Annotated in this window: 46 protein-coding genes and 1 pseudogene; 24 read left to right on the top strand and 23 right to left on the bottom strand. The window is 70.6% G+C overall.

Annotated elements, in window-relative coordinates; all coding sequences use genetic code 11:
* Positions 1-68 precede the first annotated feature (68 nt).
* Both AB0I98_RS08615 and AB0I98_RS08610 read right to left on the bottom strand, forming a co-directional pair.
* Entirely contained in the window at positions 69-1,913 is a 1,845-nt protein-coding gene (locus AB0I98_RS08615; RefSeq protein ID WP_362937293.1) for an MFS transporter, read from the bottom strand.
* A 207-nt stretch (positions 1,914-2,120) separates the two neighbouring features.
* On the bottom strand, positions 2,121-4,925 hold the full coding sequence (locus AB0I98_RS08610) for a D-alanyl-D-alanine carboxypeptidase (RefSeq protein ID WP_362937745.1): 2,805 nt from the start codon (positions 4,923-4,925) through the stop codon (positions 2,121-2,123).
* A gap of 225 nt (positions 4,926-5,150) precedes the next feature.
* On the opposite strand from AB0I98_RS08610, the gene AB0I98_RS08605 reads away from it, so the two are divergent.
* The 3 genes from AB0I98_RS08605 (at position 5,151) to AB0I98_RS08595 (ending at position 7,533) form a co-directional block, all read left to right on the top strand.
* A complete protein-coding gene (locus AB0I98_RS08605; protein ID WP_210581551.1) occupies positions 5,151-5,909 on the top strand; it encodes a GPP34 family phosphoprotein in 759 nt (252 codons plus the stop codon).
* 347 nt (positions 5,910-6,256) lie between these two features.
* Positions 6,257-7,114: a helix-turn-helix transcriptional regulator gene (locus AB0I98_RS08600; protein WP_210581553.1), complete on the top strand. Its 858-nt coding sequence runs from the start codon at positions 6,257-6,259 to the stop codon at positions 7,112-7,114.
* Positions 7,115-7,323: 209 nt separating this feature from the next.
* Positions 7,324-7,533, top strand: coding sequence for a DUF397 domain-containing protein (locus AB0I98_RS08595; protein WP_155056542.1), 210 nt, complete (start codon positions 7,324-7,326; stop codon positions 7,531-7,533).
* Positions 7,534-7,647: 114 nt separating this feature from the next.
* Here AB0I98_RS08595 and AB0I98_RS08590 read toward each other — a convergent pair whose 3' ends face one another.
* Positions 7,648-8,487, bottom strand: a complete 840-nt coding sequence (locus AB0I98_RS08590) for a hypothetical protein (RefSeq protein ID WP_362937290.1) — start codon at positions 8,485-8,487, stop codon at positions 7,648-7,650.
* Positions 8,488-8,562: 75 nt separating this feature from the next.
* Here AB0I98_RS08590 and AB0I98_RS08585 point away from each other — a divergent pair, with 75 nt between their 5' ends.
* Together AB0I98_RS08585 and AB0I98_RS08580 are read left to right on the top strand one after the other, a co-directional pair.
* The gene (locus AB0I98_RS08585) at positions 8,563-9,348 is read left to right on the top strand and encodes an SDR family oxidoreductase (RefSeq protein ID WP_362937287.1); all 786 of its coding nucleotides are present in this window, start codon (positions 8,563-8,565) and stop codon (positions 9,346-9,348) included.
* A 147-nt stretch (positions 9,349-9,495) separates the two neighbouring features.
* Entirely contained in the window at positions 9,496-11,070 is a 1,575-nt protein-coding gene (locus AB0I98_RS08580; RefSeq protein WP_362937284.1) for a sodium:solute symporter family protein, read from the top strand.
* 101 nt (positions 11,071-11,171) lie between these two features.
* Here the strand turns inward: AB0I98_RS08580 and AB0I98_RS08575 are convergent, their stop codons facing one another.
* The gene (locus AB0I98_RS08575; protein WP_362937281.1) at positions 11,172-12,287 is read right to left on the bottom strand and encodes an ADP-ribosylglycohydrolase family protein; all 1,116 of its coding nucleotides are present in this window, start codon (positions 12,285-12,287) and stop codon (positions 11,172-11,174) included.
* Positions 12,288-12,527: 240 nt separating this feature from the next.
* Here AB0I98_RS08575 and AB0I98_RS08570 point away from each other — a divergent pair, with 240 nt between their 5' ends.
* The 3 genes from AB0I98_RS08570 to AB0I98_RS08560 all read left to right on the top strand — a co-directional run bounded on the left by AB0I98_RS08570 (position 12,528) and on the right by AB0I98_RS08560 (position 16,186).
* Positions 12,528-15,074 (top strand): fibronectin type III domain-containing protein, encoded by a 2,547-nt coding sequence (locus AB0I98_RS08570; protein WP_362937278.1) that lies wholly within the window; start codon positions 12,528-12,530, stop codon positions 15,072-15,074.
* 105 nt (positions 15,075-15,179) lie between these two features.
* Positions 15,180-15,680 carry a DUF2165 domain-containing protein gene (locus AB0I98_RS08565; RefSeq protein WP_362937275.1) on the top strand — a complete coding sequence of 167 codons (501 nt, stop codon included), beginning with the start codon at positions 15,180-15,182 and terminating at the stop codon, positions 15,678-15,680.
* Positions 15,677-16,186, top strand: a complete 510-nt coding sequence (locus AB0I98_RS08560) for a DUF1579 family protein (protein WP_362937272.1) — start codon at positions 15,677-15,679, stop codon at positions 16,184-16,186. Before AB0I98_RS08565 ends, AB0I98_RS08560 begins: the two co-directional genes overlap by 4 nt.
* A gap of 9 nt (positions 16,187-16,195) precedes the next feature.
* On the opposite strand, the gene AB0I98_RS08555 is transcribed toward AB0I98_RS08560, so the two are convergent.
* From AB0I98_RS08555 to AB0I98_RS08545, 3 genes are all read right to left on the bottom strand, one after another.
* On the bottom strand, positions 16,196-16,747 hold the full coding sequence (locus AB0I98_RS08555; protein WP_362937269.1) for a hypothetical protein: 552 nt from the start codon (positions 16,745-16,747) through the stop codon (positions 16,196-16,198).
* 82 nt (positions 16,748-16,829) lie between these two features.
* Entirely contained in the window at positions 16,830-19,415 is a 2,586-nt protein-coding gene (locus AB0I98_RS08550) for a bifunctional FO biosynthesis protein CofGH (RefSeq protein WP_362937266.1), read from the bottom strand.
* 111 nt (positions 19,416-19,526) lie between these two features.
* The gene (locus AB0I98_RS08545; RefSeq protein WP_362937263.1) at positions 19,527-20,372 is read right to left on the bottom strand and encodes an LLM class F420-dependent oxidoreductase; all 846 of its coding nucleotides are present in this window, start codon (positions 20,370-20,372) and stop codon (positions 19,527-19,529) included.
* Between the two features lie 133 nt (positions 20,373-20,505).
* Here AB0I98_RS08545 and AB0I98_RS08540 point away from each other — a divergent pair, with 133 nt between their 5' ends.
* The gene (locus AB0I98_RS08540) at positions 20,506-22,017 is read left to right on the top strand and encodes a CehA/McbA family metallohydrolase (RefSeq protein ID WP_362937260.1); all 1,512 of its coding nucleotides are present in this window, start codon (positions 20,506-20,508) and stop codon (positions 22,015-22,017) included.
* A 90-nt stretch (positions 22,018-22,107) separates the two neighbouring features.
* On the opposite strand, the gene AB0I98_RS08535 is transcribed toward AB0I98_RS08540, so the two are convergent.
* A complete protein-coding gene (locus tag AB0I98_RS08535; protein ID WP_362937257.1) occupies positions 22,108-22,788 on the bottom strand; it encodes a GntR family transcriptional regulator in 681 nt (226 codons plus the stop codon).
* An 81-nt stretch (positions 22,789-22,869) separates the two neighbouring features.
* On the opposite strand from AB0I98_RS08535, the gene AB0I98_RS08530 reads away from it, so the two are divergent.
* From AB0I98_RS08530 to AB0I98_RS08520, 3 genes and pseudogenes are all read left to right on the top strand, one after another.
* Complete coding sequence (locus AB0I98_RS08530) at positions 22,870-23,409, top strand: YbhB/YbcL family Raf kinase inhibitor-like protein (protein ID WP_362937254.1); 540 nt, start codon at positions 22,870-22,872, stop codon at positions 23,407-23,409.
* Positions 23,410-23,416: 7 nt separating this feature from the next.
* Positions 23,417-23,830 (top strand): annotated as a pseudogene (locus AB0I98_RS08525) (metal-dependent transcriptional regulator); the annotation flags it as partial.
* Positions 23,831-23,901: 71 nt separating this feature from the next.
* A complete protein-coding gene (locus tag AB0I98_RS08520; protein WP_362937251.1) occupies positions 23,902-25,344 on the top strand; it encodes a CapA family protein in 1,443 nt (480 codons plus the stop codon).
* On the opposite strand, the gene AB0I98_RS08515 is transcribed toward AB0I98_RS08520, so the two are convergent.
* The 5 genes from AB0I98_RS08515 to AB0I98_RS08495 form a co-directional block, all read right to left on the bottom strand.
* Positions 25,327-26,196, bottom strand: a complete 870-nt coding sequence (locus AB0I98_RS08515) for an NAD(P)H-binding protein (protein ID WP_362937248.1) — start codon at positions 26,194-26,196, stop codon at positions 25,327-25,329. The genes AB0I98_RS08520 and AB0I98_RS08515 overlap by 18 nt on opposite strands.
* A gap of 71 nt (positions 26,197-26,267) precedes the next feature.
* A complete protein-coding gene (locus tag AB0I98_RS08510) occupies positions 26,268-27,269 on the bottom strand; it encodes a hypothetical protein (RefSeq protein ID WP_362937245.1) in 1,002 nt (333 codons plus the stop codon).
* Positions 27,270-27,317: 48 nt separating this feature from the next.
* Positions 27,318-27,599 carry a hypothetical protein gene (locus AB0I98_RS08505; protein ID WP_362937242.1) on the bottom strand — a complete coding sequence of 94 codons (282 nt, stop codon included), beginning with the start codon at positions 27,597-27,599 and terminating at the stop codon, positions 27,318-27,320.
* The gene (locus AB0I98_RS08500) at positions 27,596-27,895 is read right to left on the bottom strand and encodes a hypothetical protein (protein WP_301981798.1); all 300 of its coding nucleotides are present in this window, start codon (positions 27,893-27,895) and stop codon (positions 27,596-27,598) included. The genes AB0I98_RS08505 and AB0I98_RS08500 overlap by 4 nt, the downstream gene beginning before the upstream one ends.
* A gap of 26 nt (positions 27,896-27,921) precedes the next feature.
* A complete protein-coding gene (locus tag AB0I98_RS08495) occupies positions 27,922-28,362 on the bottom strand; it encodes an ATP-binding protein (protein WP_362937239.1) in 441 nt (146 codons plus the stop codon).
* A gap of 201 nt (positions 28,363-28,563) precedes the next feature.
* On the opposite strand from AB0I98_RS08495, the gene AB0I98_RS08490 reads away from it, so the two are divergent.
* Positions 28,564-29,415: a helix-turn-helix transcriptional regulator gene (locus AB0I98_RS08490; protein WP_362937236.1), complete on the top strand. Its 852-nt coding sequence runs from the start codon at positions 28,564-28,566 to the stop codon at positions 29,413-29,415.
* A gap of 10 nt (positions 29,416-29,425) precedes the next feature.
* The gene (locus AB0I98_RS08485) at positions 29,426-29,674 is read left to right on the top strand and encodes a DUF397 domain-containing protein (protein WP_362937233.1); all 249 of its coding nucleotides are present in this window, start codon (positions 29,426-29,428) and stop codon (positions 29,672-29,674) included.
* Here AB0I98_RS08485 and AB0I98_RS08480 read toward each other — a convergent pair.
* Complete coding sequence (locus AB0I98_RS08480; protein ID WP_362937230.1) at positions 29,661-30,482, bottom strand: endonuclease/exonuclease/phosphatase family protein; 822 nt, start codon at positions 30,480-30,482, stop codon at positions 29,661-29,663. The genes AB0I98_RS08485 and AB0I98_RS08480 overlap by 14 nt on opposite strands.
* Before the next feature lie 92 nt (positions 30,483-30,574).
* Between AB0I98_RS08480 and AB0I98_RS08475 the strand changes: the two genes are divergently transcribed.
* From AB0I98_RS08475 to AB0I98_RS08465, 3 genes are all read left to right on the top strand, one after another.
* Positions 30,575-30,967: a nitroreductase/quinone reductase family protein gene (locus tag AB0I98_RS08475; protein ID WP_362937227.1), complete on the top strand. Its 393-nt coding sequence runs from the start codon at positions 30,575-30,577 to the stop codon at positions 30,965-30,967.
* A 111-nt stretch (positions 30,968-31,078) separates the two neighbouring features.
* Positions 31,079-31,456 (top strand): hypothetical protein, encoded by a 378-nt coding sequence (locus AB0I98_RS08470; protein WP_362937224.1) that lies wholly within the window; start codon positions 31,079-31,081, stop codon positions 31,454-31,456.
* Positions 31,440-33,794, top strand: a complete 2,355-nt coding sequence (locus AB0I98_RS08465) for a caspase family protein (protein ID WP_362937221.1) — start codon at positions 31,440-31,442, stop codon at positions 33,792-33,794. The genes AB0I98_RS08470 and AB0I98_RS08465 overlap by 17 nt, the downstream gene beginning before the upstream one ends.
* 7 nt (positions 33,795-33,801) lie before the next feature.
* Here AB0I98_RS08465 and AB0I98_RS08460 read toward each other — a convergent pair whose 3' ends face one another.
* From AB0I98_RS08460 to AB0I98_RS08440, 5 genes are all read right to left on the bottom strand, one after another.
* Entirely contained in the window at positions 33,802-35,253 is a 1,452-nt protein-coding gene (locus tag AB0I98_RS08460; RefSeq protein ID WP_362937218.1) for an aldehyde dehydrogenase family protein, read from the bottom strand.
* Positions 35,250-36,980: a D-aminoacylase gene (locus AB0I98_RS08455; RefSeq protein ID WP_362937215.1), complete on the bottom strand. Its 1,731-nt coding sequence runs from the start codon at positions 36,978-36,980 to the stop codon at positions 35,250-35,252. The genes AB0I98_RS08460 and AB0I98_RS08455 overlap by 4 nt, the downstream gene beginning before the upstream one ends.
* Before the next feature lie 120 nt (positions 36,981-37,100).
* Positions 37,101-38,219, bottom strand: a complete 1,119-nt coding sequence (locus tag AB0I98_RS08450) for an LLM class flavin-dependent oxidoreductase (protein ID WP_328440117.1) — start codon at positions 38,217-38,219, stop codon at positions 37,101-37,103.
* A gap of 104 nt (positions 38,220-38,323) precedes the next feature.
* Entirely contained in the window at positions 38,324-39,094 is a 771-nt protein-coding gene (locus tag AB0I98_RS08445) for an SDR family oxidoreductase (protein ID WP_362937212.1), read from the bottom strand.
* A gap of 17 nt (positions 39,095-39,111) precedes the next feature.
* Positions 39,112-40,026 carry a TIGR03619 family F420-dependent LLM class oxidoreductase gene (locus tag AB0I98_RS08440; protein ID WP_362937209.1) on the bottom strand — a complete coding sequence of 305 codons (915 nt, stop codon included), beginning with the start codon at positions 40,024-40,026 and terminating at the stop codon, positions 39,112-39,114.
* 221 nt (positions 40,027-40,247) lie between these two features.
* Here AB0I98_RS08440 and AB0I98_RS08435 point away from each other — a divergent pair, with 221 nt between their 5' ends.
* Positions 40,248-45,341, top strand: a complete 5,094-nt coding sequence (locus tag AB0I98_RS08435; RefSeq protein ID WP_362937206.1) for a hypothetical protein — start codon at positions 40,248-40,250, stop codon at positions 45,339-45,341.
* A gap of 6 nt (positions 45,342-45,347) precedes the next feature.
* Here the strand turns inward: AB0I98_RS08435 and AB0I98_RS08430 are convergent, their stop codons facing one another.
* The gene (locus AB0I98_RS08430) at positions 45,348-46,589 is read right to left on the bottom strand and encodes an amidohydrolase family protein (RefSeq protein ID WP_362937203.1); all 1,242 of its coding nucleotides are present in this window, start codon (positions 46,587-46,589) and stop codon (positions 45,348-45,350) included.
* A gap of 196 nt (positions 46,590-46,785) precedes the next feature.
* Here AB0I98_RS08430 and AB0I98_RS08425 point away from each other — a divergent pair, with 196 nt between their 5' ends.
* A complete protein-coding gene (locus tag AB0I98_RS08425) occupies positions 46,786-49,737 on the top strand; it encodes a BTAD domain-containing putative transcriptional regulator (RefSeq protein ID WP_362937200.1) in 2,952 nt (983 codons plus the stop codon).
* A gap of 207 nt (positions 49,738-49,944) precedes the next feature.
* Positions 49,945-50,151, top strand: a complete 207-nt coding sequence (locus tag AB0I98_RS08420; RefSeq protein ID WP_210581614.1) for a hypothetical protein — start codon at positions 49,945-49,947, stop codon at positions 50,149-50,151.
* A gap of 79 nt (positions 50,152-50,230) precedes the next feature.
* Here the strand turns inward: AB0I98_RS08420 and AB0I98_RS08415 are convergent, their stop codons facing one another.
* Positions 50,231-50,686: a hypothetical protein gene (locus AB0I98_RS08415; protein WP_362937197.1), complete on the bottom strand. Its 456-nt coding sequence runs from the start codon at positions 50,684-50,686 to the stop codon at positions 50,231-50,233.
* Positions 50,687-50,809: 123 nt separating this feature from the next.
* Here AB0I98_RS08415 and AB0I98_RS08410 point away from each other — a divergent pair, with 123 nt between their 5' ends.
* Positions 50,810-52,219 (top strand): O-antigen ligase family protein, encoded by a 1,410-nt coding sequence (locus AB0I98_RS08410; RefSeq protein ID WP_362937194.1) that lies wholly within the window; start codon positions 50,810-50,812, stop codon positions 52,217-52,219.
* On the opposite strand, the gene AB0I98_RS08405 is transcribed toward AB0I98_RS08410, so the two are convergent.
* Positions 52,179-53,741 carry a FadD3 family acyl-CoA ligase gene (locus AB0I98_RS08405; protein ID WP_362937191.1) on the bottom strand — a complete coding sequence of 521 codons (1,563 nt, stop codon included), beginning with the start codon at positions 53,739-53,741 and terminating at the stop codon, positions 52,179-52,181. The two genes, AB0I98_RS08410 and AB0I98_RS08405, sit on opposite strands and share 41 nt — an antisense overlap.
* A 94-nt stretch (positions 53,742-53,835) precedes the next feature.
* Here AB0I98_RS08405 and AB0I98_RS08400 point away from each other — a divergent pair, with 94 nt between their 5' ends.
* Genes AB0I98_RS08400 through AB0I98_RS08390 form a run of 3 tightly spaced genes read left to right on the top strand, consistent with a single transcriptional unit; the run spans position 53,836 to position 56,172 of the window.
* Entirely contained in the window at positions 53,836-54,984 is a 1,149-nt protein-coding gene (locus AB0I98_RS08400; protein WP_362937188.1) for a lipid-transfer protein, read from the top strand.
* 4 nt (positions 54,985-54,988) lie between these two features.
* The gene (locus AB0I98_RS08395; RefSeq protein ID WP_362937185.1) at positions 54,989-55,405 is read left to right on the top strand and encodes an OB-fold domain-containing protein; all 417 of its coding nucleotides are present in this window, start codon (positions 54,989-54,991) and stop codon (positions 55,403-55,405) included.
* Positions 55,402-56,172, top strand: coding sequence for an enoyl-CoA hydratase/isomerase family protein (locus AB0I98_RS08390; protein WP_362937182.1), 771 nt, complete (start codon positions 55,402-55,404; stop codon positions 56,170-56,172). Before AB0I98_RS08395 ends, AB0I98_RS08390 begins: the two co-directional genes overlap by 4 nt.
* 161 nt (positions 56,173-56,333) lie before the next feature.
* Here AB0I98_RS08390 and AB0I98_RS08385 read toward each other — a convergent pair.
* The coding region (locus tag AB0I98_RS08385; RefSeq protein ID WP_362937179.1) for a PQQ-binding-like beta-propeller repeat protein at positions 56,334-57,671 on the bottom strand (1,338 nt) is incomplete at its 5' end.

Genomic DNA, 57,671 nt, shown 5'->3' with positions numbered 1-57,671 from the left:
TCGCCTCGTTGTCCTTCCGTTACGCGGGTCCGTCACGTGGGTCCGTCACGCGGGTCCGCGTCGCGTCGCTACCTCAGCTCCTCCGGACACGGCGTCCCCCTCGGCACCCCGTACGGCGCCCCCAGCCGGTAAGTGCCCGCCTTCGGTGCCAGCAGGACCGTCCACTTGTCGCCGTCCGCGTCCTCCTCGGCCTCCATCAGGCAGCCGTTGGCGTTGTCGTACGACTTCGGGGTGCCGTCGGGGCGGTCCTTGGAGGCTTCCGTCTCCTGCGGGGCCTTGAGCTTCTTGCCCTCGGCGTCGACGATGCTCAGCCACGGCGAGTACGGGATGCGGACGAGGATGCGGCCGGGCACGGTGACCTTCATGGTCAGCTCGGTCTGCTCGGTGCGCTCGACGACGGCGTTCGGCTCGGCGAGCGGCGTCGGATCGGTGACGCGGAACAGCTGCCAGTTGGCGTCGCCCCAGATCTGCTTCAGATACGGCATGCCGCGCTGAACCAGCTCCCGCTCGCGCTCACCGCCGTCGCCGTCCGCCTTGCCCTTGGGCAGCACGACGAAGTGGACGGCCCAGCGCCTGAGCCACTCGTAGTAGTTCGCGGAGTTGAGCGTGTCGTCGTAGAAGAGGGGATTGCGTCCCATGTCGGCCTGGCGGTTCCAGCCGCGGGCCAGGTTGACGTACGGCGCGAGCGCGGAGGCCTCGCGGTGGGAGCTGGCCGGGACCACCTCGACGCGGCCCTTCTCGGCGCCGACCTCCTGGAGTTCGTTGACGAGCGGCGCCAGCTCGCGGGCCCAGGAGGCGGTCGGGGTCGTGTTCACGACGTCGTCCACGGACTTGAAGCCGATCCACGTGTGGAAGCCGACGGTGACCACGACGAGCGCGTACCACCTGCGGGTGCGCGGCACCGTGAACGGCAGCGCGGCCACCAGCGCCACGCCCGCGAACAGCATCGGCAGCCGGGTGATGTTGGAGCCGATCTGCGAGCTGATCAGCCACACCAGCAGGACCGAGAGCCCGTACACGGCGGCCGTGATCCGTACGGTCTTCCACTCGCGCGGCACGGCGGCGAACACGAACACCGAGTACAGCAGCGGCAGCGACGCCGAGCCGACCGACATCGGCTGGGTGCCGGAGAAGGGGAACAGCCAGGCGGAGACGGCGACCACGGCCGCGGGTGCGAGCCCCAGCGCCCAGGCGCCCGGCCGGCGCTTCTGCAGGAAGAGGGCTACGGCCACCAGCCCGACGAACAGGCCCGCGACCGGCGACGCCATCGTGGCGAGCGCCGCCAGCGGGGCCGCGCACAGCGCCTTCGCCCAGCGTTTGTAGCGCCAGCGGTACGGCCAGCAGAACACCACCGCGACCGCGCCCAGCGCGAACACCGTGCCCAGGCCGAAGGTCACCCGCCCCGACGCGGCATTGCACAGAAACGCGAACACCCCCGCGAGCGCGGCCCACAAGGGGTTCTTCACGGACCGGCTGCGCAGCAGGATCAGCGTCAGCAGGCCGGCCGAGATCGTCCCCGCGATCATCATCGACGTACGGACGCCGAAGACGGACATCAGATACGGCGACACCACGCTGTACGACACGGGGTGCATACCGCCGTACCAGGCGAGGTTGTACGCCGAGTCGGGGTGCCGGCCGACGAACTCGGCCCAGGCGTCCTGGGCCGCGAGGTCGCCGCCGCTGTTCGCGAACGTGAAGAACCAGGCGATGTGCAGGACGCCGGAGAGGGCGGCGACGGACAGGACGGGGTGGCGCATGAACCGTTCACGGAGGGTCAGGACGGCACGCTTGAGCGCCGCCGTCGCACCGCCGTGCTCAGTGTCGGCCTGCGGTGCGGGCACGCGTATTCGCGGGCCTGATCCCGGGTCCGGACCGGCGTCGTCTGCGTGTTTCGGCTCCGCAGTGGCCACCTGAAGGCACTCCCCGTGTCCCGTCTTCTGTTCTCTTGAGGACGCGTCCCGTTCCCCGTCCGTTGCCTGCCGCGTCCCTGCGGCTTTTCCGGGCGCGTCCCGTGAGCGGTGACCTGCCCCGATTCGCGACGCTAACACGTGGCCCGCCGCTCGGCTCCCGGGTGGGGGCCGAGCGGCGGGCGACGGCTGGGAACGTCGCGCCCGGGATCAGGCGAGGCGCGTCAGCTTGTCCGTGAAGCCCGGTTCGCCGAGGTCGGTCTGCAGCGCCACCGGCACCTCCACGGCGCCGCCCGAACCGTCACCGACGGTGAGTGCGCCCACCTTGGTGCCGGCCTTCGCGGTGTGCGGGACCTCGTCGGAGGCGAAGGACACCTTCACCTTCAGGCCGGCCCAGCCGACCGCGGCGACGTCCTTGGTGACGACGATCGGCGTCTGCCCGCCGAGCTGGTCGTCCACGTACCCGACGACGTCGCCCTTCTTCAGGATCTTCTCCGACGTGATCGCGTCCTGGGCGGCGAGCATCGCGGTCTTGCTGACCGCGTTGACCGTGTCGATGATCGGGGCCGTGTGCTGCCCGAGGATGGCGCCGACGACGGTCACCGTCTCGCCGTCGATCTCCTTGGTGGCGGCGTAGAGCAGGTTGCCGCCGGCCGCGGTGGTGGTGCCGGTCTTGATGCCGATGGCGCCGTTGTAGGGGACGAGACGGTTGAAGTTGGGCCACTTCTGCCCCGACGGGTCGACCCACGTCGGCAGCTTGGTGATGTCCATCAGCGCCTGGATCTGCACCAGCTCGTTGCCGAGCTTCACCTGGTCCTCGGCGGTGGAGACGGTGGTCTCCTTCAGCCCGGAGGCGTCGGTGTACGTCGTGTTCTTCATGCCGAGCTCCTTGGCGGTGTCGTTCATCTTCTCGATGAACGCCTTCTCGGAGCCCGCGTCCCAACGGGCCAGCAGCCGGGCGATGTTGTTCGCCGACGGGATCATGACGGCCGACAGCGCCTGCTTCAGGGTGAGCGTGTCGCCCGCCTTGACGGTGTTGAGCGTCGACTCGCCCTCCTCGTTGTAGCCGCCCTCCTTCTCGGCGAGGGCGTCGACCTTGATGTTCGGCCCTTCGTCGCCGGACTTCAGCGGATGCTCCTTGAGGACGATGTACGCGGTCATGGCCTTGGCGACCGACCCGATGGCGACCGGCTTCTGCTCGCCGAAGTTCCCCATCGTCCCTATGCCGTTGACGTCCATCCAGCCCTGGCCCTCACCGGGCCACGGCAGGTCGACCTTGTTGCCCTCGAACGTGTACGAGTCCTCGGCGGTGAGCGCGAGCTCCGGCGTCGGCAGCGGACGCACGGCCTGTACGACCGCAAAGACAACCGCCAGCAGCAAAACCAGCGGCGTCCAGATCTTGACCCGCCGCGCCGCCGTACGCAGCGGCGTCTGCGGAGGCGGCGGCGTGTTCGTCAGCTCCGCCAGCAGATCCAGCGGCGGCTTCGGCGGCAACGGCTGCTGCGTCGTCCGCTCCGGCCCCACCTGCGGCACGGGCGAGGTGGCATCCGGCCTGGCGGGCTTCGGCTCATCCAACGGCTTGAGCGCGACGAACCGACTGGTGCGCTCAACGTCGGCCACGGGCTTACGCGACTGCCCCTCATCGGCCTGGTCGCGCGTGTCGGCGTCCTTGGACCCCGACTTGGCCGCCCCACCCAGCTTCAGCATGGTGGTCGGCTGATCGACGGCAGGCGCGGATGGCCGCACGGCCTTGAAGACGGCGGTGGGCTGGTCTACGGGGGGCTTGTCGGCCTTGGGAGAGTCGCCGGCGTCGGCGTCGTCATCGCGGCCGGACCCGGCATCAGCCTCAGCGTCAGCCTCGGAATCGGGCTCGGGCTTGGAGTCAGCCGCGGCCTCACCGTAGGCATCGCCCTCAGACTCGGCGTCAGCCTCCGGCTCGGACTCAGCCTTAGAGTCAGCCACGGCGTCACTGCCGGCCTCGACCTCCGCGCCAGCCTCAGCATCACCCTCGGCGTCGGCACCCGTCTCGGCCTCGACGTCGCCTTCCGACTCGACGTCAGCCTCCGGCTCGGAGTCGGCCCCGGAGTCAGTGACGGCCTCATCGCCGGCATCGCCCTCAGGCTCGCCGTCAGTCTCGGAATCGACCCCCACCGCACTACTGGCCTCGACCTCCGCGTCAGCGTCGGCACCCGCCTCACCCGCAGAGCCGGCACGCGTCTCGGCGTCGACGTCGCCCTCAGACTCGGAATCGGCCTCCGGCTCCACGTCAGCGGCCTCGGAATTGGCCCTGGCCGTTGCGTCAGCATCGCCGTCGGCGTCGCCCTCAAGCTCGGCGCCAGCCTCCGAATCGACCCCTGCCTCACCACCGGCCTCGGTCCCAGCGTCAGCCGCCTCAGCATCACCGTCGGAGTCCACGTCGCCCTCCGACTCGGCGTCGGCGTCGGCGTCGGCCCCGGCAACCGCCTCAGCCTCGCCAGCAGCCCCGTCACCGCCCTCCGAGCCCTCATCGGCGCTCTCGGACGTCGCCACGTCTCCGTCGGCGTCCTCGTCGCCCTCGGACGTCACCGCGCCCTCGGCCTCCGCGTCCCCCTCGGACGGCTCCTCGTCCGCACTGGCCACCCAGGCAGCCACAGCCGCCCGCAGCCGGTCGTCACCCCCGGCGTTCGCCTCTCCACCGGCGACATCCCCGGCGCTCGCCTCGTCCCCGCCGGAAGAGTCCTCCGGCGCGGCGGAGTCCGCGGCACCGTCACCCTCGCCCTCACCGGCGGAGCCCTCCGCCTCCCGGACATCCTTCGGGAGGTCTCGTACGGAGAAGACCTTCGTCGCCGTATCCACGCCACCTCGCGCCTCGGACGACGAGGGCGACCCCGCGTCCCGCGCCACCGCGAGGCGCGGATCCGCGGCCTCGCGCCTGGCTTCGGGAACCGGACCCGCGCTCCCCGACGTCGGTTCTGCCGACGACTCGCGCTTCTTCGACCTGTCGGGGGACTCGCCCGCCACCGATGCCTCCTCCATGCGCCGCACGGAGCCTTCCGTGCGCGTACCGAACCGTGAATCGCCGCCCGGACACAGCATCCCTACCCCTGTCCGAACCATGTACCAGTGTCCTGTGTGCGGGCTTAACCCCTGCGGTAGACGAGAACGACATACCTGCCGGTTCCACTACATTCCGGTCACGCGCTCTCGACAGACCAATGTGAGAGGGGTCACCCTGTCATTCATCCACGCGGGGAGGCATGGATGGGCAGGAGCCGCAGAACACTTCCGGAGGAGCTTCTGCTGCTGGCGTTGGACCCGACCACGGGTACCACTGCACAGCCGCAGTCGCTCGACCTTGGTCTGGCCGGAGCACAGCTAGTGGAGCTGGCGCTGGCCGGACGGATAGCCCCTGACGGGGATCGTATCGCCGTGGTGTCCCCACGGCCGACTGGAGATCCGACTCTGGACTGCGCGTTGGAGTTGCTGCGAAGGCGCGGCGCCCCGGTGCGGGCGGTCCACTGGATTGGCGGGCCACGACTGGGGCTGCGCCAGACCTACCTCTCGCATCTGGAGCGGTGCGGCATGGTGCATGCCGTGGCGGGCCAGATGTGCGGGGTATTGCCGACGACTCGCTACCAGGCGAGTCAGACCGAGATCAGCCGGGAGATCAGGGCCCGGCTGGACTCCGCGATCCGCACCGGCGTACCGCCGGACCCGCGGACCGCGGCGCTCGCCGCACTGGCGCACGCGGTCGGCCTCGGCAAGCACCTGTATCCGGGTAATGAGGGACGCTCGTCCCGCTCCCGGCTACGGGATCTGATCAGACACGACCCCATGGGCGGCCTCGTGGCGCACGCCGTGATGGACGTCCAGAACGGCGTGGCGGCCCAGCCGCGCCGCAGCCCGGCATCATCGGCCGGCCGCCAGGCCGCCCCCGGTGGCAGGGCCGCACCGGAACCCGCCCGCGGTGTTCCGATGCAACCTCGTCGCGGTTCCATGACGCGTGTCGTGGCCCACTGAGCCGCAGTCCCACGACACGAGCAGCACCACCCGAACCGCCGCACAACCGCACCACGCACCACGCACATCAGCGCCGCACCGCATCCCCCCGGACCCGGTACGGGAGCCGCTGGACCGCGCGGGGCAATGAGGCCGTACGTCCGGACGACGACACGGCCTCACCGCCCCGCGCGGCCGTGCGTAGCGGCGCCTTCATGCCGCGCCACCCGGCGCCACCGCGTCCGAACTGGCGCGTACCCGCCGTATATCCACCGTTTCCCAGCGGTAAGAAGCACCTTGGTGGCAGTCTGCTCAGCAGCAGATACGCAAAGTGGCAATCAAGGCACGCAGCCGGAGGTGCACGTCCCGTGGCGTCCAATGTCAATCCCACCGTCAGGCGGCGCCGGCTGGGCCAGGAGCTGCGCAGGCTCCGCGAGCTCAAGGGCATGACGGCCGAGGAAGTGGCGGAACGACTGCTGGTGTCGCAGTCGAAGATCAGCCGGCTGGAGAACGGTCGGCGCAGTATCAGCCAGCGTGACGTCCGCGATCTGTGCGGGGTCTACGAGGTGGAGGACCACCGGATCGTCGACTCGCTGATGCAAATGGCCAAGGACTCCCGCCAGCAGGGCTGGTGGCATTCGTTCGGCGACATCCCGTACAGCGTCTACATCGGTCTGGAGACGGACGCGGCGAGCCTTCGGGTGTACGACCCGCAGGTCGTCCCCGGTCTGCTGCAGACCCGGACGTACGCGGAGGCGCTGATCGCGGGGGCACTGCCGGAGACCGCGGCGGCCGAAGTCGAGAAGCGCGTCCAGGTGCGCCTGCGCCGGCAGGAACGAATCACCGCCCCGGACAACCCGCTGCGCCTGTGGTCCGTCCTGGACGAGGCCGCCCTGCGCCGGGTGGTCGGCAACCGCACCCTGATGCGCGAGCAGTTGGAGTACCTGGTCGAGCAGTCGCAGCTCCCGCACGTCACCGTGCAGGTGATCCCGTTCGACATGGGCGCCCATCCCGGCCTCAACGGGCAGTACGCGATCCTGGAGTTCCCGGACGCGGCGGATTCCAGCGTCGTCTACATCGAGGGCGTCACCAGCGATCTGTACCTGGAGAAGGCGAACGACGTCCAGAAGTACGCGGTGATGTACGAGCATTTGCGGGCGCAGGCGCTGAATGTGGATCAGTCCCGGCAGTTCATCGCGGACATCGCGAAGGACTACGCGCGGTAGGGCCGAGGCCCTGGATTGCGCCCCCTGGGCAGAAGGAAGCGCACAGTACACCTTCGCCCGGCCGGGATGGAAGATCCAATGGAATATGCCATCCGGTCGAGTGAATGGTCGCTTCATCAGCCGATGTTGGCGAGTAGCGTCGATCACGCCATCGGGCAACACCGTTGGCGCAATCTCAGCAACTCATCAACTGGCAATGCGGAGCGAACATGGCAATTCGTCAGGGCGCCACGGACACGTGGACCAAGTCCTCGTACTCCACGGGAAACGGCGCGTGCGTCGAGATCAAGTCACCGGTTCTCGCGGCCATGGCCGTCCGGGACTCCAAGGTCCCCGAGGGCCCCACGCTGGCCTTCCCGGCCGACGCGTGGAACGCCTTCGTGGCTCAGGCCGGCCGGGGAGCTTTCGACCTCGGCTGATGCTGCACCGTCTCCCACAACTCCATAAGCACCACAGGAAGAGCCCTCTCGACTAGCCCGCCGTCCTTGCCGAGGGGGCTCGGCTTATGGTCCCGCGCCCCCTCCCCCTCCCCGCTACCTCAGCCGGTCCACGTACATGTCCGTCCCCGGCACGGTCGGCACGAACGGCGCCACCAGCTCCACCCTCCCCAGTCCCGCTTCCCCGACCGCCGAGTCCAGCCCGGTGAAGTACTCCTCCCAGCACTCCCGCGGGTCCGCCTGAAGGAACCACAGCAGGGTCAGCCGCGTATCGACGCCCTCGACCTGCTTCACGTACGACATGCGATCCCCCGGCAGCGGGGTCGGCCGGAAGACGGTGACCATCGCTGCCGGGGAGCCCGCGAGCCGCTTCGGCAGATGGCGTGAACGCAGCCATTCCAGCAACTCGGCCCGCTGCCCGGCCGATTCGGCGTCGACGACCTCCACGACCAGTCCGGCGTAGGGGTGATCGAGGGCGTGATAGTCCCGGGGCCCGGCCGCGCCGTCCCGGTACACCGTCGCCTCGTGGTCCTGGAACGCCGTGAAGACATGCGTACGGTCCTGGTAGACGCGGCCGTCGCGGTTGAGGCGCTTGTTGATGCCGACGGTCCACCTCATGTGGTCGTCGTAGCGGCCATCGGTGATCCAGTACGTCGAGATGTAGCAGCCGGCGGTCACCGGCTGGGCGATCGCCGACTTCTCGGGGTAGCGGAGGAGTTGGAGGTCCCGGGTGGCCACCCAGCGGCGTCCCGCGTACATCCAGGGCATGGCCATCGCGCCGGCGTAGTAGTGGTCGTCCTCGTACCAGCGGTTGTAGGCGTACTCGTGGCCCGGATGCGGTTCGACCATGGTGATCAGGGCGTGGCCCGGGTGGACCCCGTACGGGCCTACGGCGGCCAGCTCGGCGTACGTGTCGCTGCGGGTGTCGTCGCTCATGCGGTTCCCCTTTCCTGCGGTCGCCCATACTCTGACGCTCCGTCAGATAGAGCGGAAGAGGCGGGAGGCATCGGGATGTCACTGCTCGCGGGCAAGACGGTCGTCGTGTCGGGAGTCGGGGCCGGGCTCGGGCATCAGGTCGCGGCGGCTGTCGTACGGGACGGGGGCAATGCCGTGCTGGGGGCGCGGACGGAGGCGAATCTCGCCAAGAGCGCCGCCGAGATCGATCCGGACGGGGCGCACACGGCGTACCGGGCGACGGACATCACCGACGAGACGCAGTGCGAGGCCCTCGCCGGGCTGGCGCGGGAGCGGTTCGGGGGGATCGACGCGGTCGTCCATGTGGCCGCGTGGGACGGCTACTTCGGCGGTCTGGAGGACGCCGACTTCGTGACCTGGCAGTCGGTGATCGACGTGAATCTGCTGGGGTCGCTGCGGATGACCCGGGCGTGCCTTCCGGCGCTGAAGGAAAGCGGGGGCTCGGTGGTGTTCATCGGGACGCAGTCGGCGGTGGCGGCGCCCTCGGAGGTGCGACAGGCGGCGTACGCGGCGTCCAAGGGGGCGCTGACGAGCGCGATGTACTCGCTGGCGCGGGAGCTGGGGCCGTATCGGATCCGGGTGAACACCGTGCTGCCGGGGTGGATGTGGGGGCCGCCGGTGCGGGCGTTCGTGCAGTTCGCCGCGCAGACCGAGGCGGTGCCGGAGGCGGACGTACTGAAGCGGCTGACGGACCGGATGCCGCTGCCGGAGCTGGCCACGGACGGGGACGTTGCCGACGCGGCGGTTTTCCTGGCGTCGGACCGGGCACGGGCGATCACGGGGCAGTCATTGCTGGTCAACGCGGGGGAGCTGATGCGCTGAGCCGTTTTCCGGGGTTCATGTCTGTGAACGCAGGTCATCAAGGGGAACATTTTTACTGTCCCTTGACCTGACGCTTGCTTGTCGTGCTCGTGTAAACGCACTCACGATGAGCGGGCCGTTCACATGGCGGACCCTGGAAGGGGGCACATGAACAGTCTCGACTGGGCCGTGCTCATCGGCTATTTCGGTGTGATGGTCGCCATCGGCGTCTGGTCGCACAAGCGCGTGGACAACGTCAGCGACTTCTTCACGGCCGGCGGCAAGATGCCCTGGTGGCTCTCCGGCATCTCGCACCACATGTCGGGCTACAGCGCGGTGATGTTCACCGGGTACGCGGGCATCGCCTACACCTACGGCGTCACATCCTTCGTGACCTGGTCCTTCCCGATCGCCCTCGGTATCGCCATCGGGTCGAAGCTGTTCGCGCCGCGCATCAACCGGCTGCGCTCCCGGCTGCACGTCGCCTCCCCGCTCGAGTACCTGAAGAACCGCTACGACCTCAAGACCCAGCAGGCGCTGGCCTGGTCCGGCATGCTGCTGAAGATCGTGGACGTGGGCGCGAAGTGGGCCGCGATCGCGACCCTGCTGTCGGTGTTCACGGGTGTGTCGCTGAACCAGGGCATCCTCATCACCGGTTCCATCACCGCGATCTACTGCACCATCGGCGGCCTGTGGGCGGACGCGCTGACCGAACTCGGCCAGTTCGTCATCCAACTCCTCGCCGGTGTCGCGATGTTCGTCGCGGTGATCGTCGAACTCGACAACAAGGGCATCGGGTTCTTCGGCGCCTGGAGCGAACCGGCGCTCCAGGGCCACGACAAACCGCTGGTCGGGCCGTACGGCACGGTCTTCCTGCTCGCCTTCCTCTTCATCAAGCTCTTCGAGTACAACGGCGGCATGCTCAACCAGGCCCAGCGCTACATGGCCACGCGCAACGCACACGAGGCCGAGCGCTCGGCACGGCTGTCGGCGATCCTCTGGCTGGTGTGGCCGCTCGTCCTGTTCTTCCCCATGTGGATGTCGCCGCTGCTGGTCGAGTCGCAGAAGCCGGACGGTTCCGACTCCTACGGCCTGATGACCGAACAACTCCTCCCGCACGGCCTGTTGGGCCTGGTCATCGTCGGCTTCTTCTCGCACACCATGGCCATGTGCTCCTCCGACGCCAACGCGATCGCGGCCGTCTTCACCCGTGACTGCGCGCCGGTGATCTGGCGCAGGGCACGGACCTGGAGCCAGGGTCAGGGCCTGCGCGTGGCCCGCGTGGCCACGGTCGTCTTCCTGGGCCTGTCCATGGCGGCGGCCACCCAGGTCAACTCCCCGACCTTCAAGGACATCATCACGGTCGTGATCAAGTGGGTGGCCGGTCTGATGGGCCCGATGGCGATCCCGATGATGCTGGGCCTGCTGCGCCCGTTCCGCCGCTCGGGCCCGACCGCCGCGCTCACCAGCTGGGCCATGGGCCTGTTCGCCTTCTGGTTGGTCAACTACCCGATCAACTGGAACGTCGAGGGCGGCGTCCCGCTCCAGTACCAGGTGTCGATCCCGCTGGCGGTGTCGCTCATCCTGTACATCCTCATCGGCTTCGTGAAGCCGGAGGACACCCCGGAACGGCTCGCGATCATCGAGAAGATCAACACGGACGGGGACGGGGCGGCGGCCGCCGCGATACCGGCTCCGGCGGGAGCGGGGGACGACGTGGTGCGTACGACGGCGAAGGACTGAGACCGGCGCTCCGCGGGAAGGGCCGCACCGGTCCGTCGTTCGTCTGCGGGCACGTCGTAGCTGGTCGCGCAGTTCCCCGCGCCCCTTCAGGGCGCTGCCGCTCAGGCCCTCGGATAGCGGGCGATCCACCCCGGGGCCGAGCCCGCCGGGCCATGCAGGGCGGGCCCCTGCGTCATCTCCATGGCGAAGTCGTCGGCGAGTTCCAGGATCGTGGGACGGCCCTCCAGCTCGGCCAGCCAGGCCGGGGGGAGGGCCGTTTCGCCGTGCAGGGCGCCCAGCAGCCCGCCGGTCAGCGCGCCGGCCGCGGCCGAGGGCCCGGCCTGGTTCACGGCGAGGCAGAGACCGTGCCGTACGTCCTCCCCCACCAGCGCGCAGTACACGGACGCGGCCAGCAGCCCGTCCGCCGTCCCGTCCCCCGCCAGCTCCTCCACCCGCGCCGTCGATGGCATGCCCTGCCGTACGGCGCCCAGGGCGTGCTGGAGCGAGTCGGAGACGGGCTGGTGCCCGGGCCGGGCGGCGAGCAGCGCGAGGGCCCGCTGCACGGCGCCGTCGAGGGTCTCGCCGCGGGCCAGGGAGTGCACGATCACGGCGTACGCGCCCGCGGACAGATAGGCGGCCGGATGCCCGTGCGTCTGCGCGGCGCACTCCACGGCCAGCTGCACGACCAGTTGCGGCTCCCACCCCACGAGCAGCCCGAACGGCGCGGAACGGCCGGCGGCCTCGGGCCCCGTCTCACCAGGATTCTTGGGAGCGTCGAGCGTCCCCATGCTGTCGTCCCCGAACCCGACGATCAGGGAGCGCGTCGGATCCCGCCGGGCGTACAGCCACTCCTCCCGCGCCAGCCACCCGTCATCCTTGCGCCGCTCGTCGGGCCCCCAGTCCCGCTGGGTCGCCGCCCAGCGCAGATACGCCCGGTGCAGATCGGTCGGCGGATGCCAGGCACCCGTGTCGCGGCGCACCTGCGCGCGTATCAGCCCGTCGACGGAGAACAGGCTGAGCTGGGTGAGATGCGTGACGGCCCCCCGCCGCCCATACCCGACGGCAAGATCTACGAGCCCCTCGGCGCCGTACGCCTCCCGGATCTCCTCACTCCCGAGCCCGTCGACGGGCGCCCCCAGCGCATCCCCCAGTGCCGCTCCGAGCAGCGTCCCACGCACCCGGCTACGGAAGTCCTGCTGCTCGGCACGTCCCCAGACGGCCCCGGCTGCCGCACCCACCAAGACCTCCGTTGGTATCGCCCGCACGTACGACAGCTCAGCACTGTAATCGAACGGGGACGATCCGTTCAGGCTCAAACCCCAACACCCTTGACAGGGCACGGAGTTGGAAATGGATCACCGTTCTTCTGAAGTTTGTTGACCGCCTGTCCCGAAAGCTTGTTTGGTTTCCTCGCCCCTGTCCCCCAGTAGGGAGATGCGAACGTGGAATTACAAAGACGCCGAAGACGTCCCTCGTGGATGGCGACCGTGGCCATGGTGGTGGCCACAGCGTTGATCTGCGGCACAGGAGTGTCCGCCGAGGCGGCGGTGCAGAAGCCCTCGACCGCGCAGGCCGGCGCCCTCGACGTCACCGAAAGCGCTGACGGGGACCTGACCCTGAGCTACGACTCCGGAGAGAGCCTCGACCAGGACGTACTGGGACTGCTGGTCGCCCAGATAGACGCGCGCAACGCCCGCCTGAGCGACACGATCAGAGAGGACTTTCAGAACTACGACGTGAAAACCCCGGGTGACGGGTTCACCACCTGGGTCTCCTTCGACGCCACCATCTCCGCGACGCCCACCGGGATCGACTTCGTCATCCCCGAGTCGGAGGTGCACACCGAGGCCTCTTGGTGGCAGAACATCATCGCGGCGACAGCGGGCTTGGCGATGCACCTGTTTGCGCGAACCGTGTGTATCGGCTTCTTCCCCGAGGCGGCCGTGGTCTGTGGGTCGGTCGGCGCGTTCCTCGGGACCGTGGCCGGCCGCTTCACCGTCCAGGCGTTCGAGGGTGAAGTGACGAACGGTGAAGAGTGGGCCAACACCCTGCTCTATGCGGTGGCTGCCGCGGCAGGAGCGGCCATCTGGGAGGCGGGTCTGGGCGCGTGGGCGAAGACCAAACTGCCCGACCTGATCAAGCGGTGCGGCGAATGGCTGAAGAATGACCTGCCGAGGCATCTGAAGGGGTGGTGGAGCTGGGGGAAGGACGCGGCCATCACGGCCGGATCGGCCATGATTCGGTTCGCCGGATGGGTCTACGAAAAGGGCAAGAGCTTCCTACCGGAATGGGGCAGCGGCAATCTCCCCGGCAGGCTGCGGATCATGGTGGTGGGCGATTCGATGAGCCAGGGCGACGAGGGTGACTGGACGTGGCGCTACCGCCTGTGGGAATGGTTCAGGAACGAGGGTGTGAGCGTCGACTTCGTCGGCCCGTACCGCGGCACCAAACCCCCGGCCGACGCGGTGGCCCCGTCCCCGCCGCCGCTTCAGGGGGAGGCTCGGGACGAGTCGTCGCCGCCCCGCACCTGGGGCGGATACGCCGAGCTGCAGACCTTCGACAGCGACCACTTCGCCGTCTGGGGCCGCCAGGCGGCCCAGGACAAGAAGCTCATCCGCCAGGCGGTCACGGAGTACCAGCCCGACCTGCTTCTGGTCGGGCTCGGGTTCAACGACATGGGCTGGTTCGTCAGCGGCCCCGAAGGAACCCTCGACAGCATGAAGGAGCTGGTCGACCAGGCCCGCGCCGCCAAGCCCGACATCAAGTTCGCCCTGGCCAACGTTCCCCAGCGTACGTTCATCGGCGGCCGTGAGGACCTGCCCGTCAAAACCAACAACTACAACCGGATGCTGGCCGCCGCGGTCCCTCGGTGGAGCACCGCGGCCTCCCGCGTGGCGCTGGTCGACTGGCGCGGCCACTACAGCTGTGACGTCGACAGCTGCCCGGCCGGATACGACGGTCTGCACCCCAACGCCCTCGGCGAATACCAGATCGCGCAGGCCTTCGCGCGTACCCTCCACGACACCTATGGCATCGGCGCCTCATTGCCCGCCATCCCCCCGGCGGCCCCGTCCCGGCCGACGCCCGTGCCGAGCGGCGTCGTCGCCAGATCCGTCCCGTCCGGCATCAAGGTGACCTGGGATCGCATGTACGGTGCGCACGGCTACACCGTCCGGCACCGGATCAAGGGTTCCGCGGAGTGGAGTGAGTTCTCCGTGTCGGCGAACCGCTTCGACACCACGTGGACCACTGACGGCATGGAGTGGGAGTACCAGGTCCGCACCGACAACGGCGACCAGAAGTCGGACTGGTCCCCGGTGGTCAGCGCGACCTCCCACCCGCAGACCACTCCGCCGCCGACCGACATCGTCACCCGCGCCACCGCCACCGGCGTAGATGTCTCATGGAAGCCGCCGACCGGTGAGTTCGCCGGCTCGGTCGACCGCTACGAGGTCATCACCTGGGACAGGGACACCCCCGGCACGTTCATCCAGAGCGTGGGGATACGGGGCACATCGGCGCACATCGACGGCCTCGAGCCCGGCCGCCGCTACCTGGTCGCGGTGGCGACCTGGAACGCCGCAGGCGGTGGCCTGCCCGACATCGCCCGCTCGGTCGTCGTCGGCGCCGGCACACCCTCGGTGCCGACCGGCCTGAAGGTCACCTCGACCGACCCCACCACCGTCCAGCTGACCTGGAACGCTTCGAGCCAGGCGGCCGGTTACCGGGTCTGGATCCGCAACGCGTCCGTCGACGGCGGCGGCACCTATGAACCGGACATGTTCACGGCCGACGGCACCAGCCACGGTGTCGGGTTCCTGTTCCCCGGCACCTGGAACTACGAGTTCTGCGTCACGGCCTTCAACGGGTCCGCCGAGTCGAGTCGCTCCGAGTGCGTGGTCGCACCACGCCCCGAAGACACGGCCGGCGATCCCGGTGGCAACCCAGGGGGCACCGCCGACACGCTCGATGACCTCAATGAGCTCACGCAGGCTCTCCGGGGGTCGGCCTCGATGACCGGCTGATCACCCCGCTCCCCGCCCCGTACACCCGCCGTGCCCGGCAGGGTGGGTGTACGGGGTCCACCAAGGGCGAGCGGACGAACCCGCCCGCCGGGCAAGATGACCATCATGCCTACGACACCCCCACGAAGCGCTCTCCGCCTCACCGCCACCCTCCTCACCGCGAGCGTCGCGCTCTACATCGCGCTCGTCGCCTTCGGGAACATCACGGACTTCGGGACCAATCAGCAGTTCGTGCAGCACGTCCTGGCGATGGATACGACGTTCAAGGACGACGACCTGATGTGGAGAGCCGTCACCAGCAAGGGACTTCAGAACACGGCGTACGTGGCGATCATCGTCTGGGAGACGGTCGCCGCACTCGTCCTGATATACGGCACGTGGCTCTGGTTCCGGCACGACGACACCCGCGCCCGCCGCTTCTCCACCTACGGCCTGCTGATGGTTCTGCTGCTGTTCGGCGCCGGGTTCATCGCGATCGGCGGCGAGTGGTTCTCCATGTGGCAGTCGGCCGACTGGAACGGGCTCGACGCGGCGACGCGTGCCTTCGTGTTCAGCGGAATCGTGCTGCTCGTCGTGCAGTTGACCGGCGGACGGAGTGAGTCATGACGGACGGGACGACACCGCGTGTGGTGGCCGTCAACCGCGGCACCGAGCACGCCGTCGGCGACCCGCCGACCGGGCCGGGGCCCCGGCACCGGGCGCTCGACGCCTGGGTGGGACGGTGGATCAACCAAGGTCACGTGATCAATGAGGACGGCAGCCCGGGGCCGACGATCACGACCTCCGACGTGTACGAATGGGGTCCCGGCGGGGTCTTCCTCGTCCACTCCGCCTACGGGCGGATCGGGGAGTTCGACGTCGGTGGCACGGAGATCATCGGCTACGACGAGACGAGCGGCGCCTACCGGTCGCACTTCTTCGACAGCCAGGGCAATGTGACCGTCAGCCGACTCGTCGCGGACGGCGACACCTGGACCTACCAGGGCGACACGACCCGCTCCACCGTGGAGTTCAGCGACGGCCATCGCGTCCAGACGGTCCTGCACGAGCGGACGGACGACGGGACCACCTACCGGCCCTCCATGCAGGTCACGCTGATCAAAGTCCCGTGACCGCAGGGGCTAGTTGACGACCACCACCGTCGTCCCCGTCGAGCCGAACGTCCACACCGCCGACCCGTCGGCCTTGCGCATCCGGATGCCGCCGGTCTGGGTGCCCGAGGCCGGCGGCGGTGAGGAGCCGTCGACGGCGTTGGAGAAGGCGATGTTGAGGCCGGACTTGGTGGCGAAGTAGACGATGTTCTCGATCGCCACCCCGTCCGAGCCGGTCGTCGCGTCGCGGCGGGAGACCACGGAGTAGCTGCCGGGGTCGGGGGCGACCGTCCCCGGCCATACGGCGAACGTGCGGCGGGCGGCGTCGCTCTCGTCGACCAGCCACACCCGCCGCAGCCCGAGGGAGTAGACGATGCGCCGGCCGGTGCCGGAGGCGTCCGGTACCGCGGCCGGTGCGGAGGCGGTGGGGCTGGGCTGCCCGCCCCCCGAGGCCGACGCCGACGCGCTCGGACGGGCCGTCGCCGTGGGACGCGGGCCCTTGTCGGCCTGGACGGCCAGGGCGGCGACCACTGCTATCGCTCCCACCGTCAGACCGGTCACCCAGACCTTCGGGGCTGGCACGGGTACGCATCTCCTCAGCTCACCGACAGGGTCGGATCATCGTACTGCGAGCCCTCTGCCCCCTCGGTCCAGCACCGGCAACTCAGTCCAGCACCGGCAACAGCTCCGGCAGATGCCCGTCCGACGCCTGAGCCGCCCGCTGCCGCTCCTGAGGCACCTCCCCGTAGAGCGTCGTACGCGGCTTCGCCGGCCGGCCCACCGCCTCCGCCACGGCCACCAGGTCACGTACCGACTTGTACGAGCCGTACGACGACCCCGCCATCCGCGAGATCGTCTCCTCCATCAACGTGCCGCCGAGGTCGTTCGCGCCGGAGCGGAGCATTTCCGCCGCGCCCTCCGTGCCCAGCTTCACCCAGCTGGTCTGGATGTTGGGAATCCACGGGTGCAGGAGAAGGCGGGCCATCGCCGTGACCGCTCGGTTGTCCCGCATCGTCGGGCCCGGGCGCGCGATGCCCGCCAAGTACACCGGCGCGTTGGTGTGGATGAACGGCAGGGTCACGAACTCCGTGAAGCCGCCCGTCCGTTGCTGGATCCCGGCCAGGGTGCGCAGGTGGCCCAGCCAGTGGCGCGGCTGGTCGACGTGGCCGTACATCATCGTCGACGAGGACCGGATGCCGACCTCGTGCGCCGTCGAGATCACCTCGATCCAGGTCGCCGTCGGCAGTTTGCCCTTCGTCAGGATCCAGCGGACCTCGTCGTCGAGGATCTCCGCCGCCGTGCCGGGGACAGAGTCGAGGCCCGCTTCCTTCGCCGCCGTCAGCCACTCGCGGATCGAAAGCCCGGTCCGGGTGGCGCCGTTGACCACTTCCATCGGCGAGAAGGCGTGTACGTGCATCCCCGGCACCCGCGCCTTCACCGCCTTCGCGATGTCGAAGTACGCGGTGCCAGGCAGGTCCGGGTGGATGCCGCCCTGCATGCACACCTCCACCGCCCCCACGTCCCACGCCTGCTGCGCCCGGTCCGCGACCTGCTCCAGCGACAGCGTGTACGCGTCCGCGTCCGAGCGGCGCTGCGCGAAGGCGCAGAAACGGCAGCCCGTGTAGCAGACGTTGGTGAAGTTGATGTTCCGGGTGACGATGTACGTGACGTCGTCGCCGACCACCGACTTGCGTACGTCGTCGGCGACCCGGCACAGCGCGTCCAGCGCCGGCCCGTCCGCGTGCAGCAGCGCCAGCGCCTCCTCGTCGGTCAGCTTCGTCGGGTCGTCCGCCGCCGTCGCCAGAGCGGCGCGTACGTCCGTGTCGATCCTGGACGGCACCATGCCCGGCGCCGCCGCCTCGCGCAGGGCCCCCCAGTCGCCGTACACCTCGTCGAAGTCGTCGCGGCGGTCGGACGTACGGCCCTCGGTGTCGATGGTCGTATGCAGATCCGTACGGCCGGAGGGGACGAACACCTCCTCCGGCTCCTGCCAGGGGTGCCCCTCGACCACGGCGTCCTCGCGCGCCAGCCCCGTCTCCGGGTCGGCCAGGGCGCGGACGTGCGGGCGCAGCCGCGGGTCCAGCCAGGGCTCGCCGCGCCGCACGAACTCCGGGTAGACGCAGAGGCGTTCACGCAGTTCGAAGCCGGCAGCACGCGAGCGCTCGGTAAGTTCCTCGATCTGCGGCCAGGGGCGTTCCGGGTTGACGTGGTCGATGGTCAGGGGCGACACCCCGCCCCAGTCGTCGATTCCGGCGCCGATCAGCCGCTCGTACTCGGAGTCGACCAGGTTCGGCGGGGCCTGCAGACAGGCCGCCGGGCCCATGATGTGCCGGGCCACCGCCACCGTCGCGACCAGCTCGTCCAACTGCGCATCCGGCATGCCCCGCATCGCGGTGTCCGGCTTGGCGCGGAAGTTCTGGATGATCAGTTCCTGGATGCCGTGGTACGACCGCGAGACGCGGCGCAGCGCGAAGAGTGACTCGGCGCGCTCCTCGTACGTCTCGCCGATGCCGATGAGGAGTCCCGACGTGAAGGGGACCGATGACCGCCCCGCGTCCTCCAGCACCCGCAGCCGTACGGCGGGTTCCTTGTCCGGGGAGCCGTAGTGCGGCCCGCCCGGCTCGGACCACAGCCGCGTGGCCGTCGTCTCCAGCATCATGCCCATGGACGGGGCGACCGGCTTGAGCCGCTGGAAGTCGGTCCACGACATGACCCCGGGGTTGAGGTGCGGCAGCAGCCCCGTCTCCTCCAGGATGCGGATCGATATGGCGCGGACGTACGCGATCGTGTCGTCGTAGCCGTGCGCGTCCAGCCATTCCCGCGCCTCCGGCCACCGCTCCTCGGGCTTGTCGCCCAGGGTGATGAGCGCTTCCTTGCAGCCGAGGGCGGCGCCTCGGCGGGCGATGTCGAGGACCTCGTCCGGGGACATGAACATCCCGTGTCCGGCCCGGCGCAGCTTGCCGGGGACGGTCACGAACGTGCAGTAGTGGCATTTGTCCCGGCACAACCGGGTGAGGGGGATGAAGACGCTCTTCGAGTAGGTGATGACCCCGGGGCGGCCGCCCGCCTCGAGGCCCGCGTCCCGCACCCGGGCGGCGGACGCGGTGAGGTCGTCGAGGGCCTCACCGCGGGCCTGCAGCAGCACCGCCGCCTCGTTGACGTCGAGAGCGACGCCGTCCCGGGCGCGTTTGAGGGCGCGACGCATGGAGTTCTCGGTGGGGCCGGTTCCGGAGCTCACGGTGGTCGTCATCCTCCGAGCATACGATCGGGCTGATCAGCGCCCCGAAGGGGCGCGGGGAACTGCGCGAGCAACCACGACGAACCCGCAGCCTCAGCACGGCAGACGAGACGACACAACCGCTCAGAGATAGACGGCGTACTCGTCCAGCACCCGCAGCACCTCCGCCTCCCCCGCCGGCGGCAACTGCACCACAACCTCCTCGATACCCAGGTCGGCATAGTGCGCCAGCTTCCCCGGGCTCGGATAGACCGCATACGGCACAACCTGCAGCCCCGCCGGTTCACGCCCCGCGTCCGCCCACGCGGCCCGCAGCCGCGGCATCGACTCCGACAGGCCCCGCCCCCCGATCGGCATCCACCCGTCGGCGTACTCGCAGATGTGCGTGAAGAGCTTGGGCCCCGCCGCGCCCCCGACGAGCGTGCGCGGACCGATGACCGGGCCGCGCGGCTTCTGTACGGGCTTGGGGTAGGCGTGACTGGCCCGCACACCCCCGAACTCACCCTCGTACGCGGTCGGTTCCTCCGCCCACAGCGCCCGCATCAGAGCCATCCGGTCCCGGACCAGCTCGCGACGTGTCCGCCACTCCACCCCATGGTCGGCGGCCTCCTCCACGTTCCAGCCGAAGCCGAGCCCGAGAGTGAACCGGCCGCCCGACAGATGGTCGAGCGTCGCGATCTGCTTGGCCAGGTCGATCGGGTCGTGCTGGGCCACGAGCGTGATGCCGGTGCCGAGGCCCAGGCGGTCCGTCACGGCGGCGGCCTGGCCGAGCGCGACGAAGGGGTCGAGCGTGCGGCCGTACTCGGGCGGCAGCTCCCCGCCCGCCGGGTACGGGGTGACCCGCTCGACGGGGATGTGCGTGTGCTCGGGCAGATACAGCCCGGCGTAGCCCCGCTGCTCCAGCTCGCGGGCGAGCCGGGTCGGGGTGATCGTCTCGTCGGTGAGGAAGATCGTGACGGAGAGGCGCATGGCCCATCTCTACCGCGACGGACCTCGAATGTCCATACCGACCAGTCGGCATCCACACGGTTCCCGCTGGGAGCTATCCGTGGATTCCCTTTCCTTGTACGGCAGTTCACATCCGAAGGCCAGAGTTCTGCGCATGTGTGAAGACGACCACGGCATCGGCAGACGCGCGCTGTTCGTGACGGGAGCGGCCGCCGCGCTTACGTTGGGAAGCGTGAGCTTCGCGTCGGCCGCGGACGGCCGGACCCAGGAGACGAAGACGGTACGCGGCACCCTTCCCGCCGGATCGCCCGACTTCGTCTACCTGCCGCTCGAAGTCCCGTCCGGCGTACGGGAGATCAAGGTCGCGTACACCTACGACAAGCCCTCCGTCCCGGCCGGCACCCCCGGCAACGCCCTCGACATCGGCATCTTCGACGAACGCGGCACCGAGCTGGGCGGCCGTGGCTTCCGGGGCTGGTCGGGCGGGGCGCGCACGGAGTTCTTCCTCCGCGCGGACGACGCCACGCCCGGCTATATCCCGGGCCCGATCCGCCCCGGCACCTGGCACATCGCGCTCGGCCCGTACACGGTGGCGCCGCAGGGTCTGCCGTACGAGATCACGATCACGCTGTCCTACGGCGAACCGGGCGCCGTCGTCGAGCCGGCGTACCCGCCCTCGCGGGCGAAGGGGCGGGGCCGGGCCTGGTACCGCGGGGACTGCCATCTGCACTCCTGGTACTCCGACGGCCGCCGCACCCCGGCCGAGATCGCGGCGCTCGCGCGGGCGGCGGGGCTGGACTTCATCAACACGTCGGAGCACAACACGCATGCGGCGCACGCGCATTGGGCCGAGGAGGCGGGCGACGACCTGCTGATCCTGCTGGGTGAGGAGGTGACGACACGGAACGGGCATCTCGTCGCGCTGGGCACGGACCCGGGCACCTACGTCGACTGGCGCTATCGCGCCCGCGACAACCGGTTCGGCCGGTTCGCCCGGCAGATCCACCGGGCGGGCGGTCTGGTCGTGCCCGCCCATCCGCATGCCACCTGCATCGGCTGCAACTGGAAGTTCGGGTTCGGCGACGCGGACGCGGTGGAGGTGTGGAACGGCCCGTGGACGCCGGACGACGAGGTGGCCCTGGCGGACTGGGACGGGATGCTGGTGGCGTCCGCGCGGTCCGAGGGCCGGGAGTGGATTCCGGCGATGGGGAACAGTGACGCGCACCGGGATCCAGACGTGGTCGGACACCCGCAGACCGTAGTCCTCGCCGACGAACTGAGCCGGGGGGCGATCCAGGCGGGCATCCGGGCCGGGCGCTCGTACGTCGCCGAGTCTCGGCATGTCTCGGTGTCCTTCAGCGCGTCGGGCGGGCGCGGTGAGCACGCGGGGATCGGCGAGCGGCTGGACGTCGACCGCGACACCCCGGTCACCGTCCGCGTGGACGTCACGGGCGCCCCGCGCTGCACGGTCCGGCTCGTCACCGACCAGGGGGTGCTGTTCACGAGCACGCCGTTGCCGGTGTCGGGGGCGGGGAGTGTGGAGTGGCGGACCACGCCGTCGTATGCGGCGTACGTCCGCGCGGAGCTGCGGCACGAGACGGTGATCGGGCCGTTGCCGGGGGCGTTGGCGGCGTTCACGAATCCGATCTTCTTGGGGCGCGGCTGAGCGCCCCAAAGGGGCGCGGGGCTGTGTCAATATGCGGCTCCGCCGCGTGGGCGCGACCAGCCACGACGGCGCAGCAGACGACCGCCGGCATCAGGCCCCAGTCAGTCCCGCCGCGGTCAGCGTGAGGTGCTGGACCAGCATCTCGGCCGCCCCGTCGGCGTCCCGAGCCAGCGCCGCCTCCTCCAGGCGGCGGTGCTCGCGGAGGCCGTCCCGGTCGGGGTTGCGGTGCGACGACCAGCGGCGGGCCAGCTCGCTCACGGTCCACAGCCGGTCACAGGTCTCCAGCAGGACGGGGTTGCCGCAGCCCTCCAGCAGGGTGCGGTGGAAGGCCCGGTGGGCCTCGGCCCAGACGCCGGTGTAGTACTCGCCCTCCTCCGGCAGATACGGCGGGGTGCGGGCCAGGCGGTGGTGGGCGGCTCGTACGCGGGCCTCCCAGTCGAGGTCGCCGCGCTCGATGGACATGCGCAGCACGACCGGTTCGACGGTCCGGCGGGCCTCCGCGATCTCGTGCCAGCGGCGGTCGGAGGAGGCCGGGACGGCGAAGCCGCGGTTGGGCAGCCGGTCGGCGAGACCCTCGCCGACCAGCCGCACGAGCGCTTCGCGCACGACGGCCAGGCTGACGCCCTGCTGCTTGGCGAGGTCCTGCGGTTTGAGGGCGTCACGGGGGGAGAAGTCGCCGCGCATGATCGCGTCGCGCAGGTATGCGTAGACCTGCTCGGAAAGCATCTGCTTCCCCGAGGAGGTCGGGGTGTTGTCGGCCGTCTGCGTCATGTGTCGAGCATAGACGATCCCTCCAATAATCGATTATCCATGTTATGGTCGATCTGCAATCCGACAGAGAGGAACGACGCGATGAGCGCCAACGACCCGTTCGCCCGCCTCCCCGAGGCGGCTTCGTTCACCGTCACCAGCACCACCGTCACCGACGGCACGGCCTGGTCACCCGAGCAGTTCTCCGGCATCTTCGGCGTCCCCGGCGGGAAGGACGTCTCCCCGCAGCTGTCCTGGAGCGGCGCCCCGCAGGGCACCAAGAGCTACGCCGTCACCGTCTACGACCCCGACGCCCCGACCGGGTCCGGGTTCTGGCACTGGGCGGTCGCCGACATCCCCGCCACCGTCACCGAGCTGCCCGAGGGCGCCGGCGACGACACCGGCTCGGGCCTGCCCGAGGGTGCCTTCCAGTTGCCGAACGACGCCCGCCTGGCGCGCTTCATCGGCGCGGCCCCGCCGGCCGGACACGGCCCGCACCGCTACTACGTCGTCATACACGCCCTCGACACCGAGTCCATCGGCATCGCGCCCGACGCCACCCCGGCCGTCCTCGGCTTCACCATGGCGAGCCACATCCTCGGCCGCGCGGTCCTGACCGCCACCGCCGAGACGCGCGCCTGACGACGGCATGTCCCGACTCATCGACCCCACGGAGATGTATCTCCGTACGGTGCTCGAACTCGAGGAAGAGGGCATCGTCCCGCTGCGGGCGCGGATAGCGGAGCGGCTTGCCCAGTCGGGCCCGACGGTCAGCCAGACGGTCGCCAGGATGCAGCGGGACGGCCTGCTGCATGTGGCCCGCGACCGGCGGCTGGTGCTCACCGATGCGGGCAGGACGCTGGCCACCCGGGTGGTGCGCAAGCACAGGCTGGCCGAGTGCCTGCTCGTCAGCGTGATCCGAATGCCATGGAAAGAGGTGCACATCGAGGCATGCCGCTGGGAGCATGTGATCTCCGAGTCCGCGGAACGGCACCTCTACGAACTGCTCGGCCATCCGGACCGGTGTCCGTGCGGCAATGTCATCCCCGGCTTGGACGAGCTTGTCGCAGAGGTCGGCCGTCCGACCTGAGCCGCTCCCTTCACGAGCCGCCGCGGGTACCGAAGAATCGCCGTATGTCCTCCCGAGCCCCGGTCCGGGGCCGGTCCCGGCGGGAGGTCCTGGCGCTGACGGCCGCGGGGACGGTGCTGGCCGCCGGGTGTACCTCTGGTCGGTCTCCGAGCCCCGGGCCCAGTCGCAGTCCCAGCGTCAGGCGTAGTAGGGCGGCGGCCCGGCTCCCCCTGGTCCTGGCCGTCCATCCCACCCGGGCCCTCGGACTCGCCGCCGACAGGGGGCTGGTGGCGGACCTGTGGGACGGCGGGAGCGTGAGCTGGGAGCAGCTCGGTGGGAAGGGCGGGCGGGCGCGGGTCGTCCGCGGGGCGCCGGGGTCCGACCGGGAGGCGGTGACGGCCGTACGAGACGACCCGGACGCCATCGCCGTCGTACGGGCCGACGCGCTGGACCCGAGCGTGGCCGCGCTGCCGGTCGACGGCCGGGACCCGGTGACGGAGCCGGGCCGCTATCCGGTGACCGTGGCCTCCGAGGAGGGGCCGGACACGGTCGTCGCCACGCTCTGGACCGGCGACATCATGCTCGGCAGGCGGGTCGGTGAGGGGATCGCGCGGGCCGGGGACCCCGGAATGCCGTTCGCGCGGACGCGGAGTCGGCTGGCGGCGGCAGATCTGACCGTCGGGAACCTGGAGTGCACGCTGTCCCGCGCCGGGGAGCCGACCCAGGGCGGGGACTCCTTCGCGGCGGACCCAGCGGTGCTCGGGGCTTTGCGCGGGGCGGGCTTCGACGTGCTGCTGCTGGCCAACAACCACCTCGGCGACTTCGGCCCGGAGGCGCTGCGGCGGACGGTGCGGGCGGTGCGCGACGCGCGTTTCGCGGCGACCGGGGCCGGCGAGAACCTGGCCGACGCCCGGGAACCGGCGATCGTACGGGCGCGGGGCGTGCGCTTCGGGATCCTCGCCTTCAACGCGATCGGCGAGACCCCGGCGGCGGGACGGGCGACGCCGGGTGCGGTGCAGGTCCGGATGCCACCGCGCACGGGGCCGCTGGACACCTCCGACGTGGCGGCGTTGGAGGCCTCGGTGCGGGCCCTGCGCGGGCAGGTGGACGTGGTGGCCGTCTGCCCGCACTGGGGGCAGCAGTACACGCACCGCCCCGTCGACGAGCAGCACACCGTCGCCCGACGGCTCGTCGACGCGGGCGCGGACGCGGTGGTCGGCTCGCATCCGCACTGGGTGCAGGGCATGGAGCTGTACCGGGACCGGCTCGTCGCGCACTCGCTCGGCAACTTTGTCTTCGACATGGACTTCTCCCCCCAGGTCCGGCAGGGCGTGGTGCTGGAGCTGGTGTTCTGGGGGGCGCGGGCGATGGCGGCGAGGCTGCTGCCGGTGCGGATCGGGGAGGGGTATGTGCCGCACTTCCTGGGGGCCGGGAGCGGGGAGGCGCGCGAGATCCTGGCGGATGTGTGGCGGACGAGCGGAGAGCCGTACTCAGCGGGCGCTCTGTGAGTGCGGGGCCGTGAAGGCGTCGGCGTGCTCCGCGGCCCACTGGCCGAAGGTGCGGGCCGGGCGGCCGGTGACCTTCTCGACGGTGTCGACGACCGTGCGGCCGACCTCCGGGGTGTTCCCGTACGCCTCGAGCAGGAAGCCGATGACGTCCTCCGGGTGGCCCGCCGCCCGCCACTGGGCGACGGCTTCTTCCTCGGTCAGCTCGACCAGGGCGATCTCCCGGCCACAGGCGGCTGCGATCGTCGCCACCTTGTCGCCGACGGTGAGCAGCTCGGGACCGGTGATCACGTACTCCTGGCCCCCATGCCCCTCCTCGGTGAGCGCGACCGCGGCGACGGCGCCGATGTCGCCCTCGTGCACCATGGCGCTCAGCCGGGAGACGAACGGCTCGCGTACCACCCCCGATGCCACGATCCCGTCCGCCCACTCCAGGACGTTGGCCATGAACTCGACCGGCATGAGCACCGTCCAGTCGACACCGTCGTCGGCGCGCACGGCGTCCTCCAGCAGGGTCGGCCCGCCACCGTGCAGCACGGTGACCCGGCGTACGCCGGCCGCGCGGGCCAGCTCCAGGATTCGCGGGCCGGTCTCCAGCGGGGCGAAGTAGGGCCCGCCGAAGGTGATCAGATGGAGTCCGGTGACGCCCTCCAGGGCCGGAACCAGGCTGTCCGGTTCGGTCAGGTCGCCCTGCACGACCTCGACACCGACCGGGAGGGCGGCCCCGGCCGGGTCCCGGGTGAGGGCGCGGACCGCGTGGCCGCGGGCGAGCAGTTCGGCGACGACCTGGCGGCCGACGGTTCCGGTGGCGCCGGTGACAAGGATCTTCTGCGTCTGCGTGCTGTTCTGCGTCATGGAACGACCGTAGGAAGCGTTGCGGTCACCTTCTGTCCGCAAGGATTCCAGGGGCCGGAGATGGCTGGCTATTAGTTGTCGCTGTCGAAGGCGATGTGCAGATGATCCCGGTGCACCCGGTCCGAGAAGAACCCCCCGCCCCCGAGCAGCCGCGGCCCGCCGATGTTGTACGCCCCCGCTCGCGCCGCGTCCCGCATGAACCCGTCGATGAGCGAGTCGGGAGTCTCCGGGTCGATCACCGCCCTCCCGTCGACCGCCCACACGTCGAACGCACGCATCCGTGTGTGATCGCTGAGCCGGTTCGTCCCGAAGACGTTCCGCGGGTGCCCGGTGTGCACGACGCTCACATCGATCTCGTACGTCTCCGCGAGCGCGAGCAGCGCCCGCAGCGCCCTGGGCCGCAGCTGACCGGCCCGTACGTCGGCGTCGGCGGCGGGCGGGAGGTGGATGCGGTCATGGCCGACGACCTGCTCGATCAGCGCGCCGGGCCGGGCGAGGGGCGGCGCGGGACGAGACGGATACAAGGCCCCGACCCGCCACCCGCCGGGCGACCGCCCCAGCCGTACGTCGACGGTGGCACCCCCGGCCCGGACCGCACCGTCCTCCGCACGCCCCCACTGACGCATCGCCACGAGAACACTGGCCCGCGTGGCGAGCAGCCCGCCGTACTGCGCGGCGATGACATGGGCGGTGGCCTCGGAACCGGCGTCGAGAAGGGGCCGGGCCTGATCGACGAGCCCTGGGACGGACCCGGAGGGCACGCCCTGCGCCTCCGCCCTCCGCCTCGCGGGCCCGGTTCCGTCCTGCCCACGGGGCCAGGTACCGAGGGCTTCGAGAAGCCGTACGGCATTCCGCTTGACCTGGGGTTCGACCTCGGTGCGGACGAGGGGCCAAGGGGAGGCGGCGGGGAGCGGAGTTTCGGTCGGCGTCGGGGGCACCGAGGTGGGCGTCCGGGACCGCGTACCCGAGGGCCTGGGCTTCTCGCCGGCCTCCTCCTCCGAGGTACATCCGACGAGCCCCAGCCCGGCAGCGGCGGCGGCCAGGAGGAGGGTCCGCCTGGCGGGTTCGGTCACTTCTTCAGGGTGCCGGGGTGGGCGGAGGGGGTGTCAAGGCGGGACGACTCAGTCCAGAACTTGGGGATCGCGGAAGTAGTAGACGACGGTCACGCCCATACCGGGTGTGTGCGTGTACACGACCGTGATCGCCTCGGCGGAATCGCGAGCGAGGGGTGTGGTGTAGGTGTACTCCACGGATGGAGGACGCCAGCCGGGAATCTCGCGGTCGGCCGTCGGATCACGACCGATCACGGCGAGTGCGTCCCGGACGGCCTCCCGCTCCCCCTCCGTCAGATCGCCGAACGCCTTCCTGGCAGGCTCGGCCTCCTCCAGCGGGACTTCATTCACGTACCCGTACCTCCGGTACGCGCGTCTTCGAGAGCCGCCATGATCTCGGGCGAGTTCCTGATCAGCACTCTGTGGCGGTAGGCCCGGACCACGGCCGCGGCGCCCGCGAAGTCGTTGGTCGGAGAGGCCCCTATGGCGGCGGCCAACTCCTCCTCGAACCGCTCCCGGTCGCCCGGGAAGCCATATCGGCTGAGCGCACTGCGCAGGTCGTCCACCGTCCGGATGTCCGGGAGGGGCATCTCTCCCCAGCCGTGCTCGGGCTGTGCGCTCATGATCTGCTCCTGATGAACGGGCATGGCTCCACCTCCCAGTATGGCCCTGCTCACCACGCCCCCGCCCCGCCTCCGCACTCGGCCCACAGCAGCTTGCCGCCCCTCGACGCGCCCAGCTCGCGGAGCACCGACGCGCCCCACGTGTCCGCGCACGCCTGGACGAGGTGCAGTCCACGGCCGTGCTCGGTGTCCAGTGGGGGTGGAGCGCCCGGCGGGGAGAAGCCGGGCGGTACGCGCGGGTCGGTGTCCCATACGGCGACTCGGACCCCGTTGGCGATGAGCGCCGGACAGACTCGGAGGGCGTACGGACCTCTGGTGTGGCGGTGCGAGTTGGTGAGCAGTTCCGTCGCCAGCAGTTCTGCCGTGGAGGTGACTTCGGGCATCTCATGGGCGGCCAGAATCAGTCTGAGAGCGCCTCGCGCGATACCCGGTGCGCGTGGATCGTGCGGGAGATGCAGGGTGTAGTTCCAGCACGGGGATACGGTGGCCATCGGAAGTCTCCGGTCACTGAGGGGAGTTGAACGAGTGCCTGGTGTCTCTGCCGTGGCGTCCCACGGTGCGCTTCCAAGCGAGGCGCCTGGTTCAGTAAGCTACCGGCTCGCCACTTAATACATTTCCCATTACGGCAATCACATGAGCTTTTCCCTCGTGTGAGTGACACCAACGCGCGGCTTTCCAAGGAGAGTTGGCCCATGGCTCCCAAGACCGCCACGACCGCCCGCCGCCTCCGTCTCGGCACGGAACTGCGCAGGCTTCGTGAACGGGCGGGTCTGTCCGTCACTGAAGGGGCCCGTCAACTCGGCGTCAGTCAGGCACAGCTCAGCAACATCGAGGCGAGCCGATTCGGTGTGAGCGCGGACCGCCTGCGCGCCCTGGCCCGCATCTATCGCTGCTCCGACACCGCTTACCTCGACGGTCTCATCGAGTTGGCCGGCGAGCGGAAGGGCGGCTGGTGGGAGACATTTCGGGAGGTGCTCCCGGCCGCACTGCTCGACCTGGCGGAGATCGAGCACCACGCCGTAGAGCTCCAGGCGGCCAACACGGCGCACATCCCGGGTCTACTCCAGCTTGCCGACCACGCCCGCGCAATCTATGAGCAGGCCGTGCCCGAGTTCAGCCGCCGCGACATCGAGCTCCGGGTGAACCACCGGCTCCAGCGCCAGGCCCTACTCGACCAGGACAACCCGGTGCCCTACCAGGCCATCATTCACGAGGCCGCGCTCCGCGTACCCGTGGGCGGGACATCGGTCGCCAGGCGTCAGCTGAAGCATCTGCTGGCCCAAAGCGAGCGCGACGGCATCACGATCCAGGTAATCCCCTTCGCCATCGGGGCTTACCCGGGTTCCGGACAGACGTTCCTCTACATCCATGGTCCTGTCCTCCGGCTCGACACGGTCTCCTTGGACCAGTCGCACGGACCCGCGCTGGTCGACGCCGAGGCCGAACTGGACACGTACCGGAATCTGCTGAACCGCATGGAGTCCGTAGCACTGCCCCCGGAGAAGACCCGGGACTTCATCCATGATCTGGCCACCGAACTGTGAGAGGACTCGCATGACCGCATACGCATGGCAGAAGTCGTCCTACTGCGCCCAGGGCGAATCGTGCCTCCATGTCGCCGCCACAGCGCAGAAGTCGTCCTACTGCCAAGAAGGCGACGCCTGCGTCCACATATCCGCCACCCCCACCACCATCCACGTCACCGAAAGCGCCGACCCGACCCGAGCCGTCCTCACCACCGCCCCCGTCGCCTTCGCGGCCCTGCTCGACGCGCTGAAAACCGCACACGTCACCCCGCGCTGAGATCCGCCACGACCGCCGCATGGTCGGAGGCCCATACCCCGTCCACAGGCCCATCTCCCGCGCGCCGTATGCCACGTACGTGGCCGAGTCCGCCGGGGCCCGGAGGCCCTACGTGGATGTAGTCGATGCGGGCGCTGGGGACCAGACCTGCGGCGGCGTAGGGGTTTGCCGCGTCCCAGGTGAAGGAGGGCGCACTCGGCTCGGCGTACTCCCAGGCGTCGTAGAGGACTTGCCGGGGGACGGCCGGGGCGGTGCGGTAGCCGCCGAGGAGGCGGATCTCATCCGAATCAGGCCAGGCGTTGAAGTCTCCGGTGACGATGGGTGGGAAGGGTGTGCCGCCCCGGTGCTCGGCGACGAACTCGGCCAGCGCTCTGACCTGGCGGCAACGCACCGCCGACGCATGGGGGACGGAGGTGAGGTGGGTGGTGAAGAAGGGGACGTCGTAGGAGGGGGTGGCCAGGCGGGCGTACAGGGCGAGGCGGCCGTCGGCGACGTCGGTGGGGGCGGGGAGGGGCAGTACGGCGTGGTCGGTCACCGGCCACCGGCTGAGTACGGCGTTGCCGATCCCGACACTCGTGTCCCCGATCCTGCGCTGCCACCGCCCGGGCGCGGGCGAGGGGCCCCAGGCCCAGTGCAGGCCGAGTTCCCCGGCCAACCACTCGGCGAGGTTCTCCCCGTCGTCGCTCGCCCAGACCTCCTGCAAACCGACGACATCGGGGCGCAGTTCCCGCAAGACGCCGAGGATCGCCTTCTGCCTCTCCTCCCATGGCCCGAACCGCCACCACAGGTTCCATGTCACGACGCGCACGACCCCGATCACCGCCCCTACGCCCAACCGCCCGTCTCCTCAAGGCAATGATGTAGTCCCGTCCCGGACCCGACACAGGAGACCCGGAAACAATGCCCCGTCACTCCGAACGCAAATACCGGGCCGTCACCGCGGTCCAGCGTCACCTCAACCGCGTCATGCGCCGCCTGCCCACCCACACCCTCCTGGAGACCACCGGCCGCACCTCCGGCCTCCCCCGCCGCACCCCCATCGGCGGCCGCCGCGTCGGCGACTCCTTCTGGCTGGTCTCGGAATTCGGGGAGCGCTCGCAGTACGTCCGCAACATCAAGGCCAACCCAAGGGTGCGGGTCCGGATCCACGGCCGCTGGCACGACGGAACCGCCCATCTCCTCCCGGACGACGACGCGGTGGCCCGGCTGCGGAGCCTGCCCCGGATGAACAGTGCGGCGGTACGGGTGGTGGGGGCGGGGTTGCTCACGGTGCGGGTGGATCTGGACAGCTGAGTGATCGTAGATACCGCTATCAACTAGCCGGGCTTTAGCGTCGCTTGACAGGCCATCACGCGTTCACTGGAATAAACACCTCACACCACTGACGCACGCGCTGGGGGCCGCATGTCCGTACGGATCGACGTCGTGGGGGACGACGACGCGCTGGAGGACCTGTGGGAGTGGCTGGGTGCCGAGCGTGAGCTGCGGGGGCGCGTGCGATGGGAGAGCCCGCCCGCCGCGGAGGGCACCATGGGATCCGGGGTGGAGATCGCCGTCCAGGTGACGGAACTGGGGCTCGCGGGCATCAACACCCTGGTGGCGGCGATCGGCGCATGGCTGACGTATCGCTCGACCCAGGCGGCGGCGCCCGTCGGGAGCGTCACGATCAGTGTGCCCGGCGGTGGGCAGTGCGAGATCAAGCACGATGATCCCGCGGAGCTGACGCGCGTGGCCACGGCCCTCCTCCAGCACCTCAGCGACAGTGATGATCCGGCTGCCTGATCCGGAGGGCTCCCGCGCATTTCTGTTCGGTACCGCCACCTACGAAGCCGACGACCTGGCAGACCTGCCGGCCGTGGCCAACAACCTCGATGACCTGCGCGCCGCCCTGACCTCTCCCCTGGGCGCCTTCGCCGCCGAGCGCTGCACCGTGCTCCTCGATCCGGCCGGCTCGATCCCCGTCTACGACGCACTGCGGCACCACGCCGCCGCGGCCACCGACACCCTGCTGATCTACTTCGCGGGACATGGCCTGCGCAAACTGCGCGGGGGCCTGTATCTCGGCCTTCCGCACACGCAGTCGGCCAACGCGGCGGTCAGCGGTTTCGACTACGACCTGCTGCGCGAGATCGTGAACTCGTCCAGCGCGACCAACAAGATCGTGATCGTGGACAGCTGCTTCAGCGGGCGGGCCATCCAGGGCATGAGCGGCGTCGCGCAGGACCTGGACATCGAGGGCAGCTGCCTGCTGACCGCCACCACCGCGAACGAACAGGCCCTGGCGCCGCCGGGAAAGCCGTACACGACCTTCACCGGCGAACTGCTCCACCTGCTGCGGCACGGCATCCCGGACGCAGGCCCCCTGCTCTCCCTCGGCGTCATCGCCGAGGAACTGCGCCGCAGCGCCCGACGCCGGGAACTGCCCATCCCGGAGCAGCAGTTCCGCGGCACCACCCAGCACATCGCACTCACCCGCAACCCCGCCGCGCCCACCACCGACGCCCCGCCCACGCCGCCGGTGCCGCCCCCGCCCCGGCCCTCGGTCCAGCACGCCTACGTGTCCCGCGCGCTCGTCTTCGCGGGGACCTCGCACGCCACGAAGAAGGACCTGGCGGAGACGATCCGCACGCACTGGTCGACCGCCGCCGACCGCTTCTTCGGGCACATGGGCACCGAGGCGCACCCCACCGAGAGCTGGGCCGAACTCCGCTCCTGGCTACGGCAGTTCAACGACCTGCGGACCGATGACGTCGAGGGCCGGATCGTCCTCATCGACCGCTGTCTGACCAACTCCGCCCTTCGCCCGCACCACAAGCTGCTGCACCTGCTGCGCTGGCTCGATCCGGACGGCCCGGTCGTCTACCGCGGACGGCCGATCACCTACGACACGCTGACCGCTGTCTGCCTGTACCGCTACGTCGGCGGCGGCCGGCGCGACGCGGAACTGCTCAAGGAACTGGCAAAGGAGCACCGCCTGCTCGACACCCTGGCCGGGTTCACCACACTCGACCAGCTGCGGGGCGTGCACCGGCAGTGGGCCGAGGCGCTGAAGGCGTGGCAGGCCGCGGACACCACATGGTGGCCGCCGGAAGTGCGGGACTGGGCTTCCGACGTGGGCCCCGGTGCCCTGCTGGCCGCCCTCCTGCCGCCGGAGCACCTGGAGGAGGTACGGCCCCGATGGCAGGGCGGCGAGGCGCGACCGCCGGACACGAGCACGGTCTGGTACGACCGCCTGCTGCAGGCCGCCGAGGGCCGGAACACTCTGCTCGGCCAACTGGCAGAGGCCGACTGGTCCGAGCGGGCCCAAGGGGAGGCACTCGCCGAGGCCGAGAAGCGTGAGCTGCGGCGCCGGGCCGAGGAACTGGCGCAGAAGCAGCGACTCAAGCAAGAACAAGAAGAACGGGAACGGCGTCAGGCCGAGGAGCAGAGACGGCAGGAGCAGCAGCGGCGCGCCGAGGAGGAGGAACGGCAGCGGCGGCTCAAGGAGGCCCAGGAGGAGGAGCAGCGGCGGCAGCGGGAGCGGGAGTGGAAGGCCGCCGCAGCAGCCCAAGTGCGGCCCGCCGCCCGTGCCATGGCCGTACTCCGCGCGCTGGCCCTCGGCCTCGGCTGGGCCCTGCTTCCGCTCGTCCTCATCTGGCTCAGCTGGTGGTTCTCGAGTTACGAGTTCGACGCGGCGCAGACCCTGTCCGTCCTGACCGGCGTCGCGAGCTTCTCGGCCATGGTCATGCTGATCCCGTGCGCCGCACAGCTCGGCGGCAACTTCCGTCCCCGGCTGCGTGTGCCCTGGTCCTGGCTGCCGGCACCCCGCGGCACGCTCGTCGCGGGCACGCTGCTGCTGGTCTTCGGCCTGATCAGCAGCGACACATCCCTCCGCTCGGGCAGCTTCAAGGCCGACTCCGACCTGCTGCGCGAGGCCGGCCTGAGCGCCTTCCTGGAGTACGTGGGCGCAAACTCCTATTCGCCCTCCGGCTGGGACATCCTCGTCTCGCTGCTACTCGTGCCCGTCCTCGCCGGCTGCGTGTTCGCGGGCCTGCATGCGGGCAGGGCAACCGCCCGCCGCTGGGAAGAACACACCGCCCGCGCCCAGCAGGAGGCCTACCCGCTCACACAGTCACCATGAGCCGGCATCACCCCGGCCACACAATCGCCTGCGCCTCGCTGTAAGCATGCAGGGCATACGACCCCACATCCCGCCCCACCCCGCTCTTCTTGAAGCCCCCGAACGGTGCCTCCATGTTCCGCCCGACGGTGTTCACGCCCACTCCGCCGGCCCGCAGTTGCCGGGCCACGCGGAAGGCCCGGGCCACGTCGGACGACCAGACGTAGTCGATCAGGCCGTAGTCGCTGTCGTTGGCGAGGGTGATCCCCTCTTCCTCCTCGTCGAAGGGGATGACGCATACGACCGGGCCGAAGATCTCCTCCCGGGTCACGCGCATCGAGGCAGTGCAGTCCGCCAGGAGGGTCGGGGAGACGTAGAAGCCCCGGTCGTACGGAGGGCGTTCGCCGCCGGTCACCACCGTGGCCCCCTCCTTCCGGCCCAACTCCACATACGACTCGACCCGCTCCCGGTGTTCAGCCGAGATCACCGGCCCGACCACCGTCCCGGGCTCCCTCGGATCCCCGACCTTCAACCGGCCCGCGTAGCCCGCGAGTTGCTCGACCAGACGGTCGTACACCCCGCGTTGCGCCAGCACTCGCGTCGGTGCCGTGCAGATCTGGCCGCTGTAGAAGGAGAAGGTGGTCCCGATGCCGGCCACGGCGGAGCCGAGGTCCGCGTCGTCGAAGACGAGCGCCGCGCCCTTGCCGCCCAGTTCCATCAGCTGGCGTTTCATGTCGCGCCCGCACACCTCGGCGATGCGCTGTCCCACGGCGGTGGAGCCGGTGAAGCTGACCATGTCAATGTCGGGGGAAGACACGGCCGCCTCGCCGACCTCCACCGACCGGCCGCAGACCACGTTCACGACGCCCGCCGGAACGCCCGCCGCCTCCAGCGCCTCGGCCATCCGGAACACCGACAGAGGGTCCTGCGGGGCGGGTTTGACGACGACCGTGTTGCCCATGGCCAACGCGGGGGCGATCTTTCCGGCCGGGTTGGCCCAGGGGTTGTTGTAGGAGGTGACGCAGGTGACGACACCGACGGGCTGGCGTACGGCAAGTGCGCCCATCACCGCCGCCCTGCCCATCGGGCCCGCCTCGTTGATCTGCGGCGGGATCGCCCACTCCGCCGGCTCGACCTTGGCGTACCGCCGGAAACGGGCCGCGCCGACCCCGACCTGCATGCCGTACGCCGTCCCGGTCGTCGCCCCCGTCTCCGCCTGCGCCAGCCGGGCATACGGCTCCAGGTGCCCGCGGATGATGTCCGCAGCCCGGCCCAGTACGACCGCCCGCTCCTCCGGCGTGGTACGCGACCACGGACCGAAGGCCTCGCGGGCCGCGGCCGCGGCCGCGTGCACCTGATCCCGCGAGGCCTCCGGCGCCCACCCGACGGTCTCCTCCGACGCCGGGTCGATCACCTCGTAGTGGCCGCCGTCCGGTTCGACCCACCGGCCGCCGATGAACAGCCTCTGCCCATCGGTCACTTGGTGCTCACCGTGCTCGTGTCCCGCCCGGACCGCAGCACCTTCCCCGGCACCGCCCCCGTCACCACGTCGTCCCGGATCGCCTCGACGCCGTTGACCCACACGGCCCGCACCCCGATCGCCTTGGAGTCCAGCCGCGGACTGTCACCCGGCAGGTCGTGCACCAGGGTGGCCGTGCCGGCGTCGATCCGTTCCGGGTCGAACAGGACGAGGTCCGCATGGAATCCCTCCGCCACCCGGCCCCGCTCCCGCAGCCCGAACAACCGCGCCGGATCGTCGGTCAGCATCTTCACCGCCTGCTCGAGCCCGGCCAGTTTCCGGCCGCGCAGACAGTCCCCGAGGAACCGGGTCGTGTACGGCGCCCCGCACATCCGGTCCAGATGCGCCCCCGCGTCCGACCCCCCGAGCATCACGTCCTCGTGCTGCCAGGCCTCGGCCCGCATCGCCCAGGACGCCGGGTCGTTGTCGGTCGGCATCGGCCAGAGCACGGTACGCATCTCGTCCGCCGCGCAGATCTCCACCAGGCACTGGAAGGCGTCCTGCCCGCGTTCCGCCGCGATGTCCTCCACGACCCGCCCGCTCAGCCCACGGTTCGCCTCGCTGTACGTGTCGCCGATGACGTACCGCCCGAAGTTCGTCAGCCGCCGGAAGACCCCCGCCTCCTTGCTGCCCGCCCGCTCCAGCATCTCCGCCCGCACGTCGGCGTCCCTGAGCCGCGCGATCCGCTCCGGCACCGGCAGCCCCAGAATCGGCCCCCACCCGGGGATGAGGTTCAGCGCGCAGAACGTGCCGAGGGACATGTTCATCGGCGTGAGGATGGGCATCGTCAACGCCACCACCCGCCCGCCCGCCTTCCGCGCCCGCTCACTCGCGACCAGCTGCCTCGGCACCCGCTCGGGAACGGAGGAGTCGATCGTCAGCACATTCCAGTTCAACGGCCGCCCCGCCGCCGCACTCATCTCCACGAACAGATCGATCTCGGCATCACTGAACTGATCCAGACACCCGGCCACGATCGCCTCGATCTGCGTCCCCTCGTGCTCCCCCACGGCCTGGGAGAGCGCCAGCAGTTCAGCAGGCTTCGCATGCCGGGAGGCAACCGGCTGCCCGTCCCCGTCGGAGTGAGTCGAGGACTGCGTGGTCGAGAGTCCCCACGCACCCGCGTCCATCGACTCATGGAGCAGGCGGAGCATGGCGGCGAGTTGGTCCTCCGTCGGCTGTCCGCCCACCGCATCCGGCCCCATCACATACCGCCGCAACGCACAATGCCCCACCATGAAGCCCGCGTTGACAGCGGTACGCCCTTCGAGCGCATCGAGGTACTCCCCGAACGAACTCCAATTCCAAGGCGCGCCTTCTTCGAGCGCGATCAGCGACATCCCCTCGACCTTGGACATCATCCGGCGCGTGTAGTCGGCGTCATCCGGCCGCCCGGGGTTGAGGGGCGCGAGCGTGAACCCGCAGTTGCCGGCAGCGACCGTAGTCACCCCGTGATTCAGGGACGGGGTGGCATACGGATCCCAGAACAACTGCGCGTCGTAGTGAGTGTGGGGATCGACAAACCCCGGCGCGAGAACGAGCCCAGCAGCATCCTCACTGGTCCGGGCCTCTTCGGTGACGGTACCGATGACGGCGATACGACCGTCTCGGATGCCGACATCGGCAGTGAAAGCAGCCGCACCGGTCCCATCGACGACGGCCGCACCTTTGATGACGTGATCAAGCACGGGGCTCACCTCCTTGAGCTGCGGTGTGCATACCTACCTAGGGGCGCGGGGCTGTATCGATTTGCGGCTCCGCCGCGTGGGCGCGACCAGCCACAACGAACCCGCAGCCGCCAACGAACCTCAGCCCGCCCTCCGGAACCGCGTAGTCCGATGCACAGGATCCGTATCGATCTTCGGAATCACGTGCTCCCCAATAAGCCGAATCGTCTGCAACGTCTCCTCCTTCGGCACCCCCACCGGCAACCCGAAGCTCAACTGATCCGCCCCCGCCTGCTCCCACCGCTTGCACTGCGTGAGCACCTCATCCGGATCCCCGCAGATCAGCAACTCCTCCTCGATGAGGACCTCGACGAACTCCGCGGTGTACTCCGGCAACGTCTCCGGCCACACCGGAAACCCCTCCGGCCGCGGAAACGTGTCGTGGTACCGGAAGACCAGCGACGGCAGATAGTGCAACCCGCCGTTTACGGCAATCTCGATCGCCTCGGCATGCGTAGGCGCACAGATCGCGGTGGTCGTCACCATCACGTTGTCGTTGACGAAGTCCCCGATCGGCTCCGCGTCCACCACCGCCGTCTTGTACTGCTCCAGCACCCACTCCATGTCGGAGACCTTCTGCACGCTGAACCCGAGCACACCGAGCCCCTTCTTCGCCGCCATGGCGTACGACGGCGGCGACCCCGCCGCGTACCACATCGCGGGGTGGGACTTCCCGTACGGCTTCGGCAGGATCTTCCGCGGCGGCAGCGACCAATGCTTGCCCTGGAACCCGGCGTACTCCTCCTGGAGCCACATCTTCGGGAACTCGGCGATGGTCTCTTCCCAGATCTCCTTGGTGTAGTTCATGTCGGTGATCCCGGGGAGGAACCCGAGGATCTCGTGCGACCCGGCGCCCCGCCCGCTGCCGAACTCGAAGCGGTTCTGGGAGAGATGGTCGAGCATGGCGACCTTCTCGGCGACCTTGACCGGGTGGTTGACCTGGGCGAGGGGATTGAAGATCCCGGAGCCGAGATGGATGCGCTCGGTCGCGTGGGCGAGGTAGCCCAAGAACACGTCGTTGGCGGAGAGGTGCGAGTACTCCTCCAGGAAGTGGTGCTCGGAGGCCCAGGCGTACTTGAAGCCGGACTTGTCGGCCTGGATGACGTACTCGGTCTCCTCCATCAGCGCCTTGTGCTCGGCCAGCGGGTCGGTCTCGGCGCGCTTGCCCACATATCCCTGTACAAAGAGCCCGAATTCCAAGGAGGTTCACCGTCCCCGGTCTGGAGTGCTGTGGATTATCTGATGGTTCGTCAGATCGCTGACTGTGGCACCGTACGCATGAAGCGTCAATAGCTGACGGTCAGTCAGACAACCGAGACTCCCGCGAGCCACCCACCGTCGATCACGAACGGCTGCCCCGTGATGTACGACGAGTCCGCGCACGTGAGGAACAGCGCCAGCCGTGCCACCTCCTCCGGCCGCCCGATCCGGCCCAGCGGCACGAGCTTGCGGTAGAGCGCGTCCAGCGCGTCCGTCATCCCCGCGGCGTCCGCGTTCGGGTCCAACTGGGCCGGGTTGGACATCGCCGTGTCGATGGCACCGGGGCACATGGCGTTGACCCGGATGCCCCGGTGGGCCAGCTCCAGCGCGGCGACGCGGGTGAGGCCGAGGATGGCGTGCTTGGTGGCGGCGTAGGCACCGACAGCGGCCATGCCGGTCACGCCGGTGTAGGAGGCGGTGTTGACGATCGTGCCGCCGTCGGCCAGTTCGGGGGCCACCGATTTGATCCCCAGGAAACAGCCGACCTGGTTGACCCGTACGACCTGCATGAACTCGTCGAGCGGCGTGTCCGCGAGCGCGTTGAACCGGAGGATCCCGGCATTGTTGACCAGCCCGTCGAGCCGACCGTACGCCTCCTTCGCGGCGGTCACGGCCGCCTGCCAGTCGGCCTCCTCGCCGACGTCCAGATGGACATACGTCGCTCCGATCTCCTTGGCGAGGGACTCCCCCTGGTCGTCCAGCACGTCGGCCACGACGACCGCCGCGCCCTCCGCCCTGAACAGCCGGGCCTCCTGCTCGCCCTGTCCGCGCGCCGCGCCGGTGATGATGACGACGCGTCCGTCCAGCTTGCCCATGGCGTCTCCTCGGGTCCTCAGAGGTGGGGTGCTATGTCGGCGCCGAACGCCGCGATCTGGTCGATGAGTTCGCTGCGGCTCCGGCTGCGGAACCGCACCTGGATCTGGTCCACGCCCATCGCCCGGTAGGCCCGGAGGGACTCGGCGAGGGCGTCGGGGGGTCCGGTGAGGGTGCGGCGCCCGACGTCCCAGGCAGGTGTCCCGACGTACAAGGGCTCGGCGATGGCGCCGACGGTGAACGGCCCCTCGACTCCCGCTTCTTGCCTCAGCTGCCGTATCCGCGCGATCTGCGCGGGCAGCCGGTCCCGTGGATCCCCCTGCGGCAGCCACCCGTCCCCCTTCAGCGCCGCCCTGCGCACGGCGGCCGGCGACGATCCGCCGACCCAGACCGGGACGCGCTCCTGCGCGGGACGCGGACGCTGGCCGAGACCCTCGAAGTCGTACAACTTGCCGTGGTGCTCGGGGAATTCGTCGGGGCCGAGGGCGGCACGGAGGGCGTCGATGGTCTCGTCCAGCACCGCGCCCCGGTGCTGGAAGTCGACACCCAGCGCCGAGAACTCCTCCTCCACATGCCCCGCCCCGACCCCGAGGATCAGCCTCCCCCCGCTGAGGTGATCGAGGGTCGCGTACTGCTTGGCGGTGAGCAGGGGGTGGCGCAGGCCCACGACCGCGACATGACTGAGCAGCCGTACGTGCCCGGTGGCCGCCGCCAGGAAGGCGAGCGTGGCGACCGGGTCGTACCAGACCGTGCTCATCGCGGGCGCGAGGCGGCGCGGGATGGCCACGTGGTCGCAGCAGGCGACGTAGGAGAAGCCCGCGCGGTCGGCGGCCCGGGCGATGGCCACGAGGTCGTCGGGGCCGGCGGCCGCTTCCCAGGGCTCGGTGTAGAGGGTGCTCTGGGACTGGACCGGGAGCTGAATGCCGTAGGACACGCTGGCCCTCCATTATCTGACGGATCGTCACATGCATGGTGGGAGCTGATGGGCCGTCAGGCAAGGGGTCGGTGGAATGTCCCCGGCTGCAAAGAGGTGCCGGAGTCCTAAATGGCCTCTGGGTGTACCTGAGTTGGCCCACCGGTGCAGCACGAGCGGCAACTGTGCCAGGAGTGCGCGGAGTGATCTCGAACCGTCCCCGCGCTGGTTACGTTGAGGCCGTGCGGACTCAGCAGCAGCCGGGGAGCGGCAGGACCGGCGACTCCCAGCAGTCGTCCCAGGCGCCCCGCAACGCCAGGCCACCCGTCTCCGGCGCCGCTCCCCCCGCCCTCCTCGGACTCCAGCAGTCCGCGGGCAACGCGGCCACCTCGCGGGCGGTGCAACGCGCGCGGAACGGGAGCGCTCGGACGCAGTTACCGGCTGTCGACGAGAGCCCGGAAGTCGAGTTCGAGCTGCCGTCGTACCTGATGAACCTCCAGGCGGGCGGGCGCTCCTCGACGTACGGACTGACCGGGCACGAGTTCGTGCGGCATGCGGTGTCCGCGGTCGTCGGGCACGCCGATGGGACCGTCGCCGACATCGCGGGCGAACTGACGGGACGGCCGGAGAGCTTCTTCGGGCAGGGCCGTGCCTTCGCCGTCGAGGGCCGTACGGGCAAGGAGTGGTGGGACATCACCGTCTCCATCTCCCGGGCCCCCGACGACAGGCCGCCCGTCTTCCAGCAGAACGACCTGGCCGACGCCTCGCCGAAGACGGAGACGGAGACGGAGACCGGCGGTGTGCCGAAGGCCCGGCTGGATGACCCGGTGGGCAAGGACACCAAGCTCGACGTCCATCACAACACGGCCGCCAACGTCAGCTCCCAGGCCGGCGGGAACTCCAGCAAGGGCGCCGGAGGCCTCGCCTTCGGGCTCGCGCCCGTCGTCCCCGGTCTGTGGCTGGGCGGCGCCGGCATGGTCAACGCGCAGCCCTGGCAGTCCTCCCGGGAGTCCCGCCACCAGCGGAACGTGGCCGAGCCGCGGGTGCTGCGGAGCAAGGACGGCACGGTCGAGGTGCGGCGCAAGGTGCGCTTCGAGGTACGGGCCAAGCTGCGCGGCGGCACCGAGGACGTGCGCACTTATCGCGGCTCCGGCGCGCTCAGCCAGCGCGTGCCGACCGAGCATCTGGTCCCGGCCGGCATCGCGGCACCCGCCCCGCCGCGGCCCGTGAGCGCGGACACCGCCCGGAGCGTCTCGCTCGCCGACTCCATGGCCCCGGTCGCGGTGGCCGACGCAGCCGCGCCGCACGAGGGCGGCGGCGGCCTCTTCGACGCCGTCGCCTCCGTCCTGCACCCCTCGCTCACCGCACCCGGTGCGCCGGGCCGGAGCCGGCTGTATCAGGCGACCTCCACGGCGACCGTCCTGGAGGACATGCCGCGGCTGCTGCGGGACGGCGTGGTCGGTGAGGATCTGCACTCCAAGGACGACAAGACGGCGGGCAGTTACCATCTGCGTGCCGCGATCACCGGCCTCTCCCCGGCCTGGGGCACCGGCGAGACCCAGCTGCGCACCCACCAGCAGAGCCAGACGTCGGTCACGGAGAGCGCGGGCAAGGGGCGGTCCGTCGCGGGCGGCGTGGGCCCGGCGATCGGCGTGGGTGCGGTCGCCAACGCGGCGATCGTGCGGGGCACCGCGATGCCGGTCGGCGCCGCCCGCAAGGCGCGCTTCACCACGACCGAGCAGAGCGTCACCAGCCGGCAGGGCGCGGAGATCCGGGGCGAGAAGGCGCTCTACGCCGGGACGGTGGTCTTCACCGTGGAGGGGACGGGCCCGCGGTCGGCCCAGGCGATCCTGCACCCCGAGACCCGGGTCGCCCGGCACTCGATGAACGTGTGGATCAGCCTGCGGGCCGACGAGGCGGCGTCCTTCGGGCTGCCGCTGCCGCCCGGCATGACCGCCGAGGACTTCGTCAAGAAGCCGACGCGGGTCGACGAGAACGGCGAGGAGCAGGAGGTCGAGCGCCATCTTCCCTACGACGGGAAGGGCGCCGGCGTCGCGCTGAGCCGGGTCGACACCGGCCCCATGGTGCGGGCGGTGCGCGAGCTGTTCGCCACCGATCCCCGGCTGGCCGGTTACCTCCCCGCCTTCGGCACCGCCGCGCGGGCCGGTCACGTCAGCAACGAGGAGGACGAGGTCCAGCGGCACAACTACCGCGAGCTGATGACCACCCTCTCGGAGACCAACCTCCGGGTGAACAAGGACCAGTTGCTGTCCACCGGCATCCGGGTGCGGCTGCGCCGCAAGACGACCATGCACTCCCACGACGTGCAGCTCCTCGTCAAGGGCAGGCTGAGCGACACCGCCTACGAGGGCGACATCAAGGACTGGTCGGTGCGCAGCCACTCCGGTGTCAGCGCCAACGCCCAGAGCGGGCGCAGCAGCCAGCGGTCGATCGGCGGTCTGGTGCTCGGCCAGGCCCGGATCGTCCCCGGCGTCCTGACCGGCTCGGCCCGCTACGAGCGGCACAGCACCGGCGCCCACCGCAACCAGGCCGGCACGACCGGCCGTACGGACGTCGTGGCCAACGGCTCCGACACCGCCAGCGCCTTCCGGGCCGCCCTGCAGCTCGACGTGGAGGCCACCATGACCTCCCGGCCCCGCAAGCTCGCCCGCGGCCTCACTCCCGGCAAGCCGGGCCGGGACGTGCCGGAGGCCGAGCTCGTGACGTACAAGAACATGGGCAGCCAGGACGTACGGCTGACCACGCCGACGGAGTTCACGGTGGACCAGGAGGGGAAGGACCGGCTGGACGCGGTGGTCGCGGGCCGCGGGGAACCGGCGCCCGCCACCTCCAATGTCGCCGCCGAGGGCATCGGCGACCTGGCCACGCTCGTCCCGCAGCCGGCCACCGGGTCCCTGGTGCGGGACTGGCAGCTGGTGGAGACCGTCGAGGCGGCGCCCGTCCGGGAGCTCGCCTTCGCGCTGCTGTCCAAGGCCGCCGCCCGCAACAAGACCATGCGCGAGGACCCGGCGCTGGCGACGGAGGGGCTCGCGCCACGGCAGGCGATCGAGGAGCGGTTCGGCGAACGGGCGGTCCAGGGGGCGCTGCGGCAGGCCGCGTCCTCCGGCTGGGTCGTGAAGAACCTCCGCTATCCGCGCCGCCTCGCGGCCCTCAAGGGCGCCGTCGGCACCCGGCTCGCGCTGGCCAACCCGAAGTTCGTGCACAGGGGCGCGGGCCCGGGCACCGAGACCTTCGTGCTGGGCGGCCACCAGTCCGCGGGGCAGGCCGGCGAGGGCACCACCAGCGCCTGGCAGTTCGGCGTCATGGGCTCGGAGCAGGGCAGTATGTGGCGGGCCGGTCAGGGCCTGACGGCGATCCGTACGTCGAGCGAGGGCAACGCCCGGTCCCAGGCCGTGTCCGGCACGGTCGAGCGCAACGCCCACACTCCGAAGAAGGCCCCGCTCTATCTGGTCCAGTGCGATGTGCTGGTCGACATGATCGCGGAGGTCAAGGTCACCGGCGGCGGCCCCTACGTGGCGAAGGGCGCCCAGACGCTGCCCGCCGCGGCGGGCGTGTGGCTGACGGAGGCGCAGCTGCCGGCGGAGATCCGGCGGGAGCTGGGGCTGGACGCCCCCGCACCGGCCAAGGCGTCCGCCGCCGCGCAGGAAGAGAGCCCGGCGGAGAGTTCCCGGATGGCCGCCGAGCGGGCCGCCACGGACACCGCCGGCCCGTCCTCGTCCGCGGCGCCCGCCGGCACCGGCCCGTCGCTGCGCCGCGAACTGCCGCTGGGGTTCGGCATGATCGAGGATCTTCCGGACTTCGTACCGCTGCTGGCCCAGCTGCGTGCGCGGCTTGTCGCGAACCGGCGGCAGGGCCTCGCCGACGATCTGCTGCCGCGCCGGCAGCTCGACGACCGCAACGACAACGTGCAGCGGCTGCTGCGCGTCCTGGACCGCGACGGCTCCGCCGGGCTGCTGTCCAGCGCCATGGACGGCGGGGTCACGGTCGAGCTGTTCGACGGCCGCAAGACGCCGTACTGGGCCGTGTTCAAGGTCGACCGGGTCGGTGACGGCACGTTCCTGGGCGAGGCGGGCGACAAGCGGGATATGGAGTACATCACCTCGGCCGTCGCCCAGCAGGCCGACTCCCACGACGAGGGCGTGGCGACCGGCGTCGAGGCCATCGTCGCGGGATCAGGCAAACCGGAGGCCGGGGCCGGGCAGTTGAAGAGCACCGGCGGTGCGGGGGGCCTCGGACTCTCGTCCGGCACCTCGCGGCGCAGCGGTGCCGTGAGCCGGGGCCAGCTCGGCATGAAGACGGTCGCGGAGGCGGGTGCGGCGCCGTCGTCGAAGATGCGGGTGCCGGTCCGGGCGAGCCTGGAACTGTACCGGGGCAACTCCCGGGTGGGGCTGGCCCAGCTGGACAATCTGGCGCTGACCCATCGCGTCCTGAACGCGGACCTCAAAGCCCTCTCCCACGTGGAGCTTCCGGCTCAGGACGCGGCGCTCGTCGCCGGGGGCGGCTCGCGTGACGACGGCTCGGTCGGCCTGGACGTCTGGCGTGCGGGCGGTGTGCGGCTGCCGCTGGAGGCGCAGGTCAACGGCTTCCAAGGGGCCACGCAGGTCCGGCAGTTGGTGACGGACGCGGTCCGGCGGGCGGGTGGCGGCGACCGGTTCCGCGACAAGGGGCAAGCCGCCGCGTACGCCCTGAACGAGGCGGTGTCCACGGAGTGGATGATCGCCGCGCTGCCGCTGCTCACCTCCGCCGGCGTCGACCTGCCCCCGGTGCATGCCTCCGGCGCGGAGGGCCAGAATCTGAACGCTTCCCTGCACGCACGGCTGCGCAACGGCCTGGTGCTGGGCGTCGGCGACAAGATGACCTTCGAGACGATCGGCCAGAGCGAGCTGGACGCGCCCCGCCCCACCCAGGAGGACGGCCAGAGCTCCACCGACCACAGCAGGGCGGCCCGCCCGCTGTTCGGTGCGGGCCTGCTCAACGCCGACCAGTTCCGCCTCAACCAGCTGATGGGCAACACGGGCGGCTCCGGCGGCGCGACCGACGCCACGGCGAACTCCTCCGGCTCGACGCCGATGCACAAGCCGAAGATGAAGTCCGTGCTGGTCCAGTTCACGCTGGACGTCAGGGTGGTGGCTCAGGTGACCAACCGGGTCCGCAGCGGCCGTACGAGTACGGCCGTACGGGAGACGACCCTGGCCCGTCCGGTGGTGGTCCGCATGCCGGAGGCCGTGGTCCGCCGGATGCTGGCCACCCAGGGCAACCAGCTCTCCGTCCGTCGCACGCCCAGGATGTCGCCGTCGGCGCGGGCCAGTCCGTGAGCCGGCTCACGGACCGGCCCAGAGCCCGTCGTCCGTGAGCCCCAGCAGCTCGATCGCGTTACGCCGTACGATCCGCTCGACGACGTCCGCCTCCAGGTGCCCCATCTGCGTCTCGCCGACCTTGCGCGACTCGGGCCAGGTGGAGTCGGAGTGGGGGTAGTCGGTCTCGTAGAGGACGTTACCGACCCCGATGGCGTCGAGGTTGCGCAGCCCGAAGGCGTCGTCGAAGAAGCAGCCGTAGACATGCTCGGCGAAGAGCTCGGACGGCGGCCGGTGCACCTTGTCCGCGACGCCGCCCCACCCCCGGTTCTCCTCCCAGACGATGTCGGCGCGCTCGAGGATGTACGGGATCCAGCCGATCTGCCCTTCCGCGTACATGACCTTCAGCCCCGGGAAGCGCTCGAACTTGCCGCTCATCAGCCAGTCCACCATCGAGAAGCAGCAGTTGGCGAAGGTGATGGTGGAGCCGACGGCGGGCGGGGCGTCGGCGGAGGTGGAGGGCATACGGCTGCTGGAGCCGATGTGCATGGCGACGACGGTGCCGGTCTCGGCGCAGGCGGCGAGGAAGGGGTCCCAGTAGTCGGTGTGGACGGAGGGCAGGCCGAGGTGCGGGGGTATCTCGGAGAAGGCGACGGCCCGGACGCCGCGGGCGGCGTTGCGCCGTACTTCCGCCGCCGCCAGCTCGGCGTCCCAGAGGGGAATGAGGATGAGCGGTATGAGCCGGCCCTGGGCCTCGGGTCCGCACCACTCCTCCACCATCCAGTCGTTGTAGGCCTGGATGCAGAGCAGGCCGAGTTCGTGGTCGCTCGCCTCCGTGAAGGTCTGCCCGCAGAAGCGGGGGAAGGTGGGGAAGCAGACGGCGGACTGGACGTGGTTGACGTCCATGTCGGCGAGGCGGGCGGGGACGTCGTACGAGCCGACGCGCATCTGCTCGTACGTGATCACCTCGAGCTTGATCTCGTCCCTGCTGTAGCCGACCGCCGTGTCCAGGCGGGTGAGCGGCCGATGCAGATCCTCGTAGATCCACCAGTCGCCGATCGGTCCGTCGTCGCTGCCGGGGGTGCCCATGACGGGCTTGAAGCGGCCGCCGAGGAAGGACATCTCCTTCAGTGGCGCGCGGACTATGCGCGGTCCGATGTCCAGGTACTTCTTCGGAAGCCGGTTCTGCCACACGTCCGCGGGCTCCACGGTGTGGTCGTCGACGGAGATGATCTTCGGAAATGCCGGTGTGGTCTCCATGACGCTCACGGTAGCGCTGATCTGACGACCCGTCAGCTATGCGGTGACGGGCGTTGATGGTGGGGTCTGTGCGGAAGTGTGCGGAGAGGGTGTGTGGGCTTTGTGGTATCCCGCGCGCCGACCTGTGATCGTGGCCCCCACAGCTGACGCGCCCGGCATGCACAAGGCAAACTGACCTAGTTGTCGGGTCGGCTAGGGGGACTGCATGGACGGAGTACCGCGGGTGCCTCAGCAGCGGAGTCCAGGCTCCCCCGAGGAGCAGGCGGCGCTGCGCTTCAGCGTGCTCGGACCGGTGCGCGCCTGGCGCGGCGAGGAATCGCTGACCACCGGTTCCCCCCAGCAACGCGCCCTGCTCGCCGCCCTCCTGCTCCGCGAGGGCCGCACCGCGACCGCCGCGGAACTGATCGACGCCCTCTGGGGCGAGGAGCCCCCGTCCCAGGCCCTGGCGGCGCTGCGCACCTACGCCTCCCGCCTGCGCAAGGTGCTGACCCCCGGCGTCCTGGTCAGCGAATCCGGCGGCTACGCGATCCGGGGCCTGCCGGACGGCTCCCTGGACCTCACGACGGCCCAGGACCTGGCGACCGAGGCGGAGAAGGCACGCAACGCCGGGGACCTGTGCCATGCGCGGGAGGTGCTGGGCCGCGCCCTGTCCCTCTGGGACGGAGAGGTGCTGGCGGGGGTGCCGGGCCCGTACGCGGAGGCGCAACGGGTGAGGCTGGAGGAATGGCGCCTCCAACTCCTCGAATCCCGCCTGGACATGGACCTGGAACAGGGCTGCCATGCGGAGGCCGTGTCGGAACTGACGGCTCTGACGGCGGCGCATCCCCTCCGGGAGCGGCTGCGTGAGCTGCTGATGCTGGCGCTGTACCGCTCGGGCCGCCAGGCGGAGGCCCTCGCGGTGTACGCCGACACGCGCCGCCTGCTCGCCGACGAACTGGGCGTGGACCCGCGCCCGGGCCTGCGCGAACTCCAGCAGCGCATCCTGCGGGCGGACCCCGGCCTGGCGGAACCGTCGGCACCGGTGGCCGAACCCGCGGTCGTCCCGGTCCGCCCGGCCCAACTCCCCGCGACCGTCCCCGACTTCACCGGAAGGGCCTCCTTCGTCTCCGAGCTGAGCGAGGTCCTCGCCTCCGCGGAGGGCCGCGTGATGGCGGTCTCCGCCCTGGCCGGAATCGGCGGCGTCGGCAAGACGACCCTCGCGGTGCACGTGGCCCACCAGGCCCGGGCGGCCTTCCCGGACGGCCAGCTGTACGTGGACCTCCAGGGCGCGGGCACCGGGGCGGCGGAGCCGGAGACGGTACTGGGCTCGTTCCTCCGGGCGTTGGGCACCGCGGACTCGGCGATCCCGGACTCGCTGGAGGAGCGCTCGGCGCTGTACCGGTCGGTGCTGGACGGCCGGCGCGTGCTGGTCCTGCTGGACAACGCACGGGATGCCGCCCAGGTACGTCCCCTGCTGCCGGGTACGGCAGGCTGCGCGGCCCTGGTGACCTCCCGGGTACGGATGGTGGACCTGGCGGGCGCCCACCTGGTCGACCTGGACGTGATGTCCCCCGACGAGGCGTTGCTGCTCTTCACCAAGATCGTGGGCGAGGAACGCGTCGCCTCCGAGCGGGAGGCCGCGCTGGACGTCGTAGCGGCATGCGGCTTCCTGCCGCTGGCGATCAGGATCGCGGCGTCCCGGCTGGCGGCCCGCCGCACCTGGACGGTGTCGGTACTGGCGGCGAAACTCGCGGACGAGCGGCGGCGACTGGACGAACTGCAGGCCGGCGACCTGGCGGTGAAGGCGACCTTCGAGCTGGGCTACGGCGCACTGGAACCGGCCCAGGCACGCGCCTTCCGCCTCCTGGGCCTGGCCGACGGCCCCGACATCTCGCTGGCGGCGGCCGCGGCGGTACTGGACCTCCCCGTGGAAGACACCGAGGATCTCCTGGAAGCCCTCGTCGACACCTCGCTGCTGGAATCGGCGGCGCCCGGCCGGTACCGGTACCACGACCTCGTACGACTCTACGCGCGTGCGTGCGCGGAACGGGACGAGTGGCCGCCGAGCGAGCGGGACGCGGCGATGTCGCGGTTGCTGGACTTCTACCTGGCCACTGCGGCGGGGGTCTATGCGATGGAGCGGCCTGGGGATCGGTTGGTGGATCACCTGGAGCGGACGGACTACCCCGGGCTGAGCTTCACCGATCGGCATGCGGCGCAGGACTGGCTGTACTCCGAAGCGCATGCCTTGCTCGCGTTCACCCAGCAGTGCACCCAGCTCGCCGTGCTTCGGCGGGCGGTGGATCTGTTGTGGGCGGCGAAGGATCTCGCCGAGTCGGGCGCCAACTCCAAGCAGTACGAGACTGTCGCCGTCACACTGCGAGGTGCGGCCGATCGGGCCCGGGATCCGCAGGCTCTGAGCCGGGCGCTCACGACGCTCACCAATGTCCATCTCGTGGCCGGACGCTTCAGTGAGGCGGACGAAGAGGCACGACATGCCATGGAGCTGGCCCACATGGCGGACGACCTGGCACCCAGGTGCTGGGCCGCCAACGACCGCGGCATCATCGCGCTCTACCAGAACCGCTACGCCGACGGTGAGGCGTATCTCCGGCAGGCCATCGACAGCTTCCGGCAGGACGAGAACCTCGCCGGAGAGGCCAGCGCACTTTGCAACCTCTCGCGTATCCACCTTGCCCTGGGCCGGGTCGGCAGCGCGGTGGAACTCGCGCAGCAGGGCATCGCCATCTACGACCGCCTGGGCCACACGCTGCGCGGCGCCAACGGCCGCTACGCCTTGGGGATGGCTCTGACCGGCCAGGGCGCACTGAGTGCGGCGGTCGATCGGCTCACCGAGGCCTTGGAGGTGTTCCGCGACAGCAGGCAGCGGCTCTGGGAGGGGATGACGCTCTTCCGCATGGCGGAAGCGCATCTCGCGGCGCGCAAGCCGGCCGAGGCCGCGGCTCTGGCGGAGCAGGCACAGGCCGTCCTGCGCGGCATCGGTGGCGAATGGCGCCGGGGCAACATCCTGACCGTTCTCGGCCGCGCGCTGAGCGACCTGAACCAGACCGGCCGAGCGCGTGCCTGCTGGCAAGAGGCCCTCTCCATCTACGACTCGCTGGACTCGCCGGAGGCCGCCGACGTGCGACTCCTGCTCACCCCGGCGGCGGCCGCCTGAGCTTGTCGTTCAAGGTCCGGCAGAGCGTTCATCGTTCGTTTATCGCGCCAGGGCAGTCTGTGCGTTGTCGATCCGTCGCGTCGGGGGGCAGACGGGTCAGCGGTGATCACCATCGCTAGGGTGTACGACCCTGACATGCCCGTCCGGCGGCCCGCGGGGGAGTTGCCGGACGGGCATCGCCCATCAATGAACGGGAGTTGCCAGTCCATGAGCGATGCCAAGAAGGACACCGTGGTCAAGCCGCTCGACAACCACGCCACGGATGTCACCACGCAGGACAACCACGCGACCGACGAAGAGATCACCACGCTCGACAACCACGCGACGGGCGGCACCGTGAAGCCGCTCGACAACCACGCGACCGGCGGCACGGTGAAGCCGCTCGACAATCACGCGACGGGCGAAGAGGCCTGACCAGACCCAACTCCACACGGGGATCGGCCGCGGCGGCGCGGAGGGGAGCCGCCGCGGCCGATGCATGCTGGTGCCCGGGCTACGGCGAATTCTTCTCGCCGCACACGGTGCAGCGGAATCCCGTGCCGTGGTGATAGTCGCGGGTCATGGCGGTCACGTAGCCGCACATTCCGCACCGCACGACGCGGTCGCACGGGCCCATGTGCAGTGTCTCGGCCGCCGGGTGTCTCTTGCGGAACTCTGCCGGCACCTGATTGCCCCACACGCTGTTCCCGGGGACGAAGGGCTGCTCGGCAGAGGTCAGACGGCCGTGGCGAGTGGAGTACTCCGTCTCCCCGCAGTGGGTGCACCGGCGCTTCTGGCTGCAGGCGTCCATCGCGACCCACTCGCCCCAGTGTGAGGTGTACGAGGGCGAGCGATATGAGCACCGCCGACAGACGTTGGCCTCGGTGCAGGGATATTCCGGGTAGAAGATCCGTACCTTCTCAAGGTCATGGGAGCCCATCAGGCAGGCGAAGCGGTCACGGATGCGCACGTCCGGTTCCTTCCCCGCCCGCTGGTGCGGCACAACCCCGCCGACGTCCGTCCCCACACCCGCTCCACCCCGTTCGCCCCATCGACACCCCCCGTACTCCCCTCACCGCCACGCTCGGGTGTCATGGCATACGACCGGACGACGGCAACGCCAGGCCAGGGGCTGCCGGGGGCCTTTCAGAAGTTCGTGCAGTTCGTGCCGCTCGGTGTGGTGGCCACCATCCTGGTCGACGCGGCGACGGACTTCTTCCCCGACGATCCGCTCATCGGGATCGTGACACCGCTGCGGCTGCTGGTCGTCGTCGGGTTCGTCGCCCTGCTGCTGCCCGGTCCGACGCGGGCCCGAATACGGGACTTCCGTACCCGGCTCGACATCCCGATCGGCTTGCTGGTGCTGGCTGCGACGGCGTCCACCTTCCATGGGGGCCACCCGACCGCCCCGCTCCGCGGCCTGATCACGGTGCTCGCCTGCTACTACCTCGTCGTCGGACTGCGCCGCACGCAGCCGGAGTCGTGGCGGGCGATCGGGCTGCTGGCGCTGGTCGGCGTGGGCGCCGCCGCGACCGCCGCCTTCTCGCAGTTCACGAATGACACGCCGACCGGCTTCTGCCGTACCGGGCTGCTCACGGACATCTCGTGCGACGACACCAGCGGCGACGTCCTGATCCGGGCGATCGGCACCTTCGCCAACCCCAACCTGCTCTCCGCCTTCCTCGTCCTGCTCGTGCCGTTCGTGCTGCTCGCCGCCGTCTCCGTCGACGAGCGCACCGCCCGTACCGCCGTGGTCCTCGTCGGAGTCGTCGGATACGCGGCGCTGCTCACCACCTTCTCCCGCGCGGGCTACGTCGCCGGCACAGCCGGCCTGCTCGTCCTCGCCGGTGCCTACTGGCTCGCCCCCCGGCTCGCCGACCGCGCGCAGCGCCGGATCGTCGCCACGCTCGGGGCGCTGGGGCTGGCCGCCGCCGCTGCCGCGATCTGGGCCGTGTCGCAGGCCGGGAACTCCCTCGGCGTCCGCGGGCAGGCCTGGGACGCCGCGCTCACGCTGGCCAAGGAGAACGCCCTCGGTGTCGGCCTCGGCCGCGCCGGTGCCGTCATCTCCGCGACCGCCCCCGGCGACCGCATCTTCGTGCACGCGCACAACATGTGGCTGAACTGGCTCGTCGAAACGGGCGCCCTCGGTCTGCTGGCGATGCTCGCCGTGGCCGTCGTCGCCTGGCTGCACGCGGCCCGTATCGCCCGTGCGAAGTCCGTCCTCGGCACCGTCGGGCTGGCCTCGCTGACCGGGTTCTTCCTGATCGGCATGATGGATCACCCGGCCAACCTGGACCGGATCGACATCCTGTTCTGGGTCGTCCTCGCCGTCGTCATGGCCGAGACGCCGGACCGGGCGAGCAGCACCACGGCCGGCGCCTCCGCCAACCGGCACCGCCAGAGCGTCCAGCCACAGCAGGGGCAGCCGCTCCCCGAATCCCGGCCGGAGCAGACGCAGCCGCTCACCCCGATCGCAGCTCGCCCTTCACCACCTTCCCGCTAGCGTTCCTCGGCAGCTCGGACACGAACTCCACCACCCGCGGCACTTTGTAGTTCGCCATCTCCCGCCGCGCCCACGCGATCAGGTCGTCGCCGGTGAGCAGCGCCCCCGGCCGCCGCACCACGTACGCCTTCCCGACCTCGCCGAGTCGCGCGTCCGGTACGCCGATCACCGCGACGTCCGCCACATCGGGATGCAGGCCGAGGAGTTGCTCTATCTCCGCCGGGTAGGCGTTGAAGCCGCCGACGATGAACATGTCCTTGATGCGGTCCGTGATGCGCAGGTTGCCCTCGTCGTCCAGCACGCCCACGTCGCCGGTCCGCAGCCACCCGTCCGCCCCCAGCACCTCCGCCGTCGCCGCCTCGTCCTCGTAGTAGCCGCGCATCACGTTGAAGCCGCGGACCAGGACCTCGCCGGGCTCGCCGACCGGTGCCTCGACGCGCACCTCCGTGCCCGGGATCGCCCGGCCCGAGGTCGACGCGATCACCGGCAGCGGATCTCCCCGCCGGCACATCGTCACGATGCCGCTCGCCTCGGACAGGCCGTACGCCGTCAGCACCGTCTCCACGCCCAACTCGCCCCGCAGCCGCTCCACCAGGCGCAACGGCACCACCGCGGCGCCCGTCACGACCAGCCGCAGCGCGGACAGGTCGTGCGCGTCCCTCGCGGGGTGGTCCAGGAGGGACTGGTGCAGGGTTGGTGGCCCCGGCAGTACGGACACCCGTTCCGCCGCTATGTTCGCCAGGGCCGTGTCGACGTTGAACACCGGCTGCGGGATCATCGTCGCGCCGCGCATCAAGCACGCGATCACACCGGCCTTGTAACCGAAGGTGTGGAAGAAGGGGTTCACGATGAGGTAGCGGTCACCGCGCCTCAACCCCGCGAGATCGCTCCAGACTTCGTACGCCCGCAACGTCTGCGCATGCGTGATCACCGCGCCCTTGGGACGGCCCGTCGTACCGGACGTGAAGACGATGTCCGACGGCCAGGAACCGTCCACCGCCGCCGAGCGTGCGCGCACCTCGGACGGCTCCACTCCCTCGCCGCCGGCCAGGAAGTCCTTCCAGGTGCGGTAGTCGGCGGGGGCGTCGTCCGACAGCACGACCACCTGCTCCAGCTCCGGCAGCCCCGGCCCCTCCGCGACCGCCCGCCGCAGTGACGCCACATACGACGTCCCCAGGAACGTCCCCGTCACGAACAGCAGCCGCGCCCCGCTCCTGCGCAGCACATCCGCCGCCTCCACGCCCTTGAAGCGGGTGTTGACGGGGACCAGCACCGCCCCGGCCGACACCGCGCCGAGCGCCGCGACGATCCAGTCGAGGGAGTTCGGGGCCCAGATCCCGACCCGGTCGCCGGGCTCGATCCCGTTCGCCATGCAGGCCGCCGCCGACCGTTCGACGCGGGCGCCCAGTTCGGCGTACGAGATCCGCGTGCGGCCCTCCACCACCGCCTCGGCGTCCGCGTACCGCTCGGCGGCGGACCGGACGAGTCCCGGAATGCTGCCCCACTCCACGTCACCGCGCACAGCACGCCTCCCCAACCTCGTAGCTGACTACCCGTCAGATTAGCTGTACCCTGACGGCCTGTCAGCAGCCCTTCAACAGCGTGGAGGTGCGCACATGGCCGGACTCAAGGACGCCACCGCCATCGTCGGCATCGGGCAGACCCCCTTCGCCAAGCACCTCCCCGACGACGAGCGGACGCTCGCCTGCCGTGCCGTTCTCGCCGCTCTCGACGACGCCGGTATCGCGCCCGGCGAGGTCGACGCGCTCGCCTCGTACACGATGGAGGAGACGGACGAGGTGGAGCTGGCGAAGGCCGTCGGGTTCGGCGACCTCACCTTCTTCAGCAAGGTCGGTTACGGCGGCGGCGGTTCCTGCGCCACCGTCGCCCATCTCGCCGCGGCCATCGCGACCGGGCAGGCGACCGTGGGCGTGGCCTGGCGGTCACGCAAACGCGGGTCCGGCCTCCGCCCCTGGACCAACACCGCCGTACAACTGCCCACCCCCGCCCAGTGGACCCGCCCCTTCGGCCTGCTGCGGCCCGCCGACGAGATAGCCATGCTCACCCGCCGCTATATGCACGAGTACGGCGCCACCCGCGACCACCTCTTCAACGTCGCCCTCGCCTGCCGCAACCGGGCCAACCAGAATCCCGCCGCGATCATGTACGACCGCCCCCTCACCCGCGAGATGTACATGACCTCCCGCTGGATCAGCGAGCCCCTCTGTCTCTTCGACAACTGCCTAGAGACGGACGGGGCGTTGGCCTGCGTGATCGTCAGCAGAGAGCGAGCCCGCGACTGCCGGCACACCCCCGCCTACGTCCACTCCGCCGCCCAGGGCCTGCCCGCCCAGCACCACGGCATGGTCAACTACTGGAACGACGACCCCCTCACCGGCCCCGCCTGGACCGCCGCCCGGCACCTGTGGAAACACGCCGACTTCACACCCCAGGACATCGACGTCGCCCAGATCTACGACGCGTTCACGCCCCTCATCCCACTCTCCCTGGAGGGCTACGGCTTCTGCGGGCGCGGCGAGGGCGGGGCGTTCACGGAGGGCGGCGCGCTGGAGATCGGCGGGCGGCTGCCGCTGAACACCGGGGGCGGCGGGCTCTCCGAGGCCTACGTGCACGGCTTCAACCTCATCAACGAAGGCGTGAAGCAGTTGCGCGGCACGAGCACCGCCCAGGTGCCGGGGGCCGCCACCTGCCTGGTCACGGCCGGCGAAGGGGTTCCGACGTCCGCATTGCTGCTGAGGAGTTGAGAACATGCTGGCTCCCGTCACCGACACCGACGGCGCCCCCTTCTGGCAGTACGCGGCCCAGGGGGAACTGCGCATCCAGGCCTGCGCCGACTGCGGCGAACCCCGTTTCCCGCCCCGCCCCTGCTGCCCCCACTGCCAGTCCTTCGCGAGCGAGTGGCGGCAGGTCAGCGGGCACGGGCGCATCTGGTCGTACGTCGTCCCCCACCCGCCCCTGCTGCCCGACTACGCGGCGCAGGCGCCGTACAACGTCATCGTCGTCGAACTCGCCGACGCCCCCCGGATACGCCTCGTCGGGAACCTGGTCACGGAGGCCGGGGCGCCGCTCAACTCCCTCTCCTCCGACCGCATTCGCATCGGCGCCAGGGTGCAGGTCGTGTTCACCGACACCGGCCTTCCGCAGTGGATCCTGGAGCGTCCATGACCCTCGACCTCACGACCGACAAGGACACCGGCGTAGCGGTCGTCACCCTCAACCGCCCGGACCGTCTCAACGCGATCGACCTGACGACGACGTCCCAACTGCACGAGGCTTGGCGGGAGTTGCGGTTCGACGACTCCGTACGGGCCGTCGTGCTCACCGGGGCCGGGGAGCGGGCGTTCTGCACGGGGATCGACCGGGACGCCGTCGTGCCGCAGCCGAACTCGCCGTACATGACGGACGATCCGCTCCTGCGCATCGGCCCGAAGGCGAACGACCTGTGGAAACCGGTGATCGCCGCCGTGCACGGCATGGCCTGCGGCGGCGCCTTCTACCTCCTCGGCGAGTCCGACTTCCTCATCGCCGACCCGACCGCCACGTTCTTCGACCCGCACACCGCCTACGGAATGGTCAGCGCGTACGAGTCGGTACTGATGGCCCAACGGATGCCCTACGGCGAGGCCGCGCGGATGGCCCTGATGGGAACGGCGGAACGAATCTCGGCCCAGCGCGCCTACGACATCGGGCTCGTCTCCGAACTCACGGAGCCCGGCGAGGCATTGGCGGCGGCCACTGAGTGCGCGACGGTGATCGCCGGGTACCCGACGGAGGCGGTACAGGGGACGGTACGGGCGCTGTGGGCGGCGCGGGAGGGGGCGGTCGGGCGAGGCTTCGCACAGGCCCCGCACCTGGTGGCCCTCGGCAATCTGCCGGGTGACCGGCAGGCGGAGCTGTTCAAGGGGCGGGGGCAGGCGTTCCGGCTGCGCTGAACGGCGCCACATGGCGGGGCCCACCGACCGGGCGTAGCGTCTGCCATGACGGCCGCCGTCCGGAACGACCCTTCCGTGCGCCCGTACGACGGCCGTCGCCCCTTTAGGGGCGCGGGGAACTGCGCGACCAGCCCCCACCAACCCGCACCCGGCAACGACCCCTACGCAGTACGAGCCGTCCCCGTACCCTTCTCCGCGTCGAGTGCATAAACGCACCGATCCTTACTGCACGCGTACACAACCCCATCCCGCACCACCGGCGACCCAGTGATCTCCCCACCCGTCGCCAGCTTCCACCTCAACCGCCCGTCATCGGCCTTGAGCGTGTACAGCAGATGATCCGTGGACCCGAAGTGGATCCGCCCCTCCGCCACGGACGGCGAACCGACGATGTCGCCGCCCGCCTGGAACCGCCACTTCGGCGTACCGGTGACCGCGTCAAGCGTGTAGAGCCCCTTGCCGCTGCCCACATGGACATGCCCCCCGGCCACCAGCACCGGCTCGACGGACGCGCGGGACTCCGTCGCGATGCGCCAGCGATCGCGGCCGTCCGTGGCGTCGAGGGCGTACACCGTGCCGAGGTAGTCGGCGAGGTAGACCCCGCCGCCGGCGACGGCCGGGCCGGGGACGAAGGTCGGCGGGCAGAGGAAGACCGCCGGCGCCTCGAAGTGCCAGCGGACATGGCCGGAGGTCACGTCGACGGCGAGGACGCGCGTCCCGGCGGAGACGTACACGAATCCGTCGTGGGCCTGCGCCACCCGTACCGGAACGCCGCCGCAGGAGGCCGCGTCGCCGATGGGGTACGACCAGCGCTCGTCGCCGGTACGGGCGTCCAGCGCACGCAGCCGGGCGTCCTGCCAGACGAACACCGTGCCGTCGTACAGCGCGGGCCCGGCCTCAGGGGACTCGAAGTCGGTCTGCGCGCCGGTGATCTCCCACAGCTTCTGCCCGTTCGAGGCCTCCCAGGCCTGGACGCCGCCGCCGCGGGTCCCGGTGATGACGGTGCCGCGGTCGGCCTTGAGCGAGTAGACCCAGGCGTCGGTGGACAGGCGCCACAGGTCCGCGCCCTCCCGGGCGTCGAGGGCGTACAGGGTGGGCCCGTCGGAGGCGTGGATACGGCCGTCCGCGACCGCCATCGACCAGGCGACGTCTCTCGTCTTGAAGCGGCGGCGGCCCGTGGCCACGTCGAGGGCGTGGACCTCGAAGGAGGTGACGTAGACGAGGTCGCCGGAGACGGAGGGGGTGCCCCAGACGTCGTTCGACATACGGAAGCGCCAGGGGCGCCAGCCGGCCGCGGTCTCCGGGGGTGCGGGCGGCGGTGCGGATACGGCAGGGCCCACGGCAGGCTCCGTGCCGTTGACGCCGGGGCGGGGACGGGACCAGGAGGCGACCAGGCCGGCCTCTGGAGGGGGTGCCTTCACGGCGGCGGCGCGGGCGTCGGCGACGCGCGGGCCGGGCCCGATCGGCACCGCGCCGCCGGCCAGCCGTACGGGGCCGGT

Origin of the sequence: Streptomyces sp. NPDC050211 (assembly GCF_040656035.1) — a bacterium.
In the GTDB taxonomy this organism is placed as follows: domain Bacteria; phylum Actinomycetota; class Actinomycetes; order Streptomycetales; family Streptomycetaceae; genus Streptomyces.
The sequence above is the reverse complement of the archived record's forward strand: the minus strand, read 5'-3'. Positions and strand labels throughout refer to the sequence as shown.

Excerpts from the sequence above, each read along its gene's own strand:
- AB0I98_RS08395 (WP_362937185.1), top strand. The coding sequence starts at position 54,989 with ATGCTGGCTCCCGTCACCGACACCGACGGCGCCCCCTTCTGGCAGTAC.
- AB0I98_RS08490 (WP_362937236.1), top strand. The coding sequence starts at position 28,564 with ATGGCTCCCAAGACCGCCACGACCGCCCGCCGCCTCCGTCTCGGCACG.
- AB0I98_RS08485 (WP_362937233.1), top strand. The coding sequence starts at position 29,426 with ATGACCGCATACGCATGGCAGAAGTCGTCCTACTGCGCCCAGGGCGAA.
- AB0I98_RS08535 (WP_362937257.1), bottom strand. The coding sequence starts at position 22,788 with ATGACGCAGACGGCCGACAACACCCCGACCTCCTCGGGGAAGCAGATG.
- AB0I98_RS08560 (WP_362937272.1), top strand. The coding sequence starts at position 15,677 with ATGACGGACGGGACGACACCGCGTGTGGTGGCCGTCAACCGCGGCACC.
- AB0I98_RS08545 (WP_362937263.1), bottom strand. The coding sequence starts at position 20,372 with ATGCGCCTCTCCGTCACGATCTTCCTCACCGACGAGACGATCACCCCG.
- AB0I98_RS08590 (WP_362937290.1), bottom strand. The coding sequence starts at position 8,487 with ATGAGCGACGACACCCGCAGCGACACGTACGCCGAGCTGGCCGCCGTA.
- AB0I98_RS08605 (WP_210581551.1), top strand. The coding sequence starts at position 5,151 with ATGGGCAGGAGCCGCAGAACACTTCCGGAGGAGCTTCTGCTGCTGGCG.
- AB0I98_RS08420 (WP_210581614.1), top strand. The coding sequence starts at position 49,945 with ATGAGCGATGCCAAGAAGGACACCGTGGTCAAGCCGCTCGACAACCAC.
- AB0I98_RS08495 (WP_362937239.1), bottom strand. The coding sequence starts at position 28,362 with ATGGCCACCGTATCCCCGTGCTGGAACTACACCCTGCATCTCCCGCAC.
- AB0I98_RS08410 (WP_362937194.1), top strand. The coding sequence starts at position 50,810 with ATGGCATACGACCGGACGACGGCAACGCCAGGCCAGGGGCTGCCGGGG.
- AB0I98_RS08475 (WP_362937227.1), top strand. The coding sequence starts at position 30,575 with ATGCCCCGTCACTCCGAACGCAAATACCGGGCCGTCACCGCGGTCCAG.
- AB0I98_RS08580 (WP_362937284.1), top strand. The coding sequence starts at position 9,496 with ATGAACAGTCTCGACTGGGCCGTGCTCATCGGCTATTTCGGTGTGATG.
- AB0I98_RS08390 (WP_362937182.1), top strand. The coding sequence starts at position 55,402 with ATGACCCTCGACCTCACGACCGACAAGGACACCGGCGTAGCGGTCGTC.
- AB0I98_RS08445 (WP_362937212.1), bottom strand. The coding sequence starts at position 39,094 with ATGGGCAAGCTGGACGGACGCGTCGTCATCATCACCGGCGCGGCGCGC.
- AB0I98_RS08540 (WP_362937260.1), top strand. The coding sequence starts at position 20,506 with ATGTGTGAAGACGACCACGGCATCGGCAGACGCGCGCTGTTCGTGACG.
- AB0I98_RS08520 (WP_362937251.1), top strand. The coding sequence starts at position 23,902 with ATGTCCTCCCGAGCCCCGGTCCGGGGCCGGTCCCGGCGGGAGGTCCTG.
- AB0I98_RS08585 (WP_362937287.1), top strand. The coding sequence starts at position 8,563 with ATGTCACTGCTCGCGGGCAAGACGGTCGTCGTGTCGGGAGTCGGGGCC.
- AB0I98_RS08595 (WP_155056542.1), top strand. The coding sequence starts at position 7,324 with ATGGCAATTCGTCAGGGCGCCACGGACACGTGGACCAAGTCCTCGTAC.
- AB0I98_RS08565 (WP_362937275.1), top strand. The coding sequence starts at position 15,180 with ATGCCTACGACACCCCCACGAAGCGCTCTCCGCCTCACCGCCACCCTC.
- AB0I98_RS08515 (WP_362937248.1), bottom strand. The coding sequence starts at position 26,196 with ATGACGCAGAACAGCACGCAGACGCAGAAGATCCTTGTCACCGGCGCC.
- AB0I98_RS08470 (WP_362937224.1), top strand. The coding sequence starts at position 31,079 with ATGTCCGTACGGATCGACGTCGTGGGGGACGACGACGCGCTGGAGGAC.
- AB0I98_RS08570 (WP_362937278.1), top strand. The coding sequence starts at position 12,528 with ATGGCGACCGTGGCCATGGTGGTGGCCACAGCGTTGATCTGCGGCACA.
- AB0I98_RS08425 (WP_362937200.1), top strand. The coding sequence starts at position 46,786 with ATGGACGGAGTACCGCGGGTGCCTCAGCAGCGGAGTCCAGGCTCCCCC.
- AB0I98_RS08530 (WP_362937254.1), top strand. The coding sequence starts at position 22,870 with ATGAGCGCCAACGACCCGTTCGCCCGCCTCCCCGAGGCGGCTTCGTTC.
- AB0I98_RS08610 (WP_362937745.1), bottom strand. The coding sequence starts at position 4,925 with ATGGAGGAGGCATCGGTGGCGGGCGAGTCCCCCGACAGGTCGAAGAAG.
- AB0I98_RS08550 (WP_362937266.1), bottom strand. The coding sequence starts at position 19,415 with ATGACGACCACCGTGAGCTCCGGAACCGGCCCCACCGAGAACTCCATG.
- AB0I98_RS08400 (WP_362937188.1), top strand. The coding sequence starts at position 53,836 with ATGGCCGGACTCAAGGACGCCACCGCCATCGTCGGCATCGGGCAGACC.
- AB0I98_RS08500 (WP_301981798.1), bottom strand. The coding sequence starts at position 27,895 with ATGCCCGTTCATCAGGAGCAGATCATGAGCGCACAGCCCGAGCACGGC.
- AB0I98_RS08465 (WP_362937221.1), top strand. The coding sequence starts at position 31,440 with ATGATCCGGCTGCCTGATCCGGAGGGCTCCCGCGCATTTCTGTTCGGT.